The 40,577-nt window shown below is 73.1% G+C and carries 45 protein-coding genes; 26 read left to right on the top strand and 19 right to left on the bottom strand.

Annotated features, from left to right (window positions below):
* Positions 1–154 precede the first annotated feature (154 nt).
* Positions 155–952 carry an SDR family NAD(P)-dependent oxidoreductase gene (locus QI554_RS06365; protein WP_281466806.1) on the bottom strand — a complete coding sequence of 266 codons (798 nt, stop codon included), beginning with the start codon at positions 950–952 and terminating at the stop codon, positions 155–157.
* Positions 953–1,124: 172 nt separating this feature from the next.
* Between QI554_RS06365 and QI554_RS06360 the strand changes: the two genes are divergently transcribed.
* The 4 genes from QI554_RS06360 (at position 1,125) to QI554_RS06345 (ending at position 4,203) form a co-directional block, all read left to right on the top strand.
* A complete protein-coding gene (locus tag QI554_RS06360; protein ID WP_281466804.1) occupies positions 1,125–1,760 on the top strand; it encodes a TetR family transcriptional regulator in 636 nt (211 codons plus the stop codon).
* 164 nt (positions 1,761–1,924) lie between these two features.
* The gene (locus QI554_RS06355) at positions 1,925–3,187 is read left to right on the top strand and encodes an MFS transporter (RefSeq protein WP_281466802.1); all 1,263 of its coding nucleotides are present in this window, start codon (positions 1,925–1,927) and stop codon (positions 3,185–3,187) included.
* 115 nt (positions 3,188–3,302) lie between these two features.
* Positions 3,303–3,662, top strand: a complete 360-nt coding sequence (locus tag QI554_RS06350; protein WP_281466800.1) for a cupin domain-containing protein — start codon at positions 3,303–3,305, stop codon at positions 3,660–3,662.
* Positions 3,663–3,744: 82 nt separating this feature from the next.
* On the top strand, positions 3,745–4,203 hold the full coding sequence (locus tag QI554_RS06345) for a YunG family protein (protein ID WP_281466798.1): 459 nt from the start codon (positions 3,745–3,747) through the stop codon (positions 4,201–4,203).
* A gap of 36 nt (positions 4,204–4,239) precedes the next feature.
* Here the strand turns inward: QI554_RS06345 and QI554_RS06340 are convergent, their stop codons facing one another.
* Complete coding sequence (locus QI554_RS06340) at positions 4,240–5,781, bottom strand: class I adenylate-forming enzyme family protein (RefSeq protein ID WP_281466796.1); 1,542 nt, start codon at positions 5,779–5,781, stop codon at positions 4,240–4,242.
* A 98-nt stretch (positions 5,782–5,879) separates the two neighbouring features.
* On the opposite strand from QI554_RS06340, the gene QI554_RS06335 reads away from it, so the two are divergent.
* The 4 genes from QI554_RS06335 to QI554_RS06320 all read left to right on the top strand — a co-directional run bounded on the left by QI554_RS06335 (position 5,880) and on the right by QI554_RS06320 (position 9,611).
* A complete protein-coding gene (locus QI554_RS06335; protein WP_425527923.1) occupies positions 5,880–6,515 on the top strand; it encodes an RNA polymerase sigma factor in 636 nt (211 codons plus the stop codon).
* Positions 6,512–7,315 (top strand): hypothetical protein, encoded by an 804-nt coding sequence (locus QI554_RS06330; protein ID WP_281466792.1) that lies wholly within the window; start codon positions 6,512–6,514, stop codon positions 7,313–7,315. Before QI554_RS06335 ends, QI554_RS06330 begins: the two co-directional genes overlap by 4 nt.
* Positions 7,316–7,647: 332 nt before the next feature.
* The gene (locus QI554_RS06325) at positions 7,648–8,622 is read left to right on the top strand and encodes an alpha/beta hydrolase (protein WP_281466790.1); all 975 of its coding nucleotides are present in this window, start codon (positions 7,648–7,650) and stop codon (positions 8,620–8,622) included.
* A 140-nt stretch (positions 8,623–8,762) separates the two neighbouring features.
* Positions 8,763–9,611, top strand: a complete 849-nt coding sequence (locus tag QI554_RS06320; RefSeq protein ID WP_281466789.1) for an alpha/beta hydrolase family protein — start codon at positions 8,763–8,765, stop codon at positions 9,609–9,611.
* A gap of 122 nt (positions 9,612–9,733) precedes the next feature.
* Here the strand turns inward: QI554_RS06320 and QI554_RS06315 are convergent, their stop codons facing one another.
* The 3 genes from QI554_RS06315 to QI554_RS06305 all read right to left on the bottom strand — a co-directional run bounded on the left by QI554_RS06315 (position 9,734) and on the right by QI554_RS06305 (position 11,276).
* Positions 9,734–10,240, bottom strand: coding sequence for a GNAT family N-acetyltransferase (locus tag QI554_RS06315; RefSeq protein ID WP_281466788.1), 507 nt, complete (start codon positions 10,238–10,240; stop codon positions 9,734–9,736).
* A gap of 41 nt (positions 10,241–10,281) precedes the next feature.
* Complete coding sequence (locus QI554_RS06310) at positions 10,282–10,491, bottom strand: hypothetical protein (RefSeq protein ID WP_281466787.1); 210 nt, start codon at positions 10,489–10,491, stop codon at positions 10,282–10,284.
* Positions 10,492–10,676: 185 nt separating this feature from the next.
* A complete protein-coding gene (locus tag QI554_RS06305; protein ID WP_281466785.1) occupies positions 10,677–11,276 on the bottom strand; it encodes a TetR/AcrR family transcriptional regulator in 600 nt (199 codons plus the stop codon).
* 157 nt (positions 11,277–11,433) lie between these two features.
* On the opposite strand from QI554_RS06305, the gene QI554_RS06300 reads away from it, so the two are divergent.
* Both QI554_RS06300 and QI554_RS06295 read left to right on the top strand, forming a co-directional pair.
* Complete coding sequence (locus QI554_RS06300) at positions 11,434–12,273, top strand: SDR family oxidoreductase (protein WP_281466783.1); 840 nt, start codon at positions 11,434–11,436, stop codon at positions 12,271–12,273.
* A gap of 214 nt (positions 12,274–12,487) precedes the next feature.
* Complete coding sequence (locus QI554_RS06295) at positions 12,488–12,895, top strand: VOC family protein (RefSeq protein ID WP_281466781.1); 408 nt, start codon at positions 12,488–12,490, stop codon at positions 12,893–12,895.
* On the opposite strand, the gene QI554_RS06290 is transcribed toward QI554_RS06295, so the two are convergent.
* Entirely contained in the window at positions 12,846–13,874 is a 1,029-nt protein-coding gene (locus tag QI554_RS06290; protein ID WP_281466779.1) for an AraC family transcriptional regulator, read from the bottom strand. The two genes, QI554_RS06295 and QI554_RS06290, sit on opposite strands and share 50 nt — an antisense overlap.
* A 144-nt stretch (positions 13,875–14,018) precedes the next feature.
* Between QI554_RS06290 and QI554_RS06285 the strand changes: the two genes are divergently transcribed.
* Positions 14,019–14,891, top strand: a complete 873-nt coding sequence (locus QI554_RS06285) for an NAD(P)H-binding protein (protein ID WP_281466777.1) — start codon at positions 14,019–14,021, stop codon at positions 14,889–14,891.
* 139 nt (positions 14,892–15,030) lie between these two features.
* Positions 15,031–15,540, top strand: coding sequence for a hypothetical protein (locus QI554_RS06280; RefSeq protein WP_281466775.1), 510 nt, complete (start codon positions 15,031–15,033; stop codon positions 15,538–15,540).
* 8 nt (positions 15,541–15,548) lie between these two features.
* Here the strand turns inward: QI554_RS06280 and QI554_RS06275 are convergent, their stop codons facing one another.
* The 3 genes from QI554_RS06275 to QI554_RS06265 form a co-directional block, all read right to left on the bottom strand.
* Positions 15,549–15,866, bottom strand: a complete 318-nt coding sequence (locus tag QI554_RS06275; RefSeq protein ID WP_281466773.1) for a hypothetical protein — start codon at positions 15,864–15,866, stop codon at positions 15,549–15,551.
* 114 nt (positions 15,867–15,980) lie between these two features.
* Complete coding sequence (locus QI554_RS06270) at positions 15,981–16,334, bottom strand: UBP-type zinc finger domain-containing protein (protein WP_281466771.1); 354 nt, start codon at positions 16,332–16,334, stop codon at positions 15,981–15,983.
* Between the two features lie 211 nt (positions 16,335–16,545).
* Positions 16,546–16,824, bottom strand: a complete 279-nt coding sequence (locus QI554_RS06265) for a hypothetical protein (RefSeq protein ID WP_281466769.1) — start codon at positions 16,822–16,824, stop codon at positions 16,546–16,548.
* 409 nt (positions 16,825–17,233) lie between these two features.
* Here QI554_RS06265 and QI554_RS06260 point away from each other — a divergent pair, with 409 nt between their 5' ends.
* Together QI554_RS06260 and QI554_RS06255 are read left to right on the top strand one after the other, a co-directional pair.
* The gene (locus QI554_RS06260; RefSeq protein WP_281466767.1) at positions 17,234–18,694 is read left to right on the top strand and encodes an amidase; all 1,461 of its coding nucleotides are present in this window, start codon (positions 17,234–17,236) and stop codon (positions 18,692–18,694) included.
* 270 nt (positions 18,695–18,964) lie between these two features.
* Complete coding sequence (locus tag QI554_RS06255) at positions 18,965–19,759, top strand: SDR family NAD(P)-dependent oxidoreductase (RefSeq protein WP_281466765.1); 795 nt, start codon at positions 18,965–18,967, stop codon at positions 19,757–19,759.
* An 18-nt stretch (positions 19,760–19,777) separates the two neighbouring features.
* Here the strand turns inward: QI554_RS06255 and QI554_RS06250 are convergent, their stop codons facing one another.
* Complete coding sequence (locus QI554_RS06250; RefSeq protein WP_281466763.1) at positions 19,778–20,392, bottom strand: flavin reductase family protein; 615 nt, start codon at positions 20,390–20,392, stop codon at positions 19,778–19,780.
* Positions 20,393–20,564: 172 nt separating this feature from the next.
* Here QI554_RS06250 and QI554_RS06245 point away from each other — a divergent pair, with 172 nt between their 5' ends.
* Positions 20,565–20,729, top strand: coding sequence for a hypothetical protein (locus QI554_RS06245; RefSeq protein WP_281466761.1), 165 nt, complete (start codon positions 20,565–20,567; stop codon positions 20,727–20,729).
* Positions 20,730–20,757: 28 nt separating this feature from the next.
* Positions 20,758–21,222: a DUF5990 family protein gene (locus QI554_RS06240; protein WP_281466759.1), complete on the top strand. Its 465-nt coding sequence runs from the start codon at positions 20,758–20,760 to the stop codon at positions 21,220–21,222.
* A gap of 4 nt (positions 21,223–21,226) precedes the next feature.
* On the opposite strand, the gene QI554_RS06235 is transcribed toward QI554_RS06240, so the two are convergent.
* From QI554_RS06235 to QI554_RS06225, 3 genes are all read right to left on the bottom strand, one after another.
* Entirely contained in the window at positions 21,227–22,021 is a 795-nt protein-coding gene (locus QI554_RS06235) for a hypothetical protein (protein WP_281466757.1), read from the bottom strand.
* Between the two features lie 6 nt (positions 22,022–22,027).
* Positions 22,028–22,618 (bottom strand): RNA polymerase sigma factor, encoded by a 591-nt coding sequence (locus tag QI554_RS06230; protein WP_281466755.1) that lies wholly within the window; start codon positions 22,616–22,618, stop codon positions 22,028–22,030.
* A gap of 139 nt (positions 22,619–22,757) precedes the next feature.
* Positions 22,758–23,663 carry a LysR family transcriptional regulator gene (locus QI554_RS06225; RefSeq protein WP_281466753.1) on the bottom strand — a complete coding sequence of 302 codons (906 nt, stop codon included), beginning with the start codon at positions 23,661–23,663 and terminating at the stop codon, positions 22,758–22,760.
* Between the two features lie 126 nt (positions 23,664–23,789).
* Between QI554_RS06225 and QI554_RS06220 the strand changes: the two genes are divergently transcribed.
* The 4 genes from QI554_RS06220 to QI554_RS06205 all read left to right on the top strand — a co-directional run bounded on the left by QI554_RS06220 (position 23,790) and on the right by QI554_RS06205 (position 26,381).
* Positions 23,790–24,527, top strand: coding sequence for an SDR family NAD(P)-dependent oxidoreductase (locus QI554_RS06220; RefSeq protein WP_281466751.1), 738 nt, complete (start codon positions 23,790–23,792; stop codon positions 24,525–24,527).
* Positions 24,527–24,748, top strand: a complete 222-nt coding sequence (locus QI554_RS06215) for a tautomerase family protein (protein ID WP_281466749.1) — start codon at positions 24,527–24,529, stop codon at positions 24,746–24,748. Before QI554_RS06220 ends, QI554_RS06215 begins: the two co-directional genes overlap by 1 nt.
* A 308-nt stretch (positions 24,749–25,056) precedes the next feature.
* Positions 25,057–25,947 (top strand): MEDS domain-containing protein, encoded by an 891-nt coding sequence (locus QI554_RS06210; RefSeq protein WP_281466747.1) that lies wholly within the window; start codon positions 25,057–25,059, stop codon positions 25,945–25,947.
* Positions 25,941–26,381, top strand: a complete 441-nt coding sequence (locus QI554_RS06205) for an ATP-binding protein (RefSeq protein ID WP_425527922.1) — start codon at positions 25,941–25,943, stop codon at positions 26,379–26,381. The genes QI554_RS06210 and QI554_RS06205 overlap by 7 nt, the downstream gene beginning before the upstream one ends.
* A 95-nt stretch (positions 26,382–26,476) precedes the next feature.
* Here the strand turns inward: QI554_RS06205 and QI554_RS06200 are convergent, their stop codons facing one another.
* Positions 26,477–26,989, bottom strand: coding sequence for a winged helix-turn-helix transcriptional regulator (locus tag QI554_RS06200; protein WP_281466744.1), 513 nt, complete (start codon positions 26,987–26,989; stop codon positions 26,477–26,479).
* A gap of 104 nt (positions 26,990–27,093) precedes the next feature.
* Between QI554_RS06200 and QI554_RS06195 the strand changes: the two genes are divergently transcribed.
* Positions 27,094–27,723, top strand: coding sequence for a dihydrofolate reductase family protein (locus tag QI554_RS06195; protein WP_281466742.1), 630 nt, complete (start codon positions 27,094–27,096; stop codon positions 27,721–27,723).
* A 10-nt stretch (positions 27,724–27,733) separates the two neighbouring features.
* On the opposite strand, the gene QI554_RS06190 is transcribed toward QI554_RS06195, so the two are convergent.
* Positions 27,734–28,120, bottom strand: coding sequence for a hypothetical protein (locus tag QI554_RS06190; protein WP_281466740.1), 387 nt, complete (start codon positions 28,118–28,120; stop codon positions 27,734–27,736).
* Positions 28,121–28,387: 267 nt separating this feature from the next.
* On the opposite strand from QI554_RS06190, the gene QI554_RS06185 reads away from it, so the two are divergent.
* Positions 28,388–30,781, top strand: coding sequence for a transketolase-like TK C-terminal-containing protein (locus QI554_RS06185; protein WP_281466738.1), 2,394 nt, complete (start codon positions 28,388–28,390; stop codon positions 30,779–30,781).
* Between the two features lie 78 nt (positions 30,782–30,859).
* Here QI554_RS06185 and nadE read toward each other — a convergent pair whose 3' ends face one another.
* A complete protein-coding gene (nadE, locus tag QI554_RS06180; RefSeq protein ID WP_281466736.1) occupies positions 30,860–31,690 on the bottom strand; it encodes an ammonia-dependent NAD(+) synthetase in 831 nt (276 codons plus the stop codon).
* A 237-nt stretch (positions 31,691–31,927) separates the two neighbouring features.
* On the opposite strand from nadE, the gene QI554_RS06175 reads away from it, so the two are divergent.
* Both QI554_RS06175 and QI554_RS06170 read left to right on the top strand, forming a co-directional pair.
* The gene (locus QI554_RS06175; RefSeq protein WP_281466734.1) at positions 31,928–32,542 is read left to right on the top strand and encodes an HD domain-containing protein; all 615 of its coding nucleotides are present in this window, start codon (positions 31,928–31,930) and stop codon (positions 32,540–32,542) included.
* A gap of 225 nt (positions 32,543–32,767) precedes the next feature.
* Positions 32,768–33,385, top strand: coding sequence for a DUF6000 family protein (locus tag QI554_RS06170; RefSeq protein ID WP_281466732.1), 618 nt, complete (start codon positions 32,768–32,770; stop codon positions 33,383–33,385).
* A 1,115-nt stretch (positions 33,386–34,500) separates the two neighbouring features.
* On the opposite strand, the gene QI554_RS06165 is transcribed toward QI554_RS06170, so the two are convergent.
* Genes QI554_RS06165 through QI554_RS06155 form a run of 3 tightly spaced genes read right to left on the bottom strand, consistent with a single transcriptional unit; the run spans position 34,501 to position 37,825 of the window.
* Positions 34,501–35,970: an amidohydrolase family protein gene (locus QI554_RS06165; protein ID WP_281466730.1), complete on the bottom strand. Its 1,470-nt coding sequence runs from the start codon at positions 35,968–35,970 to the stop codon at positions 34,501–34,503.
* Entirely contained in the window at positions 35,967–37,190 is a 1,224-nt protein-coding gene (locus QI554_RS06160; protein WP_281466728.1) for a CoA transferase, read from the bottom strand. Before QI554_RS06160 ends, QI554_RS06165 begins: the two co-directional genes overlap by 4 nt.
* 32 nt (positions 37,191–37,222) lie before the next feature.
* A complete protein-coding gene (locus tag QI554_RS06155; RefSeq protein WP_281466726.1) occupies positions 37,223–37,825 on the bottom strand; it encodes an NUDIX hydrolase in 603 nt (200 codons plus the stop codon).
* Between the two features lie 417 nt (positions 37,826–38,242).
* On the opposite strand from QI554_RS06155, the gene QI554_RS06150 reads away from it, so the two are divergent.
* Both QI554_RS06150 and QI554_RS06145 read left to right on the top strand, forming a co-directional pair.
* Entirely contained in the window at positions 38,243–39,178 is a 936-nt protein-coding gene (locus QI554_RS06150) for an SGNH/GDSL hydrolase family protein (RefSeq protein ID WP_281466724.1), read from the top strand.
* A 370-nt stretch (positions 39,179–39,548) separates the two neighbouring features.
* On the top strand, positions 39,549–40,199 hold the full coding sequence (locus QI554_RS06145; RefSeq protein WP_281466722.1) for a hypothetical protein: 651 nt from the start codon (positions 39,549–39,551) through the stop codon (positions 40,197–40,199).
* Positions 40,200–40,577: the final 378 nt, after the last annotated feature.

Here is a 40,577-nt window from a genome sequence, read left to right as displayed (position 1 = left end):
GGTCAAGCCGCAACAGGACAAGGCCACCTGACCAAGCGCTGCCAGCATCGGCTTGAGGCGCGGGCCGTCCGCGCGGAAAATCCAAGAGCGGGAGGGGCGTCAGGCCACCGAAAACGAACCAGGTCAGGAACGCCGCAGCCAGGTGCCCGAAAACCTACGCGTGCGTCCCACCATCAACGCGAATCTCAGTCCCGGTGATGAACGCCCCGTCGTCGGAAGCCAGCATCGCGATGACCCCCGCCACAGTCTCCGGCCCCGCCATAGGCGCCCCACTCGCAGACTCCACACCCGCGTCCAGAATCGGCGAGAGCTTCGCGAACAGCGACCAGTCGGTGTCCTCGGGCAGGTAGCCGGCCGTCGTGTCGGTGATGCCGGACTTGATGCTGCCCGGAGCCACGTTGACCGCCCGCAGCCCCTGCTTGCCGTACTCCAGCGCCAGCGCGTGCGTGAACGACTGCACGCCACCCTTGCTCGCCGCGTACGCGGCCATGTACGGGTGCGCGAACTCGGCCGACGTCGAGCTGAAGTTCACGACCACACCCCGACCCGTCGAAAGCAACGCGGGGAGCGCCGAACGCGTCACCAAGAACGTCCCCGTCAAGTTGACCGTGACGATCCGGTTCCACAGCTCCAACGACGTCTCGTGCGTGTGCGACGCCCGCAGAATGCCCGCCGCATTCACCAGCACATCAAGTCCCCCCAGCGTCGAGACAGCACCCTGCACGCCCGCCACCACGCTCGCCTCATCGGCGATGTCCAACACCAGCGTGTGAAGCCGAGCCACGTCGAGCCCGGCCGACGAGGCCCGAGCGACCGTCGCCGCCAGGCCGTCAGGCACGACGTCGGCGGCGACGACGTGGCCGCCCTCAGCGAGCAGCCGTAGCGCGGTGGCCTGTCCGATTCCGGACCCGGCGCCGGTGACGAGGATCCGGCGGTCGTCGAAGCGGTTCATGGGGTGGCCTTCTTTCCTCCGCAGGCGGTCGCTGCTCGGCCGCACAATATTTGGCACGTTATGCCAAACAGGCACTCCGTGCCAAAAAATTCCCCCTGGTCCCGTTGAGGAGCGATACGCTGAGCCCCGACCGACGCCCGCCGAAAAGCCCCGGGCAGCCCCAGGAGGAACGATGACGACGACCGCGCGCCGAGGCCCGGGCCGGCCGTCGCTCACCGAGCGCCGCCGCGAGGACACCCGCACCGAGGTGTCGCGTGTCGCCGCCCGCCTCTTCACCGAGCGCGGCTACGACGCCACCACCGTCGAGGACATCGCCGCGGGCTCAGGCATGGCGCTGCGCACGTTCTACCGATACTTCAGGGCCAAGGAGGAGACCCTCGCCCCCCTGTTCGCGGCCGCCACCCGCGACTGGGTCGACCGGCTCGCCGACTGCCCGCCCGAACTCGGCCTCGTCGACGCGCTGCTCGCCGCGTACCGCGCGTCCGTCCGCCACTCGCGCGTCACCAACGGCATCGACGAGGCCCAGCTGCGCGCGCTGCTGCGCATGATGGAGGGCCACCCCGCGTTCCGCGCAACCTGGCTGGTGGTTCACCGGGACTCGGAGGACCAACTGCGCCCGGTCATCGCGGCCCGCGTCGGCGCCGCCCCGGACGACCTGGCCGTACGCCTCGCAGCAGGCACCGCGAACACCGCCGTACGCATCGCGATGGAACGCTGGGCAGTCGGCGAAGCCTCGGTGCGCTCCGCAGAAGAGGCCGTCGCCCAAGCCCTGCGAGAGGTCGCAAGCGGCGGACTACTGGCCCCCTGACAACCCGCGGCACGAAGCCTCGGCGCGAAGCCCCAGCGAACCCTCGGCGCGAAGCCCCAGCGAACCCTCGGCACGAACCCCCAGCGAAGTCAGCTCATACGAAACGGCGTTCCGGCGGGGCCGACGTCCGTACCCCCACAGCCCCTTCGCTAGGTTCACAACCCATGACGGGCCTGTTCGCACACCCCGGGTACGGCAGGTTCTGGACCGCGGACGCGGTCTCGACGTTCGGCACCTACGTCACGACCGTCGCCCTCCCGACGCTCGCCGTCGTCACGCTGGACGCGAGCGATGTGCAGGTGGGACTCCTCAACGGAGCGCGCTGGACGCCGTACCTCCTCTTCGGACTCCTGGCCGGCGTCGTCGCCGACAGATATCGACGACGCCCCCTCCTCATAGCCACCGACCTGCTCCGCGCGGCGCTGCTGGCCCTGGTCGCCGGCCTCGCCGCCGCGCACCTGATGAGCATCTACGGCCTGATGGCCTTCGTCGCGGTCTTCGGCGCGTTGTCGCTGCTGTACGACGCCGCCCACCAGTCCTACCTCCCGAGCCTCGTGCCGCCCACACTGCTGACGCGGGCCAACGCGCGGCTCGAACAGACGACGGCACTGGCCCAGACCACGGGCCCGTTCCTCGGCGGCTCCCTCGTCGCGGCGATCGGGGCACCTCTGGCGATGATCGTCGACGCCGTCTCCTATCTGATGTCCGGCGTGATTCTGGCCTCGATCCGCCGTCCCGAGCCGAAGCGGGAGACCGAACGCCGCGGCGTGCGTGCGGAACTACGCGAAGGGCTCGCCTACGTCTACCGGCACCCGGTTCTGCGCAGCCTCGCGCTGACGCTCCACGCGCGATTTCTCTTCGCGAGTGTCATCTCGACCGTCTTCACGCTGCTCGTCCTCCGCGACCCGGGCCTCGGCGACTCGTCGCCACACGCGGCGGTCGGACTCGGGCTGGTGCTGGCGTGCGGAGGCGTCGGCGCGGTCGTCGGCAATGCGCTCTCCGGGCTCGTGAGCCGCTGGGGCGCGGGCCGGGTCGTCGTCGCCGAGCGGCTCGCCGAGCCGGTGGCGTGGACGCCGGCCGCGCTCGCCGTCGGCGGGATCGCGGGATGGACGATGGTGGCCGCCGCGCAGTTCCTGGTGTGGGTCGCGCTGGGCATGAGCGGGCCGCACGAGATGGCCTACCGGCAGTCGGTGACCCCGGACCGGTTGCAGGGGCGCATGAACGCGACGATCCGGTCGCTGAACTGGGGCATGTTCACCGTCGGAGGCCCGATCGGCGGTGTGCTCGCCGCGGGCATAGGGTCCCGGCCTACCTTGTGGATCGCGATCGGCGGCATGGCCGTTGCCGCGGCAGTCGCCGCGTGTTCGCCGCTTCGCGCGGCGCGTGTCCCCCTGGTCGGCGAGGCTCCTGCCGACGCGTTGGCCTAGCCCCCCGGCACGACTCCATCGTATGCCTACAATTCCTAACTTTCCTGACTTTTGGGGTGCTGGCGGAAGGCGCGGGTCGCACGATGGAGGGGACGGCGGAAGGAGATGAGCAACCATGACAACCCTCGCCGTACGTTCGCTCAGCAAGGCCGAGGACAGCCGCGACTTCCCGCACGGCCACATCGACGTGGTCAAGCTCGGCGTGGAGTTCGGCCGTGCGACGTTCGAGCCGGGTTGGCGCTGGTCGCAGGACATCGGGCCGATAGCCGGCACGAAGAGCTGCCAGTTCCACCACTACGGCTTCGTGCAGCAGGGCCGCTTCCACATCCGCATGGACGACGGCACCGAGGCCGACCTCGCGGCCGGCGACATGTTCGAGTGCGATGCCGGACACGACGCCTGGGTGGTCGGCGACGAGACCGCCATCGTCTACGACTTCGCCGGCAACATCGGCAAGTACGCGATGCCGAAGTAGGTCACCCCGAAACGAACCCAGCGGCGCGAGGCGCGCGTAAACGGCTGTCCGATTGTCGGACCGCTGTGGGACCCTGCGCCGCATGATCGACACACTCCCCGAGGCGGAGCCCACACCGCCCGCCCCGCTGACGCTTGCCGCCGTGGAGCGTGCGTTGCGCGCCAGTTGGGCAGCCGACACGTGCTCGCCCGACGACTTGGAGCGCGCTCCGTGGCTGTCGGGCAACCCCGCGTGGGGGCACTGCGACATCACCACACTCGTCGTCCACGACCTGTTCGGCGGCGAACTGATGCTCGGCTCCGTCGAGTTGGACGGACGACCGCGCGGCTACCACTGGTGGAACCGACTCTCGTCCGGTGTCGAACTCGACATGACCCACGAGCAGTTCGTGCTCGGCGAGCAGGTGGTCGGCGGCCGAGCCGTCGAGCGCCCGAGCGGCCCGCTCAAGGTCCGCGCCGACGAATACGCGCTGCTGCGCGTCCGCGTAGGACAGGCCCTGGGGAGGACGTTGCCGCCCAGCATCAATCTCGTCGCGGACTGACCCACTCACAGACCCTCGTCGCGGACTGAACCGCACTCACAGGCCGGCCGCGAACCGCTCGCGCAGCGCCGGCTTGCTCACCTTGCCCGTACCGGTCGCCGGCAGCTCGTCGACGAAGTGCACAACGCGCGGCACCTTGAACCCTGCCAACCGCGACCGGCACAGCGCCGTCAACGCCTCCTCGGACGGCGGATCCTGAGGATCCGTCGGAACCACCACCGCGCACACCCGCTCGCCCCATCGCGCGTCCGGGACGCCGATCACCGCGACGTCGCGCACGCCCGCGTGGCCACGCAGCACGCCCTCGACCTCGCGGGCGCTGACGTTCTCGCCGCCCGAGATCACGATGTCCTTCTTGCGGTCGACGACGAACAGGTATCCGTCAGCGTCCAGCCGGCCCAGGTCGCCGGTGCGGAACCAGCCGTCCCGGAACGCCGCGGCGTTCGCGTCGTCGTCCTCCCAGTAGCCGTCACACACCTGGTCGGCGCGCACGCAGATCTCCCCGACGGTTCCCGTCGGAAGCTCCGCCCACGCGTCGTCGAGGATCCGCAGGCCGACCCCCGGCCCCGGGCGCCCCGCCGCCGCCAACAGCGCCGGGTCGCGGTGGTCGTCCGCCGTCAGGAACACCGCGTTGCCGCACAGTTCGGTCGACCCGAAGCCCTGGCCCAGGTCGCAGCCGAGCACCTCGGCGGTGCGGGCCAACAGTTCGGGGGAGATCGCCGACGCCCCGTACCCGATCGACCGCACGCGCCCCCGCAGCCGGGCCACGCCGTCCTGCGCGAGCAGCGCGTCGATCATGGTCGGGGCCAGCGACATGCTTGTGACGCCGTGCTCCTCGACGAGCTTCGGCAGTGCCGCCGGGTCGTACTTACGAACAATGACGACCGGCCGGCCCCGCATGTGGTGCATCGGCACCTGGTACGCGCCCGCGACGTGGCACAGCGGGAACGGGGTCAGGAACACCGTGTCGTCGTGCACCGGACGGCACGCCAGCGTCGTGCGCATGCCGGCGGCCAGACTCCGGTGCGTGAGCCGGACGCCCTTGGGCCGACCGGTCGAGCCGGACGTGAAGAGCAGCCAGGCGAGGTCAGCGTCCGACGCGGAGCCCACAGCGTCCAGTGCGTCCACAGCGTCCGAGGGGGCGCCCGCCGACGTCGCCGCCCGCCCCTCGTCCAGCAGCGCCTCCCAACCAGGACCGTCGAACGCCACCACCGGCCCGTCCCAGAACTCCGCCAGACCCGACGTCAGATCGGGGTCGGCCAGGACCAGTTCCGTCCCGGACCGGGCCAACTGCTGCGCCCACTCGCGCGGGTGCAGCCGCGGGTTGAGCGGGACCAGGACCCGGCCGGACCGCGGTACGCCGTACAGCGCGACCACGTACTCGACCCTGTTGTGCGCGACGATCGCCACCCGCCCGCCGGGCGAGACCCCACGTGCGCCCAGCGCCGCCGCCAACGCCGCACTGTCGCCGTCCAGCTGACCGAACGTCAGACTCGCGCCGGCGAAATCGGGGCAGACCACGGCGACCCGGTCGGGATGCTCGCGGGCGGGAACGGCGAGGATGTCGTGAAGCAGCACCTCGCGACGCTACCGCAGGGCGTCGGAGCATCGGACATGTGACCTGCGTCATACGCCGGGAGCGCGCCGCGCGGCGCCGGACAGTCATGAGCGTGGAGATGAAATTGAGAGCGCGGGTGAAAGCCGGAGACCCGCGCGCCTTCGAAGAGTTGTTCACCGACCACGCCAAGTCCGTCTACAACCACGCCTTCCGGATGACCGGTGACTGGACGGCGGCCGAGGACATCGTCGCCCTCACCTTCCTGGAGGCCTGGCGGCTGCGCGGCCGGGTCGACGACGACGGCGACTCGCTGCGCCCCTGGCTGCTGGGCATAGCGACCAACACCACCCGCAACAGCCGCAGGACCGCCCGACGCCACCAGGCGGTGCTGGACAAGATGCCGCGCGAACAGGTCGTCCCGGACTTCGCCGACGAACTCGTCGGCCAGATCGACGACACCGAGACCATCGCGCGCGTGCGGGTCATGCTCGGGAAGCTGCGCCGCGCCGAACGCGAGGTGTTCGCGCTGTGCGTCTGGGCCGGACTCGACTCGGCGGCCGCCGCGGAAGCCCTCGGCATCCCCGTCGGCACCGTCCGCTCCCGGCTCTCCCGGGCCCGCGCCAAGCTCAAGAAGCAGCTGGACGCCGAAAGGCCGCGGACCGGCCCGCGGACCGCCGACGCGTCCTACGCCCTCCCCGCCCCCGACGGCCCCGGGAAGCCGTACGCCCTGCGCGCCCGGAAGGAATCCCGATGAACCACCAGACGAACCCCCAGACCGAAGAGTTCGCCGAACTCGCGGAACTGCTGCCGGTGCCGGCCGAGCGCGACATCCCCGTAGGCCGCGGCGAACTGATGAAGTCCACCCTGTACCGGACGTTCGACGAGGCCGCCCGCGGCGGCGGCAAGACGCCGGTCTCCCGGCGACGCCGGCTGATGTGGCGGATCGGCATGCCGGTCGCGGTGCTCGCCGCCGCGGGCGGGACGGTGGCAGCCGTGCTGATCGACGACTCGCCGACCCAGCCCGAGATCCCGACGGCCGCCTACTGCAACTCCACCTTCGCCAAGGCCCCGGAGAAGGTGCTCTACGGTGTCCCCCTCGGCCCTGGGCAGACCCCCGAGGCGGCCTGCGCCGCAGCGTGGGACACACTGGTCAGCATGCAGGGCGGTCCTGCCGTGGCGCCCGAGCTCATGACGTGCGTCGCGAAGGACATCCTGTGGGTCGTCCCCAAGCCGGCCGACCGCACGGTCAAGGACGCGTGCGCCAGCCTCGGCCTGACGCTGCCCGACTACGAAGCGCTGTACCACGGTGCCACGATGGACCAGGTCCGGCGGATCAGCACACTGCTGGACAGCCGCGAGGCGTCGCCGTATCGCTGCCTGACGGCCGACCAGGCCCGCGCGATAGCCGAACACGCCCTCGCGGAGGTCGGCATCACCACATGGCGTGTTGAGGAGGGCTTCGAGACCACCCGCACGCGGGGCGTGTTCCCGGTTGCGGTCCCCGGGGACGGCGTGATCTACCTGCGCAACGCCTCCGGCGCCGACTGCCCGTGACCCCGCCCCGGACCGCGTGACCGGCCGCTGAGGCCGACGGTCCCCCGACGCGCGGCGGCAGGCTACCCCACCCCGCCTGCCGCCGCGCACGCACGCCCGGAAGTGGCCTTCCCCACACCACAACTGACGGGTCGACAGGTGGACTTATCGTGTTGTGGCAGGCCACAACGCGCGGCGCTTCGCGGACAGCGAAACAATTTCCGCCGAAATGAGGGAACGAATAGGTAGCGTCGCGACCTCCTATTAAGAGGGCGTGAACACGCGAACGCGTGCGCGCGTACCCACCGCGTACGGCAATACGGGGACTGCACGGGGACCGCACGGAGGCACACATGGCGCACAACGACCGGCCGGAGTACGGCATCGACCCGCAATTGCGCCCGCTGCTCGCGGTCCTGCCGACCGTCGACATCACCGACCCCGCCGCGTTCCGCGAGGCCAGACGAGCCGCCACCGCCCGCCTGGGCGCCGGCGGCGACCAGCGCCGCGACATCGCCACCGCCGACCACACCGTCCCCGGCGAGGGCACCGGACAGCCCGACGTGCCGGTACGCGTCTACACGCCCGCCGCCGAGGCGCCCGCGCCACGGCCCGTCCTGGTGTGGTTCCACGGCGGCGGCTACGTGTTCGGCGGCATCGAGGACACCGACAAGTCCGCGGCGGCGATCGCGCGCGAGACCGACTGCGTCGTCGTCAGCGTCGGCTACCGGCTCGCACCCGAACACGCCTACCCGGCAGCGCTCGACGACGCCCACACCGCGCTGACCTGGGTCTCCGCCAACACGGAGCGGCTCGGCGCCGACCCGGACCGGATCGCCGTCGGGGGCGTCAGCGCCGGGGCGGGACTCGCCGCCGCGCTGGCCTTGTTCGTCCGCGACAAGGGCGGCCCGCGCCTGGTCTTCCAACTGCTCGACAACCCGATGATCGACGACCGCGTCGACAGCCCGTCGGCCCGGGCGTTCACCGACACCCCGCTGTGGACCGGCCCGCAGGCCGTCCTCGGCTGGCGCTACTACCTCGGCGGGGAGACCGGCGACAGCCCCGACGAGATCCCCCCGTACGCGGCCGCGGCCCGCGCGACGGAGCTGGAGGGCCTCCCGCCCACCTACATCGCCGCCAACGAGTTCGACCCGCTCCGCGACGAGGACATCGACTACGGCATGCGCCTGCTGGCCGCGGGCGTGCAGGTCGAACTGCACGTGCGGCCAGGAACCTTCCACGGATCGAACTTCCTCCCGGGCGCAGAGGTGTCGGAACGTGCCCGCGCGGACATGTACGCGGCCCTGCGACGCGCCTTCGCGCGGTAGCGGGCGCGGACGCACGGCGGGTGCGTCATCCCGCCCTTCGGACACATCTGGACCGAACCGGTCGGATTCCGCTTGAGTTCTGCCTTCGACCGCTTCGCCCGGATGCGTTCGTGTCCGGGTTCGTCGCCGTGGGAGGCCCCGTGTCCGCGTACGACCCGCTTGCCGCCGATCCCTTGCCCGGGCAGGTGCCGCCGGCGGCGACCGTGCCCGTGGCCTTCGAGAGCGGCGGCGTGGACCTGTTCGGCGTCCTGCACGTGCCCGGTGGGCCGGGGCCGCATCCCGTTGTCGTGCTGCTGCACGGGTTTCCGGGGAACGAGCGGAACTTCGACCTTGCGCACGCGTTCAGCCGGGCCGGGTTCGCCGCGCTCGTGTGTCACTACCGCGGGTCGTGGGGCGTCGGCGGGTCCTGGTCGTGGAGCAACGTCCTGGCTGACGCGGCCCGGCTGGCCGAAGGGGTGCGGGAGGACGCGTTCGCGGCCGCGCACCGGCTCGACCCCGCGCGGGTCGCGCTCGTCGGGCACAGCCTCGGCGGATTCGCCGCCCTGCACGTCGCGGCCGCCGATTCCGGCGTGCGGGCCGTCGCGTCGGTCGCCGGGTTCGACTTCGGCGCGGTCGGCCTCCGCATCCGCGCCGACGACGCCGTGCGCGCCGCGTACGTCGACGGGTTCGGCGGCGACTCCCTGCGTCCCCTCGCCGGCACGAGTTCGAAGGCGCTCGTCGACGAGATGGCCGCGAACGCCGACGCGTGGGGCCTCACCACGCTCGCGCCGATGCTCGCCGACCGCCCGGTGCTGCTGCTCGCCGGCGAACGCGACACCGTGGCGCCGCCTGCCGCGCACTTCGCGCCGCTGGTCGAGGCCTACGGCGCGCAGGTGAAGGCGCTGGAGCATCGCCTCTTCCCGACCGACCACGCCTTCGCCGACCATCGCGTCGCACTCGCGCGCACACTGCTCGCCTTCCTCGAGCACGCGCTGGGCGAGGGCGGCTGAGGGCGGAGGGAGCCGTCCGACGGGCGCCGACCCGGGTCTGCGGGCGCGCCGTTCCCGAGGCCGCCCGTCGGCGCGGTTCTCGTGACCGCCCGTCGGCGCCGGGCTGACCCCGCTGCCGGTCCTCAGCCGCCGCGGACTCGCCGGTACCGCCGCATCGGCCCCAGCACCCCGGGGACGGTCGCGAACGGCGTCATGCCCAACCGTTCGACGACCGCGATCGAGCCGGTGTTGCCCGCGTCGACCTCGGCCAGCACCTCGGGCAGCCCGAGCGTGTGCAGCGCGTGGTCGACGACCGCGCCGGCCGCCTCGGTGGCGTAGCCGCGGCCCCACACGGACGGCGCGAGGCTGTACGCCACTTCGAGGCCCAGCTCGTCGAGCGGCCGCAGGGCCGCGGCGCCGGCCAGCGCTCCGTCGGCGGTCTCGCGGATGATCCACAGCCCGTACCCCGAGGCGGCGAACGTCGCGGCGCTGTCGGCGATCTCGACGGCGACGTCGTCCGCGGTGAGCACCTCGTCGTCGAAGAGGAACGCGCGGACCTCGGGTGCCGTCCAATGCGAGAGCAGGGCCGCGTGGTCGGCGTCGGCGACGGGGGTCAGGGTGAGCCGTGCGGTGGTCAGCCGATGGTCCATGCCCCCGACCCTACGTCGGCCGCCCGACGGCGCGGGCGGGCTCAGGCGGCGGCCAGCGCGCGCATCGCGTCGCTGAACTCCGGGGTGCCCTGCACGACCACTCGGACCGGCCGTGGGTGATCGGCGTCGGCGAGCATGCGGTGCACGGCGGTCACCGCGCCGCTCTCCGAGGGCGCCGTGACCACGGCCGGAGACCCGGACGCGGAAGCGTCGAACGACCGTGGAGTCGACCGGAAGACCCGCACCACCATCCGCACCCCTCGGGTTGTGGGTGGGCGGGCAGGTGACGCAACTCCGCCGCGACAGCGGCGGGAGGAAGCGGTACATCGTCGTCAGGACGCCGGAGCGCAATCCGCGCTCCAGTGACACCGTCACGAACCATCTTGGCCGAAAGGCCGGGGTTGCTGGGACTCAATTGCCGTCAAAGCAACGGTGTTCAGGTCAGGCTGTCGATCCAGGCGGTCAGGCGGGAGCCCTGGTCGAGCATCAGCTGCGGGTCGCGGAAGGTGTTGGTCAGCAGCGACATGCCCTGGTACGCGGACAGCAGCGCCACGGCGTTCCCGCGCGGGTCCTGCTCCGGGGCCAGCTCGCGGAACTGCTCCTCGATCCACCCGAGCAGCCGGGTCATGACCGTGGCGGCGGTGCGGTCCAGGCCCGCGTCGCCGTCGTCGCGCTTGTCGAGCTCGGAGGACAGCGTGCCGAACGGGCAGCCGAAGCGCGCGGCGGTGTCCCGCTGGTCGGCCCAGCCCTGGACCAGGGCCTTGAGCCGGTCCTGCGGGGTCGGCAGCTGTTCCAGCGCGGCGATGAGCTCGGTGAGCTGCCGGTCGTGCTCGCCGATCGCGGCGGCGACCAGGTCGTCCTTGGTCTTGAAGTAGTAGTAGACGTTGCCGACCGGAACGTCGGCCACCTTGGCGATGTCCGCGAGCGTGGTCTTCTCCACGCCCTGCTCGTGCAGGACACGCACGGCGGCGGCCGCGAGGCGCTCCCGCTTGCCGCCGCCGCGCTTCGCGGTCTTCTGCGCCGCCTTCTCCGCCACCGCCGGGCCTCCCGAAAATCTCTGAGTTAGTCGTCTGACTAAAAGTCTAGACGGCGGTCGCCTGGGATGGCTATGGTCTTCCCAGTGAGTCAGTCAGCTAACTAACTCACTCGCCGAGAGCGGCAAGAACCAATGAGAACCCTGGAAGGGGACAGTCATGATCGTGGTCACGGGTGCTACAGGAAACGTCGGTCGTGTGGTCGTCGCGGCGCTGGCCGCCGCGGGCGAGCAGGTCACCGCGGTGTCGCGGCGCGGCGCGCAGGGCGCCGGCGGCATGCCGCTCGACACACCGCCCGGCGTCCGGCACGTGCAAGCCGACCTCGCCGACCCCGCCGCGCTGGAGGCCGCGTTCGCCGGCGCCGACGCGCTCTTCCTGCTCGTCGCGGGCGACGACCCGGCCGGGATCCTGGCCGCCGCGAAGGCCGCCGGCGTGCGCCGCGTCGTCCTCCTGACGTCGCAGGGCACGGGCACGCGCCCCAACGGCTACCGGCACCCCCGCGCGTTCGAGGAGGCCGTGCGCGCGTCCGGGCTGGAGTGGACCATCCTGCGGCCGACCGGCTTCGCGACCAACGCCTACCAGTGGGCCGAGGCCGTACGCACCACCCGCACCGCCGCCGCGCCGTTCGCCGACGTCGCGCTGCCGGTGGTCCACCCCGCCGACATCGGCGAGGTCGCCGCCGAGGTGCTGGTCAAGCCCGGGCACGCGAGTGCCACCTATGTGCTCACCGGCCCCGCGGCCGTCTCGCCGCGCGAGCAGGTCGCCGCGATCGAGGCGGCGGTCGGCGAGCCCGTCGCGTTCGTCGAACTGACCCGCGAGCAGGCCCGCGCGATGCTGCTCAACGTCATGCCGGAGCAGGTCGCGGACGACACGCTCGAAATCCTCGGCACGCCGACCGACGACGAGCGGCGCGTCAGCCCGAGCGTCGAGGCGATCCTCGGCCGCGCGCCGCGCTCGTTCGCGCGGTGGGCCGAGGAGAACGCGCCCGCGTTCAAGTGAGGCCCGGCGCTCCCCGCCGGACCTCGCGGAACGCCGGTCCGCCCCGGCGTCTGACGGGCGGTCACCACGCCTGGCCCCGGCCGCACTCCGCGGCGGCCGGTCCCGGCGGGGTGTCCGGTGTGCCCGATAAGATCATCGGGACGGCATCGCGTGTCGGTCACCGACCGGGTGAGGCATGGAGGCGCCGTGAGATGCCTGATGGAGGCACTCCCGCATGGCAGTCGAGCTCAACCACACCATCGTTTACGCACGTGACAGGCACGAATCCGCCCGCTTCCTGGCGGACGTCCTCGGCCTCGAGGTCGGTGCCGACTGGGGCCCGTTCACCCCGGTCGAACTCTCCAACGGGGTCACCCTCGACTACGCGACGCTGCGCGGCGGCGAGGTCGCCCCGCAGCACTACGCCTTCCTGATCTCCGAGGCCGAGTTCGACGCGGCGTTCGGCAGGATCCAGGACGGCGGCGTCGAGTACTTCGCCGACCCGATGCGGACCCGGGTCGGCATGATCAACCACAACGACGGCGGCCGCGGCGTCTACTTCATGGACCCGTCGGGGCACGGCATGGAACTGATCACGCGCCCCTACGGTAGCGGCCAGGAGCCTGGCCGAACTGGCGTTTGAACGCGGTGGCGAACGCGAACTCCGAGGTGTAGCCGACCTGTTCGGCGACCGATGAGAGCGGAGCGGCCGAATCGCGCAGCAGGCGCGCGGCCAACGTCATCCGCCACCACGTCAGATACGCCAGCGGAGGCCGGCCCACCAGACCGGTGAACCGGCGCGCGAACGCCGCACGAGACAGGCCCGCCCGGGCGCCCAGGGACTCGACCGTCCAGGGGCGCCCGGGCTCGTGGTGCAGGGCGTCCAACGCGGCGGCCACCACCGGGTCGGTGAGCGCCGCGGCCCAGCCGGCGGCCTCCGCGGACGCGGACGGCGCGGCCGCGAACCAGGCGCGCAGGACGTAGACGAGCAGCGTGTCCAGCAGCGCCGGGACGACCACGTCCGCACCTGAGCGCGGAGCGTCGAGCTCGGCGGCCAACAGGTCGACCGCGGCCCGCAGTTCGGGGCGCGGCGTGCCGAGGCGGGCGGGCAGGTGGACGACGGCGGGCAGGGCGTCCAGCAGCGGATGCGCGTGCGTGCGGTCGAGGTGGTACGCGCCGCACAACGTCACCGTGGTGGCGGCGGGCCCGGCCGGGTCGGGGCGTCGGCCGACGGGCGGGGCGGCGTAGCGGGTCTCGAAGCGGGGACGGCCGTCGTCACCGTTGACGGTGCCGACGCCGACGCCTTCGCCGTCGTAGGTGTCGGTTCCGGTGTTCCGTTCCGCGGCGCCGGTCGGGCCGCAGGACGGTTCGGCCAGCGGGCTCGACGCGCTGTCGGCGAGCGCGTGCCCGCCGCCGTGTGGCATGAACACCACGTCGCCGACCCCGAGTCGGCGCGGCGGATCGCCGTTGGTCAGCAACACGCACGGGCCTTCGACGACCACGATGAACCCCGCGCCCGGCCCCTGCCGGAAGCGCTGCCCCCAGGGCGCGAACCACTCGACGCGTGCGGCCCGCGGCTCGCCGGTCCGCATCGCCGTGATGATGTCGCTGAGCACGTCCATGCGCGGAACCCTAGCCGCAGCCGCTTCCGATGAGACGATCGCGCAGTTTTCCGAGATCTTCGGGTATAGGGCGTCTCGTACTGCGGCCTTACGGTCGAAGACGTCAGAGCGACTGACCAGCACGAGACACCACCGGAGTTCCGCATGCCCTCGACCCGTCCCATCCTCGTCACCGGCGCCACCGGGACCGTCGGCCGCCCGCTCGCCGCGCGGCTGCTCGCCGACGGCCACCGCGTCCGCGCGCTCGTCCGCGACCCGGACACCGCCGGGCTGCCGGACGGCGTCGAGGCGGTACGCGGCGACCTGTCCGCGCCCGAGACCGTCGCGGCGGCGGCCGACGGGGCCTCGGCGGCGTTCCTGGTCTGGCCGTTCGCCGTCGCGGACGGCGCCGACAAGCTCGTCGCCGCGCTGGCCGCGCACGTCGACCGCGTCGTCTATCTGTCGTCCGCCGTCGCCGACACCCACCCCGGCCGCCCGGACGGGACCGTCGAGCGGCTCGTCGAACAGGCCGTGCCGCACTGGACGTTCCTGCGCCCGCACGGCTTCATGGCGAACGCGCTGCGCTGGCTGCCCGAACTGCGCGCGACGGGCGAGGTGCACGGCGCGTACGGCCAGGCCGCCACGGCCCCGATCCACGAGGCCGACCTCGCCGACGTGGCCGCCCTCGCCCTGACCGGCCTCGGCCATGACGGCGCCCGGCACGTCCTCACCGGGCCCGCCGCGTTGACCCAGACCGCCCAACTCGCGGCCCTGGCCGAGGCGGTCGACCGGGAGCTCGCCTGGCACGAACTGACCCGCGCCGAGGCCCGCGCCCGGATGCTCGCCACCGGCTGGCCCCCGCAGGTCGTCGACCCGGTGCTGGACCACCAGGCCGCGCGCGTGACCGACCCGGAGCGGCCGCTGCCGACGCTGGAACGGATCACAGGGCGTCCGGCCCGCACCTTCGCCACGTGGGCGGCGGACCACGCCGCCGAACTGCGCGCGGCCCTGGGCGTGGTGGCCGAGGCGAGGCCCTGACGGCACGTGTCGATGCGCCGCTCCGCTCGGTCATCACGGTCTCGTCGCCGGTTGGTCTCGCCTTGCCAACGCCGCCGGTTCGTCCGCCCGATGCCCCGATAGCGTTCCGCTACCGGGCGTTTGGGAGGTGGGGGTCGCCATGGGGCGAAGGCTGGGACGTGCGGTGGTGACGGCGTTCGCGGTGGGGTTGGCCTGCCTGCCGCTGTCGGGGTGCACGGTGCCGGTGCGCGGCGTGACCGGGATCAGCGTCGCGGCCGACGGCACACCGGTGGTCATGATCGTCGTCTGCAAGGGCGGACGCATCGACAGCTCGGTGCTGCACGAGCCCGAGGACACCAAGGCACCCCACATCGCGTGGGAGCACGACGGTCCGGTGAAGGACTTCACCTCGTGGCCGCTCGCGGGCGACGGCCACTGGCGGCTCACGACACCGCTCGTCGACCTGCGGCCCGGCACGGCGTACCGGGTGTACGGGGCGACGCACGACAACAAGTGGTCGGCCGGTGCCGTGGAGTTCAGCCTCGAGGACCTCGCGGCGATGACACCCGATCAGGTCCGTTACCGGGGTGCGGTGACGCCCGGCGAGTTCGGTGTCACCTCGGTCGCCGAGTTCCGGAAGACCGCCTGCCACGAAAAGGACAGAAGCTGACACGGCGGTCAGCGGCCCGGTTTGGAACGGTGTCGGCCCGGCGTCGCGCCGCGCTTGGGCGGGCGCAGGACCGAGCGCAGCGGGGCGGCCAGCGAGGCGAGGACCCCGCGCCGGGCCATGTGGCGGGCGCGGGGGCGGGGCGGCGGCTCGGGCGGGGCCGCAGCGTCGGGTGAGGCGATCCGTACGCACCAGGTGCCGCGCGTCGGGTCGTCGGCGGAGGGCGTCACCCGGTCGGCCTCGACCGGGGCACCCGACGCGTCGACGAACGTGCGCAGCTGTTCGAGCGCGCCGACCGGCCCGAACGCGACAACATCCCAGACATCCACGGACGGTCTAACGAGAGGGGCCGCAGCGGGTGTCGCCGAATGCCTCTGCGGGGCGTCGGCAAGTCCTCACAAGTCGATCGTGTGGGCGTCGTGCGTACGCGTGCGCGGGCGCCGTCAGTGCAGCAGTTCCTGCCAGTTCGCCGGCACCTTGCCCGCCGGACCCGGCGTCGGCTGCGTCACCGGGTGGGCCGTCGGCGGCGCGAGCGGCGGGCACTCGTAGAACTCCTCCGTCTCGGCGTTCCACAGCCACGTCTCGCCCGGCTCGAAGCTCGCGAAGAACGGGTGGCCCGAGCTCTTCGCGTGCCCGGACGCGTGCTGCGCCGGCGACGAGTCGCAGCATCCGACGTGCCCGCACTGGGCGCACCGCCGCAGGTGCAGCCACCACCCGTCGGTCCCGAGGCATTCGGCGCACCCGTCGCCGCTCGGCGGGACGGTGGGGTCGATCCCCGGGATCTGTGCGGCGGTCATGCGGTTCTCCGATCTGGCGGCGGCCGGGGCCGGGCGCCGTGGTGTCGTCCGAACGGCCACCCTAGGCCGGTCGGATCACCCGCGCGCGGTCCCGCGTTTTCCGGCCGTGTCCGGGAAACGGCCCTGCCGGGACGGGACTTGCGCACAGGCGTTCGCTCCAGACCACCTTCACCCGGCGCCCCGTGTGCTGCCAGTCGGCGGCGCGTGCGGGTTACGGCGTGTAGCGCAGCATCCAGTCGCGCTCGGCGTCGCGGCCCATGTCCGGCGAGGCCGGCGGGGACGCGGGGGTCTCGGCGATCACCTGGTCGGGGGCCACGCGGGCCGGCAGCTCCGCGAACCGTGATCCGGCGGCGGTGCCCGGGTCCAGCGCGTCGTCGCCGCGGGCGGCGGTGGCGCGGGCTGCCTGGTGGCGGGCCCGGGCCTGGGCGAGGGCGTCCGCGCGGGCTTGCTCCCGCTCACGGTCGGCGCGGCTGGTGCGGTCCTGGGTCATGGCGGCCTCCTCCGGCGCTCACTACGGCGAACGAGTGAAGGAAGGCGGAGATTCCCGATGGCGCGGGAGCGGGACAGGCCCCGGTTGCACCGGAGGGACGACCACCAAAGCTTCGACGTGTACCGAGACGGCGTGATCAAGCACTGTGTCCTTATGACATCACTGTTGTCAACGGCGATGCGTCCGCTCGCGATGAAAGAACTTTCCCGCAGCTCAAAGGCGTTTACACGCGCAGCAGGCACTCCCCGCATCGATGTTGACAGCGGCATTGCGCCGGGTTTTCACTCCTCTCGTCAACGCACCGCGCGTCGCCACCGGGCCGCCCGAGGAGCTCTGCACGACGCGCGTACTGCGCACCCACGTCGAGGGCGTGCAGGTCTTCGCAGCCCACTGAGCAAGGAGCACCACAGTGTCCGCTGACTCGACCTCCGAACTCGCCTACCTGTCCGCGACAGACGCGCTCGCCGCGTTCCGTCGGCGTGAGCTGTCGCCCGTCGAACTGCTCACGGCGGTCCTCGACCAGGCCGCGGCGGCCGAACCGGTCGTCAACGCCGTCGTGGAACGCCTCGAAGAGCAGGCGTTCGAGGCCGCCCGCGAAGCCGAGCGGCGCTACCTGGGCAAGGGCGGCGGTGACATACGCCCGCTCGAAGGCCTGCCCGTCGCCGCCAAGGAGGAACACCCCATCGAGGGGCATCCGCACCAGCTCGGGTCGCTGCTGCACGCGGGCGACGTCGCCACCGCCACCCACCCGGTGATCCAGCGGATCGCCGCCGCGGGCGGCATCGTCCACGTGCGCACCAGCACACCGGAGTTCTGCGCCGCCGGGTTCACCCACTCCAAGCTGTGGGGCGTCACCCGCAACCCGTGGAACCCGGAGTACTCGTGCGGTGGTTCCTCCGGCGGGTCGGGCGCCGCGCTGGCCGCGGGCTACGCACCGCTGGCCACCGGCTCCGACATCGGCGGCTCCATCCGCATCCCGGCGTCGTTCAACGGCGTGGTCGGGTTCAAGCCGCCGTTCGGCCGCGTGCCGGCCATGCCGCCGTACAGCCTCGACCAGTTCTGCCACGACGGCCCGATGGCCCGCACCGTCGCCGACTGCGCGCTCCTCGAGAACGTCATCGCGGGGCCGTGGAAGGGCGACGTCGTCTCGCTGCGCCCCAAGCTCGTGCTGCCCGAGACGTACGAGGGCGCCCGCGGCGTCGAGGGCCTGCGCATCGCGCTCAGCGTCACCCTCGGCGACCATCCCGTCGACCCCGAGGTCGCGGCCAACACGCGTGCGGTCGCGGAGGCACTGCGCACGGCCGGCGCGATCGTCGAGGAGGTCGAGCTCGGCTGGACCCGTAAAACCATCAACCGAGCGCTCATGGCGCACTTCGCGGCGGTCATGGGCGCGGAGGCCGGCGACGCCGTCGCGGCCGCGCCGGACCTGGTCAACCCCTACCTGAGGGCGTTCTCCGAGAAGGCCGCCGCCGAGACGACGACGTTCGCGGAAGGGCTTGTCCTGGAGGGCGAGATCTATGCCGAACTCGGCGAGATCCTCGACCGGTTCGACGCGCTCATCTGCCCGACGACGTCGATCCCCGCGTTCCTGGCCGACGACGAGTACACGGAGACCAAAGTCGTGGTGGACGGCGTGGAACTCGACTTCTACCTGGATGCCGCGCTCACGCCGCCGTTCAACATCTGCAGCCGGGTCCCGGTGCTGGCGGTGCCGTCGGGCTTCGCGTCGAACGGCGTGCCGACCGGCGTGCAGATCGCCGCCAAGACGTACGACGACGAGACCGTCTTCCGCGTCGGGGCGGCCGTCGAAGCGGTCCGTCCCTGGGCGTACACGGCGGACCGGCGCCCCGCGGCCGTGCGCCGGCCCTGAGTCAGGGGGCTTCGGCTCGTATCGGTGGTGACAGGCAGGACCTCTCGGCCGCAACCGCGTCGGCGACGCGGAGCGCGCGGAGAGGTCCTGCCTTGTGTTGTGCGCCGCCGCACCCGACCTGGCCGGGAACTGCTGCGCGACCGCGACGAACGCAGCACGCTGGACTCCTGGCAGTGGATCGTGGAGCGGAGTCGCTCGTGGATCTCCCGGCGCCGCTGCCGTGTTCGCGACCACGAGTCGCCTGTCCGCACATCACGGGGGAGGTTCCCGATGACCGCACCGCCCGTACCGCCCGCACCACCCCCGCCGTCCACCGGGCCCCGCCCGCGCGTCGCGCTCGTGACCGGCAGTTCGCGCGGCCTCGGCGGCGCGATAGCCCGGCGGCTCGCCCTGGACGGCCTGGCGGTCGCCGTCAACGCGCTGCACGACGACACGCAGCTGCGGCGCGTCGCCCGCGACATCCGCGCCGACGGCGGCACGGCCGAGGCGTTCGCGGCGGACGTCACCGACCACCGCCAGGCCGGCCGCATGGTCGCCGCCGTCCGGTCCACCTTCGGCGCCGTCGACGTGCTCGTGCTGAACGCGACCGGGCCGCAGCCGGAGGCCCCGCTCGCCGACGTCGGATGGGACGACCACCTCGCGCAGCTCGACTTCTTCGTCAAGAGCCCGGTCTTCCTCGGCCAGGCCGTGATCCCCGGCATGCGCGAACGCCGGCACGGCCGCATCGTGCAGATCGACTCGGAGGTCGCCGACCGGCCGCCGCCCGGGCGTTCCGCGTACGCGACCGCCAAGTCGGCGCAGATCGGCCTGACCCGCAGCTGGGCCCGCGAACTGGCGCCGGACGGCATCACCGTCAACACGGTGGCGCCGGGCTTCGTGCCGGTGGAGCGGCACGCGGACGTCCCGGCCGGGGAGTGCGCCGCGTACCTGTCCACCGTGCCGATCGGTCGTATGGGCACGCCCGACGACGTCGCGCACGCGGTGAGCTTCCTGGCGTCGGTGGAGGCCGGGTTCATCACCGGGCAGCGCATCCTCGTGGACGGAGGGCGCAGCCTGTACGCGTGACCGGTGCGGTGGCGGGGCTCAGTTCTCGGCGCGTTTGGCCTTGCCCAGCCGGGGCCCCAGGCCGAAGTAGTGCCGGAAGTTGTAGACCAGCGGACTCCACGCGGCCGTGTCGATGTGCGACGTGTCCCCGACCACGATCGCCGGATCGGCGTGCACCCGCAGCGTGCGGGCCTCGACGACCACGAACTGACCCGTCGCGTCCGGCCGCAGGTCGGTGGCGAACCCCTCGACGTGCACCGGGCACTCCAGGACCCGCGGCGGCCCGACGAGCTCGGACCGGAGGGGCCGCCACCCCGCCGCCCCGAACTTGTCCGGCTCGTACCGGCATCCGGCGGGCTTGCCCGGTGGCACCGGGTCCGCGCCGGTCAGCAGGGCGAGCGCCTCCACCTGCGGCCACTGGTGCGGGGCGGGGAAGTTCAGCACCAGCTCGGGGCGGGCCCGCAGGTTGCGCACCGTGTGCCCGTCCGCGCCGAGGCCGAGGACGAACACGTCGGCCAGCGCCCACGCCGACGAAACCGGGGCGAGGTTCGCGCTGCCGTCGGCGTTCAGGGTGGAGAGAACGACGACGGGCGTGCCGAAGTACAGGATGCTCGGCGTGATCACGCGGTGCGGGGCCGGCCGGGTCGAGGTCATGCCGCCATCGTGGGGCGCGGACGCTTCGGCGCCGGGCGAACGGTCGTGCGGGTAGGGGAGCTTCCGCAGCGGCACCGTCACCGCCGCGGAAGTCCTGACCCAGGGCCACAACGCGCAGCGCGTCCTCGGCACGCTGTACGCGGTCCCGCACACGCTCATCGACGCCCGGCCCGTGCTGGTCGACCTGGTGAGCCGCCACCTGCGTGTGCCCGACGTCTGGGCCGCGGCCGCCGAAATGCTGCCCGACTTCGCCGGGACCGTCCCCGAACTGCTTGCCACCGCGGAGGCGATGACGACCCGCACGGCCGCGCGGCACGCGCCGGAGAAGAAGCCTTGACGACGGTCCGCCCTGTCACGATGGCCGGATGATCGAGCTGCGCATCGACGCCGTCGACCTCCCCGGCACCGCCTGCCCGCCGGCCCCCGGATTCCCCGGCTACGACAACATCCACGTCGCGGTGCAGCGCCGCGAACGCCCGACCGAACTGCTGGGCCTCACCCCGGGCGACGCCGCCTCCGCGTCCTGGGCCCTGGAGTGCACCGCCACCCCCGTCGACGCCGGCCTCGACCTGAAGGGCCCCTACGTCCAGGGCCGCCCGGGCGGCCGCTTCGTCTACCTGTCCTGGGGCTCCCTCGACGACGCCGGAACCGTCACGATGTTCCGCCGCGCCAAGCTCTGGCTGGACGGCGGCGTCCCGGCCGACGTCCTCGCCGCCGCGGTCGACACCGGCCTCCTGGTCGGCCGCCTCGGCCTGACCGACGGCCGGGGTGCCCCGCTGTGCGCCTCCGTCCGACCCCCGATGATCACGTGGACCGCCGGGACCTGCTGACGGATCAGCCGCCCGCGACGGCGCGGGCGAGGGCGGTGCGCAGGTGCTCGACGGTGAACGCCGGGGGCGGCTGGACGGTGCCTTCGTACTCGAGGACCACCACAGTGCGGCCGGAGCGGGCGAACCCTTGGAATCCCTGCGTGTCGAAGGACGGGACGATGCGGGGATCCCTCGGGTAGGACCAGCTCCACCAGGGCAGTTCCGGGTGCCGGTCGTCGAGCGTCCCGTGGAAGGTGGGCTCCCGGGTCGTGCAGTCGCCCATGCGCGCCGCCAGGTCGGCGACGAGCGCCTCGGCCGCCGCGTCGTCGGACATGTGCAGGACCAGCTCGACCATGCTGCCGCCGAATCGCCCCCTCGCGGTCCGGTTCGACGTGTCGAAGCCGGTGGACATGTACGGGACATCGGGGCCCACCAGCGGGTTGCGCAGCGCGGAGGGGCCGATCAGTTCGCCGAGGCAGGTGACGGCGAGTGCCGAGACGCTGTCGCCGGCCTTGCCGGACTGCGGCTGCCTCGGCGTCCAGGTGATGCCGTCCCGCAGCGGCGGCAGGTCGTCCCCGGTCAGTACCGCCGGGGCGCCGACGGGCGGGCGCGTGCGCTGGGCCGGTGCCCCGTCGGGCCAGGCCCATGCCGCGGTGCCGAGCAGTCCCAGCGTCACGGCGGCGGCCGCGATCCGGGTCGCGTGGCGGCGGCGGCGCAGTCGGGCGCCGCGGACGCGCAGTGCGGACGCCGGCTCCGGGCGCGCCGCGGCGGCGGTCAGGTCGCGCAACGCGTGGAGCGTCCGGTCGAGTTCGGTGGTCATGGGGGATCACGCCTCCAATCCGGTGGTCGGGGCCGCTTCGGGCGGGGCGTCCACATTGCCGAGGGCCCGCGCCAGGGCTTGGCGGGCGCGCGTCAGGCGCACGCGTACAGCGCCTTCCGAGCAGCCCATTTCGCGGGCGACCGTCTCCACCGGCAGGTCCAGCAGATGGAACAGCACGATGACGCGGCGCTGCGGGACGGGCAGTCGCTGCAGCGCGGCCACGAGCGCCACATGGTCGGGCTCGATGCCGGGCACCGTGGCCGCCGCTTCGCTGCGCTCGTGCGCGCGGCGCCGGTTGCGGGCCTTGCGCCACGCGCTGACGGCCAACCGCTGCGCGACCACCCGCACCCATCCGGCCGGGTCGGCGCCGTCGCCGATCGTCGACCAGCGGGACCAGGCCCGCGCGTACGCCTCGTGAACGGCGTCCTCGGCGTCGGCGAGGCTGCCGGTCAGCGGGTAGACGGCGGCCACCATCCAGCGGACGGTGGACGCGTAGAAGGCGTCGAACTGCTCGTGCGGCTCCTGGGGTCGGTCACCGCCGCCTTGTTCCGGCGCGGCCGTGTCCGGCCCGACCGACCCGCTGCCTCCACCGTGCATCGCTCCCCGTCCCCCGTGTGCCCGCGGGTGGTTCCGCGAGGTCGAGACAGAAGTACGCCCGGAGGCGGACGGACGTTACACACCCGGCCGGGAGTTTTGGCGGCGGCCTGGACGTGGCATCGCCCGATGGCAGGCCGGCTCAGGCCTTCGGGCGGGTCAGGTGCGTCGTCAGTTCGTCGGCGAAGGCGTCGATGTGGGGTGGGCGGGGGCCGTGGCGGGTGGCGAGGTACCAGGTGCGGGTCATCGGGGTCTCGCCGATCTGGACGAGGGTGAGGGCACGGGTGGCGGTGTACGGGGCGGCGACCCAGTTCGGGAGAACGGTCGCGCCCTGGCCGCTCGCGACCATCTCGATGACGAGGTCGGTGATGACCGGCATGGTCGTGATCCGGGCCGGGCGGGCGCCCGGGGGCAGGGGGAGCGGGGTCGACGGGATGCGGGTCTGGTCGTAGGCGTCGTAGAGGATCAGGTGGGCGTCGGCGAAGTCGCCCGCGGTCAGGTGGGGGAGTGCCGCCCACGGGTGGTCGGCGGGGACGACGGCGACCATCTCGTCGTCGAAGAGGCGGGTCAGGTCGACGCGTTCCATCTGCGGGTCGGGCTTGGTGACGAGGGCGACGTCGATGCGGTCCGCGAGCAGCGCCGGGACGGGCGCGTCGTCGGGGACGGTCTCGAAGCGGACCTCGGTGCCGGGATGGCGGTCGCGGAAGGCGCGCATCACCGGCGGGAGCCACTGGAAGGTCGTGCTGCACTGCGCGGTGAAGCGCACCCGGCGGGCGCGGCCCTCGCTCATTTCGCGCAGGTCCTCGGTGGCGGTGCGCAGTTCGTTGAGGACGTGGTGCGCGGTCACCAGCAGCCGGCGGCCCGCGGCGTTGGGGACCAGGCCGCGGCCGCCGCGGTCGAACAGCGGCGTGCCGAGGCGGCTTTCGAGCCGGGTGAGGCGCTGGCTCAGCGCGGGCTGGCTGACGTACAGCGCCTCGGCGGCGGCCGTGAGCGAGCCGGATTCGGCCGTGGCGACGAGCAGTTCCAGGTCCCGCAACTCCACTGTCATAAGCAGGGATTATGGCAGGCTTCGAAGTCTGTCGTGGTGTTATCACTGAGCCGCTCCTAGGTTCGTCGTGCCGGGTCGGACCGCCCGACTCCGGCAGGTCGCAGACGCGACGGAGGAGGGGTTCCAGTGTCGAAGGACATCACCGTGGTGGTCACCGGGTCGTCGAGCGGGATCGGCCTGGGCGTGGCCCGGGCGTTCCTGGAGCGCGGCGCCAACGTGGTGCTCAACGGGCGCGACCCGGAGCGGCTGGCGAAGGCCGCGGCGGCGCTCGGGTACGGCGAACGGGTCGCCCGGGTCGCGGGCGGCATCGGCGACGCCGCGACCGGCGAGGCGCTGGTCCGCGCCGCGGTCGAGCGGTTCGGCGGCGTCGACGTGCTGGTCAACAACGCCGGGACGTTCGCGTCCAAGCCGTTCATCGACGTCACCGAGGCCGAGCTCGACGGCTTCCTCGGCGGCAACCTCAAGGGCACGTACCTGACGACGCAGGCGGTCGTGCGCCGCATGCGCGAACAGGGGCGCGGCGGAAGCGTCGTCAACATCGGCACCGTGCTGGTCGACCACGCGATCGCCGGGTTCCCCTGCTCCGCGCCGATCGTCAGCAAGGCCGGCGTCCACGCGCTCACCACGAGCCTCGCCGCCGAACTGGCCGCCGACGGGATCCGGGTCAACCTCGTCGCCCCGGGCATCGTCCGCACCCCACTGCACGCCGCCGCCGAGGTCGACGCGTACGGCGGCCTCGCGCTGCTGAACCGCGTCGGCGAGACGACCGAGATCGCCGACGCCGTCGTGTACCTGGCCACCGCCGAGTTCGTCACCGGCCACGCCCTGCGCGTCGACGGCGGCTACGTGACGGGGCGTCCCTGATGCCGTACGTCAACGTGAAGATCACCCGCGAGGGCGCGACGCCCGCGCAGAAGGCCGAGATCATCGCCGGGGTGACGGACCTCCTGGTGAAGGTGCTCGACAAGAACCCGGCGACGACCTTCGTGGTCATCGACGAAGTGGACATGGAGGACTGGGGGGTCGGCGGGCTGCCGGTCGAGGAGTACCGCAGGCGCACCGCCGACGCCGCCGGACAGCGGTGACGCGGCAGTGACGCGGCAGTGACGCGGCAGTGACGCGGTGATGACGCGTGGCGGGGGCGCCGGTGGGGGCGCCCCCGCCCCGCGGCCGGAGCGCGGGCGGGCCGGAGCGTCGAGCGCGTTCCGGTTCGCGAGGCGTGCCGGATCGGGCAGTGCGGGGACGGGATGCGACACCATTCGTACGGCATCGTCTGATTTCGGCCAACGTCGGCCAACCGGTGCGGCCCCGCGTGTGGTGTGCCGTAGCCTCCGACCCGTGCCGCCACCGTACCGACGCCGCGCGGCACAGGGGGAGTGGGGAAACCAACACCATGCCTGAGCGGCCTGAGAGTTCGACCACGGGCTCGGAGATCCCCGTGCAGCGGATGCGGCCCGGCGACCATGCGTTCGTCAGTTACGGCGACGACGAGGGGCGCTGGGACGTGCTGACCGCGTTCACCTGGCTCGGTCTCGCGGGTGGTGAGCGGGTGATCGTGTTCGCCGACCCCGGGGTGCCGCGTGACGATGTGCTCGCGCGGCTGGGCGCCGACAGCCCCGAGCTCGCCGACGCGCTCGGGCGGGGGCAGCTCGTGCTGAGCAGCATGCGTGAACTCATCCAGCCGGAAAGGAACTTCACCGCGACCCGGCAGCAGGCCCGGCTCGTCGAGGAGACCGACCGCGCGGTGGGCGACGGCTACCGGGCGCTGCGCGCGTACATCGACATGCACTGGGTTCCGGCGCTCGGCACGGACGTCTCCGCGATGATCGACCGGGAGACGCACGCGGACCACCTGTTCACGGACCGCCCCTACAGCGAGATCTGCGCGTACGACCGGCGCTGGTTCGACGACGCCGTGCTCGAGGCGATGCGGCGCGCCCACCCGTGCAACCTGCTCGAGTACGTCGGCGCGCTGCACGCCGAACACACCTCCGGCGTGGTCCGGTTCGCCGGTGAGGCCGACCTGGCCACGCGCGAGCGGTTCACCGCCGCCGTCGCGGTCGCGATGGCGGCGGCCCGAGGCCACGCGCTGACGGTCGACCTGACGCACCTGCACTTCCTGTCCGCCGGCTGCGCGGGGGACCTGCTGCGCGCCGCCGCCGCGGTGTCCGGGCCCGCGCGCGTCGACATCCGGTGCAGCCCCTTCCAGGCCGGACTGTTGCGCAACCTCGGCGCGCGTGAGACCGTCCGGCTGGTGCTGAGCGAGACGGGGGCCGGGTGCTGACCGGCGACCGGGTGGGCGAAGGGGCGCGCGACGGCGGGCGGGCCGGGCTGCTCCTGGACTGGAGCTTCACGGCTGCCGAACTCCCGCAGCTGCGCCTGCTGGTCGAGGAGCACGCGGCGCGCGCCGGGCTGGGCGCACGGCGTCGCGGCGAATTCGTCTTCGCGGTGAGCGAGATCGCCACGAACGCGGTCGAACACGCGGGTGGACGGGGCCGGTTGAGGCTGCGTCGGATCGCGGGTGAGCTCGAGTGCCAGGTCGCGGACGCCGGCCCGGGTTTCACCGAGGCGGTCATTCCCGAGCTCGCGCCGGGCGTCGACGGGGACGGCCGCGGCGGACGAGGGCTGTGGCTGGCCCGCATGGTCACCGACCGCCTGACCGTCGAGGACGGCGCGCCGGGCGCGGTGGTGACGGTGGCGGTGAAACTGCCGGGTTGACAGGTGGGCTTCGGTCGATCGGCAGGCCTCGGACGACCACCGCTGTCGGGGAGTCGGTGCTGTAGTGCTGTCGGTCGGGCACGGCTCCCGCCCGTTCAGACCGCGGCCTCGGCCTTCGCGGACGCCACCGCGCTCTCGTACGCCTCACGCAACCGCCGCGTCGCGAGCGGCCGTTCCGGGTGCGGCCGCGGGACGCCCAGGTGCTGCTCGCGCAGTTCGTCCATCAGGTCGGCCCACAGTTCCGGCCCGCCCTCGTCCAGTACCCGTGCGCGTACGGCCAGTTCCGGTGTCGTGTCGCGGTGCCGCAGGCCCCAGGTGCCGAGTGCGGCCAGGATCGGGACGGTCTGGATGCCGGCCTCGGTGAGGCTGTAGGTCGCGCGGTGCCCGCGACCGGCCTCCTCCTGGGTGAGCAGGCCGCCGGCGACGAGCGCCTTGAGGCGGCTGCTGAGGATGTTGGACGCGATGCCCTCCTGCGAGTGTGTGAGCAGGTCGCGGAAGTGCCGCCGCCCGCCGAAGATCACGTCGCGCAGCACGATCAGGCTCCAGCGGTCGCCGAGCGCCTCGACCGCCGCGTTGATCGGGCAGCCGGATCGCGGGCCTTCGCGCATGTCCCCTCCAGGTGATTGCATTTCGCAAGCACTGAGTCTACTGTCACTGTCCACACGGTGATTGCAAAATGCAATCACCAGGCTCGGAGGGAACGAGGTCGGCCATGTCGCTGGTACGCGTCCACAACTTCTCCGTCTCGCTCGACGGCTTCGGCACCGGTGAGGGCCAGAGCCTCGACAAACCGTTCGGACACGCCGACAAGCGGCTGCACGAGTGGTTCTTCAAGGTCGGCGCCGGGCCGATCGGCCGACTGCGCGGCGTCGACGGCGCGATGGCGGCCGGCTGGGAGCCCGGCATCGGCGCCGAGATCATGGGCCGCAACAAGTTCGGCCCGCAGCGCGGCCCCTGGGAGGACGAGTCGTGGGAGGGCTGGTGGGGCCCGAACCCGCCGTTCCACACTCCTGTCTTCGTGCTCACCCACCACCCGCGCCCGACGCTGGAGATGGAGGGCGGAAACACCTTCCACTTCATCGACGCCACGCCCGAGGAGGCGCTGCGCCAGGCCCGCGAGGCGGCCGGCGGGCTCGACGTGCGCATCGGCGGCGGCACCGACGTCCTGCGGCAGTTCCTCGCCGCCGACCTCGTCGACTACATGCACATCGTCGTCGTGCCGATCCTCCTCGGCCGCGGCGAGCGGCTGTGGGACGGCGCCGAGGGGCTCGACGAGCGCTTCGACATCGAGTCGGTCAGCACGCCGAGCGGGGTCACCCACGTGATCTTCACCCGCAAGTGACCAGAGAGGGTCAGCGGAGGGGTTCCGGCGCGGGCAGTGGATCCGCGTCGGCCCGCACGGGCTCGGGCCACGGGGTGTCGAACGCGCCGGGCCCGGCGCTCCGGTCCGACGGGTCCCAGCCGGCCGCCAGCGCGGCGCGTACGGCCTTGGCGACGAATCCCGGGGTCACCGGCTGGACGGGGAGCTGGTCCCGCCGCTCCGGCGGCGCCCCGGCGACCATGGGCCAGTACAGCGACAGGTCGAAGAACTCGACGTCGACGTGCAGCCTGCGTCCGCTCGGCACGTCGCCGCGCCACACGCGCAGCCTCAGCGTGAGGTCACCGGACCAGCGCACGTGCCAGGCGTAGTCGGCGCCGTCGATGCTGATGGGGCGGGGCGTTGCGGCCGAGCGGGGCATGGGTCGACGGTATAGGGCCCGCGGTGGGCCGGTGTCCCGGATAAGCGAGGGGAGTCGTCGCCAAGCGGTGTTCGGCGTCCGATAGCCGGTGTCTTGAAGCGGGTGTCCTGCGAAGATCGTTGATCTCGGGCGGGGGGCGGCGCGTGACAGACCGGTCCCACGTATCGCATGCTGAGACGATCGCGTAGGGTCTGGGTCCGGTCCGGTGCAGGCAGGCCCCGGAGCCGTCCCGGCAGGCCCCCGACCCCCGAACCGGCGAGGAGAACGATGCACGACAGCGCTGTCCGGCACGCCGCCACCGACCACCCCGCGGGCGCGCTCGGCATCGAACCGGCCGTCCTCGACGCCGTCCAGCGACGCGTCCTGTGGCTGGCCACCCGCATCGTCGACGCCGCCAACCACGACCGTCCCAACACCGACGGCATCAAGGTCGGCGGCCACCAGGCCTCGTCCGCGTCGCTCGTCTCGGCGATGACCGCGCTGTGGTTCGCGCACCTCGACGGGCCCGACCGGATCAGCGTCAAGCCGCACGCCTCGCCCGTGTTCCACGGCATCCAGTACCTGCTGGGCAACCTCGACCGGTCGTACCTGACGATGCTGCGCGCCAAGGGCGGACTACAGTCCTACCCGTCGCGCACCAAGGACCCCGACCGCGAGTGGATCGACTTCTCCACCGGGTCCGTCGGCCTCGGCGCGGCCGCCCCGCTGTTCGCCGCCGCCACCCGGCGGTACGTCGACGCGCACTTCGGGCCCCGCCCCGCCGCCCGGTTCATCGCGCTGCTCGGCGACGCCGAACTCGACGAGGGCAACATCTGGGAGGCCATCGCCGACCCCGCCACGCAGGGGCTCGGCAAGGTCATGTGGATCGTCGACTTCAACCGGCAGTCGCTCGACCGCGTCGTGCCGGGCGTGCGCATCGACCAGTGGCGCGGCCAGTTCGCCGCCGCCGGCTGGCACGTTGTCGAGGTCAAGTACGGGCGCCGCCTGCAGGCCGCGTTCGCCCGCCCCGGCGGCGACGCGCTCAAGGGCTGGCTCGACGCCATGCCCAACGAGCAGTACCAGTCCCTCTTCGGGCTCGACGCCTCCGCCGTGCGCGCCGCGTTCCTCGACGGCGCCCCCGCCGGGGTCGCCGAGGCGCTGGCCGGCATCCCCGACACCGAGCTGCGCGACCTGGTCACCGACCTCGGCGGCCACGACATAGGGGCGCTGCTCGAGGCGTACCGCGCCTGCGACGCCGAGACCGACCGGCCCAGCGTCGTCTTCGCGTACACCGTCAAGGGCTGGGGGCTGCCGGTCGCCGGCAACCCGCGCAACCACTCGGCGCTGCTGACCACCGAGCAGGTCGCCGACCTGCGCGCCGAGCTCGGGCTCACGCCCGGCACCGAATGGGACCGCTTCGACCCGGCGACGCCCGAGGGCATCCTCGCCGCGCAGCGCCGCGAGCACCTCGCCCGCGACCCCAAGCCGGGGCCGCTCGGCGTCGCTGTGCCGAACGCGACCGGGCAGCGCATGAGCAAGCCGGTCTCCACCCAGGAGACCTTCGGACGCGTGCTCGTCGACCTGTCCCGCGACCCCGCGCTCGCGCCGTACCTGGTCACCACCGCGCCGGACGTCGCCACCTCGACCAACCTCGCCGGCTTCATCAACCGCACCGGCGTCTTCGCGCCCGCCGTGCGCCGCGCCTGGTCGGCCGACGGCGCGCTCAAGTGGGTCGAGGGGCCGAGCGGGCAGCACATCGAGCTCGGCATCTCCGAGATGAACCTGTTCCTGCTGCTGGGGCAGCTCGGGTTGGCCGGCGACCTGTCGGGGCAGCCGCTCATCCCCGTCGGCACCGTCTACGACCCGTTCGTGTGCCGGGGGCTCGACGCGTTCATCCACGCCACCTACTCCGGCTCGCGGTTCATCATCGCGGGCACGCCGTCCGGTGTGACGCTCGCCCCCGAGGGCGGTGCGCACCAGTCGACGATCACGGCGTCGATCGGCCTCGAACTGCCCGGCACCACGCTCATCGAACCCGCGTACGGCACCGCGCTCGACTGGCTGCTGTGCGACGCCGTCGGCCGCATCGCCGCCGGGCCCGACCAGGGCGTCGACCCCGACAACGGCTCCTACTACTTCCGGCTCACCACGCGGCCCATCGACCAGTCGCCGTTCGAGGCCGCCCGCGCCCGCATCGGCGACGCGGTGCTGCGGCGGCAGGTGCTGGCCGGGGCGTACCGGCTCCTCGACGCGCCCGCCGAGCTGGCCGACGCGCCCAGCGTCTACCTGGCCTCGTGCGGCGCCGTCCTGCCGGAGGTCCTGCTCGCCGCCGAGGAACTGCGCGAGGAGGGCATCGCGGCGCACGTCGTCGACATCACCTCCGCCGACCGGCTGTACGCGGGGTGGCAGCGCACGCTCCGGCAGGGCGTGCGGACGGCGACGACCCCGTCCGCGCCGGGCGTCCTCCGCAGCGCCTTCCCCGACCGCGCCCCGGTCGTCACCGTCCACGACTCGGCCTCGCACACGCTGGCCTGGCTCGGCTCCGCCCTCGGCGTCCCGTGCGTCCCCCTCGGCGTCGACCAGTTCGGCCAGACCGGCCGCATCGAGGACCTGTACGGCCTCCACGACCTGCTCCCGGGCTCCATCGTGAACGGAGCCCTGGCGGCGCTGTCGCTGGCGTAGTGCCTTGACGCGGGACGGGCCCGGCCCTGGCTGTGTGTGCCAGGGGTCCGGGCCCGTCCTGTGTGTCCGCTTCCCCCGTCAGGGGGCGATCGGCAGCTGGCGCTTGTGGTCGGTCAGGCGGTAGCGGCGGACGATCGCGTCGAAGGCGGGTTCGGCGACCGGCTTGCCCTCGAGGAAGTCGTCGATGTCGTCGTAGGTGACGCCGAGCGCGTCCTCGTCCGGCTTGCCCGGGTCCAGCGTCTCCAGGTCGGCGGTCGGGACCTTGAAGACCAGGTCCGCGGGAGCGCCCAGGGCCTCGGCGACGCCGCGCACGCGGCGCTTCGTCAGGCCGGTCAGCGGCACGACGTCGGCGGCGCCGTCGCCGAACTTGGTGAAGAAGCCCGACACCGCCTCGGCGGCGTGGTCCGTGCCGACGACCAGGCCGTCGTGCGCGCCGGCCACCGCGTACTGGGCGATCATGCGCTGGCGGGCCTTGACGTTGCCGTGCACGAAGTCCTGGTGGCGCGCGTCGCGGAAGACGGTGCCGCCGGCGAGCGAGGCGTCCAGCGCGGCGTCGCTGGCCGGCTTCACGTCGACGGTCAGGACCCGGTCGGCGCGGATGAACTCGAGCGCGCGCTGGGCGTCGTGCTCGTCGGCCTGCGTGCCGTACGGCAGGCGCATGGCGTAGAAGGTGGCGTCCTGCCCGGTCTCCCGGACCCGCTCGACCGCGAGCTGGCACAGCCGGCCCGCCGTCATCGAGTCCACCCCGCCGCTGATGCCCAGCACGAGGGAGCGCAGGCCCGACGACGTCAGCTGCCCGGCGAGGAAGGCCACCCGGCGCTCGATCTCCTCGAGCGCGTCGAACGACGCGCCCACCTGGAGATCCCGGGCGATCTCCTGCTGCACGGACGCGGACGCCTGGTCGGACACGGTTGCTCCTAGGTCGGCTCCCGCGGAGCGCTCGGCGCCAGAGCCGGGCCGCGCCGCGGATGAGTGCGGGGACGCCAGCACTCTATTGGCGGGCCGCCGCGGGGGTGACGGGGGAGTCCTGGACGTGTGGCGCGATCTGTGGGCCGCGCGGCGTCGGCGACGGGGGCCGGCGGCCCCGGTGGGCTCCTAGGCTGGGCGTACCGCCGACGGGGCGGCCGGAGAGCGAGGAGTGGGGTCGTGGCCGAGTTCATCACCGAGATCGCGGGCGTGCGGGCCGCCGAGGGTCGCGCGGCGGAGGCGGCGTTCGCGGTGTGCGCGGAGTACACCGACGCGGCGCTGGCCAACCACTCGCTGCGCTCCTACTTCTTCGGCGCCGCGTACGCCGAGGCCCGCGGCATCGCCTTCGACCGGGAGCTGTTCTACGTCGCCGCGCTGCTGCACGACCTCGGCCTGACGCCGGCCTTCGACAGCCACACGCTCCCCTTCGAGGAGGCCGGCGGCCACGTCGCCCGCGTGCTGACGGCCGGACTCGGCTGGGACCTCGCCCGCCGCGACCGCGCCGCCGAGCTGATCGTCCGCCACATGCGCGACGACGTCACCGCCGACGAGGACGCCGAGAGCCACCTGCTCCAGGTCGGCACCTCGATCGACGTCTCCGCCACCGGCCTGGGCGACGTCGACCCGGACTTCACCGCCGCGCTGATGCGCCGCGTGCCGCGCCTGGGCTTCGGCGCGGAGTTCACCCGCCTCGTATGCGACCAGGCCGACCGCAAGCCCGCGAGCGCGGCGGCGGCCTGGGCAACCGGCGGCGGACCCAAGCGCGTCGCCGCGAACCCGCTGGAGACGTACTGACGGGGAGCGCCGTCGGCGCGCCCGACGGAGCGGAGCGGCGCGGGGGTGCCGGCGGGGCGGCGCGGGGCGGAGTGGGCACGCTGGCGGTGGGGTGGGGTGGGGTGCGGTGGGGTGCGGTGCGGTGGGGTGCGATGCGATGCGGTGCGGGCGCCGTGGCGGGGCGGAGCGGCGCCGGAGCGGCGTAAACCGGTGGCCGGGCCGGCGCCGCCGGTCCACGATGCGGTGATGCTCGAGGATTACGGCACACCCGAGGCGAACCGGCTGAGCCGGTACTACGTCCAGGACCGGCACATAAAGCTGCCCAGGTGCGCGATCGGTGGCACGCCCGGCACCGAACGCGCCGAGTTCGGCCTGGCGTTGGCCCAGGACGCCGCCGCGATCACCGACGCGGACCTCGACACCCTGCTGGCCTGGGGCTGGCGCGAGCGGGCGGTCGCGGCCTGGCTCGTTGCGGTGGACGGCCGCACCGCGTACCGGGAACGCCTCGGCGAGCAACTCCTCGCCGGCAAGTACGCCGGCGCCGGCCAGGGCCACTGCACAGCCCTGGCCCTCTTCGGCGAGCCGGCCGACGCCGAACTGCTGACGGCGTATCTCGACCACTACCTCGCGCAGCCCAAGATCCTCTCCGACCAGCCCTGGGCTCTCGGCGCCCTCATGCTCTTGGACGCGAACCACCACACCGAACGGGCCTCCCGCTACCTCACCGAGGGCGGCCTCTGGGACCAGTGGGTCGCGGAAGGCCCGGGCCCCAAGAACGTCGACGCCGACACATACCTGCTGTGGACCCGCCAATGCCGTGACTTCGTCCGAGACGCCCGCGACCTACGGGCGATGTACGCCTGAGCGGGGGTGGGTTGGTCTGGACCGTTGCGGCGGCGCGCCGTCGGTGTGCGAGCGTGCCGGCATGTGCGGGGCGGGCCTCGGTCGTTGCGGCGTGGAGATCGTCGGCCATGCACGGTCCCCTGGCCTGTCTGCCGGCGGTGTCCATCTCCCCCTCCCGATTTTGGATTGTCCGCGCGGCCGGTCGCCTGTCAAGGCGCGGTGGATCTTCCACGGACAGGTGGCCTGTCGCGTGGTGGTGGGGGCGCCTTGACAGACGCCCGGCCGCGCTTAAAACCGCGGCAACTATCGGGAGGGGGAGGCGGTGTGGAGGCGCAGTGCGTGCGTTGCGTTGCCGAGCTGCGGTTCCAGCGTGGGGCGGGCGGGCGACCGCCTTTGACGACCGGTGACCGCGCTTCCCGGTTCTCATATCGCACCAAATCGGGCATTAGGGCGCCGAATCCCTTATTGGCTTTGCGTCAAAAGAACCAAATGGCCACATGTTGCCATCTGGTTCTTTTGAAAACCGTTGTCAGTGAGAGGTGAGAGGTCGGCGACCGCGGCCCGGCGGCGCGACCCGTCCCGGCACCCGGCCGACACCGACCGGCAGCGCCGGGCGCCCGCCACGCTGGGACCGCAGCCCGGCGACGCGAAGCGAGGGAGCGGCGCCACACCTCCCGCCCCTCCCGCAGGTGCCAAGGATGTTCAGCGCGGACGGCCCGCGGGTCAAGCCGCCCCCTGAAGCACGGGACAGGCCGCCTTCAACAGCGTTGGCCATGCTGCGGCTTGACGCGCGGGTCGGCCGCGCGAAAATCGAAAGCGGGAGGGGCGGGAGGCCACCGACAGCGGTGCAGCCCCGGGACGGTGCGGCCCATCCTTAGCCCGTGGCCACGGAACAGACCGAGCAGGGGCAGCCAGGCGCAGTCCCCGCCGCAACGCTTCGGGCCGCCCGCAGCACAGCCGGCCGGCTCGCAAGCCGACGGCGCGCCTCCCCGATGGAGCGGAACCAACGCGGCGGCGCGGACCCCGCGCCGCTCGTCGCCGAGCTGGACGCCGTCGCCGCCGGACTCGAGGCGCACTTCGCCTACGAGGAGGCCGAACTCCTCCCGGTGCTCGGTGCTCGGTGCTGTGACGGACGGTCAGGACGACGTGTAGGCGATCAGGCCGGCGCAGATGGTCATGCGTACGAGGTCGCGACGGGGGTCGGCGAGCGCCGCGGCCAGCGGTGTGTGGAACAGGCACAGGTCGGCGACGAAGCCCGCCTCGAACGGGATCGGCGGACGGGCGGAGGGACGGCCTCGGTTCGTCAGGCTGTTCAGGGCGGTGGCGGCCGTGACCCGTTCGTCCGGCCCGAGCACGCGGCCGGACGGTGTAGTGCGGTCGCGGGCGGCGCGCAGGATCCGCCACGGGTCGGGGTCGCTGTACGGGGCGTCGCTGGACAGCCCGACGCGCACACCCGCCTCGATGAGCGAGCGGTAGCGGTACAGGTCGGGCAGGTCGGCCGGGTCCACCTCGGCCGCATAGGCGTCGCCGCGCTCGGCGACGAAGCCGGGCTGTGTGACGACCATGCGCCGCTTGGCGGCGAGACGCGGGATCAGCTCGACCGGGACGACGGCGGCGTGTTCGATCCGGTCGAAGCCGACCATCGGCGGGCCGGCCTCGTCGAGCGCGGCCAGGGCCAGCACCAGAGACTCGCGCGTGACGCAGTGGATGGCCACCGCGTTGGCGTACTCCTCGCCCCGGAGCTCGCGGACGCGGGCGAGGAGGCGGTCGTACGGCCAGGGGTCGTGGTCCGGCGGGTGGATCTTCGACGCCCCGAAGTGCACGCGCCCGTCGCGTGTTTCCCGCCACACGGACGAGCCGGGCCGCAGGCCGAGGAGAGTGAGCGCCTGCGGCAACGAACGGGTGCGGGAAGCCTCGCCGAGGTGGCGCACACTGTCGTCGGGGAGGTCAGGCGTCGCGTCGGTGAGGTGTGTGACACCGAACGAGGCGTACAGGCATCCGACTTCGGCGAGGTCCGGGAGCCGGGAGGGGATGCGCTCGCGGAGCCAGGCGTCGAGGTCCCACAGGCGTCCGTCGGGACGGCCGTCGCGGTCGGTGCCTACGCCGGGAGGCAGGGGGCGGACCGACGCGGATTCGGTTTCCAGGCCGAGTGCGCGCAGGCCGGCCGAGTTGACGTACCAGAGCGCGCCGCTGCGGTGCTGGATCCGGACGGGGACGTCAGGGCGCAGCGCGTCGAGACGGTCCCGCGTCAACTCGCCCGCGACGGACGGGTGGTAGCCGACACCGCGCACCCAGCCGTCGGCGCCCGGCAGGGCGTCGCGCAGCCTGTCGGCCAGCGCGTCGGCGGTCGTGACCTTCGGCGGGCCGCAGGAGACGGACGCCATGGCGGCCGCGAGCGCGTGCAGGTGGGTGTGGTGGTCGGCGAGACCCCAGATGAGCGCACCCCCGCGCCCGTCCACGAGTTCGTCCGCGGCCGTCGGGGCGATGTCGCCGGGCGCCCGAGAGATCTCGGCGATGCGCCCGTCGGCGATCGCGACGTCGCAGCGGCGCACGCCGTCCAGTTCGACGTCGCGCAGTACGAGGCGGGGGCTGGGGGAGTCGGTCACCGTAGATCGAACTCCTTGAGGACGGCGTCGGTGTCGGCGCCGAGCGGGCGGGCGGCAGCGGAGGGAGAACGGGCGAACGGTGGTGCTGCACAAGCGGGTTCAGCGGTCCGCCCACTGCCGCCGGAGAACGCCGCCGCCTCTGCCGCCACATCGGACATCGCCACATCGAGCAGCACCCCGCCGCCGCCCGCGTAGGCGTTCAGCGCGGCGACGGCGGCCCGCACGCCCGTCAGCGGATCGGCGAGGGCGTCGCCGCAGACCAGCGGCGTTCCGTCGGCGTCCCGCGCGAACAGGCCCGCCGCCACGGCGACGTCGTCGCCGAAGCCGGGCCGGTCGGCCCCGGGGCCGGTGCGTCCGAACGCCGTGACCGACACCCAGGTCGGCCCGGGCCGACGGGCGGCGACATCCTCGGGTCGTATGCCGAGCCGTGCGAGCGCCCGTGGCCGCGACGCTTCGACGACGATGTCGGCCTGGGCCAACAGGGCTTTCAACAGAACGACTTCATCCGGATTCGCGAAGTCGAAGGCGACCGACGCATGTCCCGCGTGCAGCAGGTCGTAGAACGCGGCCGGCCCGAACCGCGCGCCGTCCGGCCGTCGCGTGCTCTCGACCTTGACGACGCTGGCGCCGGCGAGCCCGAGCAGGTGGGCGCACAGCGGACCGGCCCAGAGCGCGGACAGGTCGATGACCAGCGGCGGCACGCCGGGCGCGGGCGGCTGGGCGCGAGGTCCGATGGCGATCGGAACATCACTGTCCTGTCGGGGAACCGACGGATCGTCCGGAACCCGGGCCGCCGGGATCTCCAACAGCAGCGCCCGCTCGCAGACCTCCCGTGCGGTGCGGGTGCCGACCCAGGCTTCGAGCGGCGCCCAGTCGCGATCCCGAAGCGAAGGCTCGGCCACGGCGCCCTCGGTCAGAGCCGGCACGGAGGCGGCGTCGCAGGCCCGCGCGAGGTTGATTCCCAGCCACCCGCCGTCACCCGCGCGCATCAGCCGGAAGGCCCCGCCGGGCGACGAACGCCCTTGCCGCACAAAGCCCCCGAGAGCCGCCCGCTCGCCGAGCAGGCGGCAGTCCGGGAGCGGCCCGGCGGCGGTGGCCGGCAGGCCGCAGCGCTCGGCGGTCTCCCGGAACCGGCCGAGCTCACGCGTCAGCCACGCCGCCGGGTCGCCGCCCGAGGCCGGGACGAGCGGCGGCCCGTCCGGACGTCCGGTCAGCGCCATGCCGCCCGAAAGGGCCCAGTGCGCCCGGCGGTTCAGTACCGCGTCCAGTCAGGCTGCAGGAGGTCGGCCACACGGGTCTCGGGCCGGTCGAGGAGGACCACTTCGCGGAACTGCCAGAGCATGGCGCCCGTCGGGGCGTGGATGGTCATGTCGGGCTTGAGGCGCATCTGGAGGAGCGGCGAGCCGGTGGGCTGCGGCTCCCAGTAGGGCGTGTCGTCGGCGGCGAGCCGGTCCAGTGTGACCAGGTGGACGGCGTGCACCTCGTGGTTGGGGACGAGCCTGGCGGGGTCCGCGGTCGACGCCACGATGGGGGTGATGGCGAATCCGGACGCGGCGGGGAAGTCGTCGAGCCGGCCGAGCACCGCGTCCGGCGGAAGCTCCAGGCCCACCTCTTCGGCGAGTTCGCGCAAGCCGGCCGCGACGGCGGTCTCCCCGTCCTCCACACGGCCGCCGGGGAGGCCCCACTGCCCGGCGTTCCGGCCCCGGTAGGCGCGCTTGATGACGACCACCGACAGTGCGCCCTCCCGCTCGACGACGCACAGCACCACGGCGGCCCGCCGCCCGGCGGCCACCTCGGCCGGGCGGAACGCCGCCAGCCTCTCCCGCGCCATCGCGGCGAACTCGGTGATTCCCATCGCGCCAGCGTAGGCGGGGACGTCGAAGGGATGGTGCGGACACCCCGCCGGAACAGCCGCCCCGACCAACCGTCGGGACGCCGGATCGGCCGCGTCCGGAACTCGGCCCGGAACTCGGCCCGGAACTCGGCCCGGAACTCCGGCCGGACTCCGCCGGAACTCCCGTGCGCCCCAGCGAATTTCCGCATCCCGCGATTTCCTTTTCGCTCCGCCGTGGCGCGAAATGCGTAATCCGATTCGCTCCGGAGCGGAGCGGAATCCCGTCGGGCGGGCTCGGGCGAACTGCGAGGAAATCTTTGCGAATTCGCGTGTCGAATTACTGGACTCCTCGTTTACCTGGAAGTAACTTACTCGCCGGTAGTCGCTCCGCCGCATGCCCGCTCCGTCCCGCCCCGTTCCCCGCCCCCGGGAGGAACCGTGCTCACATCCGTCCGCAAGCGCACCACCGTCCTGCTCGGCGCCATAGCCCTCGCGGCGGCGTCCGCGCTGGTCGGACCGGTCGCGGCCGCCGACGCGGCCGGCTCGGCCGCGTACCGGAACTACGTCGCGCTCGGCGACTCGTACGCGGCCGGCGCCGGCGTGCCGAGCCAGTCGGCGGGGCTGTGCCTGCGTTCCGACCACAACTACGGGCACCTCGTCGCGGCCTCGCTCGGCGTCTCCAACTACCGCGACGTCACCTGCGCGGCGGCCAAGGTCGCCGATATGAACGAGGACCAATACGACGCGTTCATCAAGGTCAACGACGCACAGCTGAACGCCGTTTCGGCCGACACGGATCTCGTGACGCTCGGCATCGGCGGCAACGACCTCGGCACGTCCGACCTCGGAATCGGCGACGTCATCGCGACGTGCATCGCGGGCGCGGTCGTCAACCCGCTCGGTACCCCGTGCAAGGACCACTACGCGGACGGCCACTGGGACTGGGGCAGCTGGTCCTGGACGTGGGGGCACGACACCCTCGTCGACCGCATCAACGGGGCGGCGCCGCAGATCGCGTCCGTCATCCGGCAGATCCACGCGAAGGCGCCGCACGCCAAGATCGTGCTCGTGGGCTACCCGTCGGTGCTGCCCGACGACGCGTGGGACTGCCTGCTGAAGCAGCCGGTGACCGTCGGGGACGTCGAGTACCTGCGCGGGATCCTCGGCCGGCTCAACACCATGCTGGCCGACACGGCCGCGGCGAACGGCGCGGCGTACGTCGACACCCTCACGCCGACCAAGGGCCACGACGTGTGCTCCGCCGACCGCTGGATCGAAGGCACCCTGCCGGGCTCCCCGGCCGTGCCGTTCCACCCGAACGCGACCGGCGAACGGGTGATGGCCGACGCGGTGCTGCGGACCATCGGCGGCTGACCGCCGGCCGCCGCCGGGGCCGCCACACCACGCCGCACCGCCAGGCGGCCCACCACGACGGCGCCGCAGGCCCCCCGCTCAGGGGCCTGCGGCGCCGTCGCCTTTCGCGACGGCGGCCTTCTCGGCGGCCGGGGGGATCGCGGGACGGTGACGGTTGGCGCACGAAGGCGTCAACCGGCTGGTGGGTATGAATGGGCGTCAGGATCCTTGCCTGAGAGGGGGCTTCGAGGCGGGGGTGGACGTGTCGGATCACGGGACCGGGGAGCCGCAGGGACGCCCGGCGTGGACGCCGCAAGGAGCGTCGTGGCGCCGAGGGCCGTCCGGCTGGGTGGTGGTCCCTCCGCCGCCGAGGCCCGCGACCCCGAAGCGCATGCGGATCATCGCCGCGGCCGCCGCCGCGGCGTGGCTGGCAGTGGCTCTCGCGAACCTGAACGTCTACAGGGCCTATCGGTCCTGGCGCGCCGAGCTGGCGTCCCGCATCGACGAGGCGAGCGAACGCACGACTCTGCAGGCGCGGTGGGATCTCGCCCCGGAACCCAGCGTGGACGCGAGGACGGCCGACCTGCTGGTGATGGGGACGACGCTGTGCGCATGCGCCCTCATCGCCTGGTGGGCGGTGCTCGTGACCCGGAACCGGGAAGCGTGGTACGGCTCGTCGGCCCCTGCCGTGGTTCCGTTCAGGAGACGACGCAACGGAGCCGCTTCGTCGACGGCCGCCGGCCACGCATCCCCATGGACGCGGGAGGCGCGGCGCACCATGATCCGGCCGATATGGCTCGCCGTCCCGATGTTCCTGGTGCTCGTAGGAACGTGGTTCGAGCGGATGGTGATCGCGATGGGGGAGCCGGCTCGCGTGCCCGCGGACGTCAAGATCGACGGGGCGATCGCGGAGGCCCGCTGGCTGATGTCGGTGGCATGGATACAGGCGGTGGGCGTGCTGCCTGCGCTGCTGGTGATAGCGGTGACGACGCGACAGCACCTCAAGCGATTGCGGGCGGGGCTGGTGGATCAGGCGGAGTAGCCCGGGCTTGCCGGGGTGGGCTTGTCGTTGGGGCGTGGACGTCGAAGACCATGCACCGTCCCGGACCTGCATGTCGGCGGCGGCCATCTCCCCCTCCCGATTGGGGATTGTCCGCGCGGCCGGTCGCCTGTCAAGGCGCGGTGGACCGGTCCTCGACAGGTGGCCTGTCCCGGGGTGGTGGGGGCGCCTTGACAGGCGCCCGGCCGCGCTTAAAACCGCGGCAACTATCGGGAGGGGGAGGCGGTGTGGAGGCGCAATGCGTGCTTCGCGTCGCCGGGCTGCGGTCCCAGCGTGGGGCGGGCGACCACCTTTGACGACCGGTGACCGGGCTCCATGGGTCTCATATCGCACCAAATCCGGGCATTGGGGCGGCCGAAC

It is taken from the genome of Yinghuangia seranimata (assembly GCF_029953285.1).
GTDB lineage: Bacteria > Actinomycetota > Actinomycetes > Streptomycetales > Streptomycetaceae > Yinghuangia > Yinghuangia seranimata.
Note: the sequence above shows the minus strand (reverse complement) of the source record. Positions and strands in the feature narration are given on the sequence as shown.

Coding starts and splice junctions, on each gene's coding strand:
- QI554_RS06365 (WP_281466806.1), bottom strand. CDS start 952: ATGAACCGCTTCGACGACCGCCGGATCCTCGTCACCGGCGCCGGGTCC.
- QI554_RS06360 (WP_281466804.1), top strand. CDS start 1,125: ATGACGACGACCGCGCGCCGAGGCCCGGGCCGGCCGTCGCTCACCGAG.
- QI554_RS06355 (WP_281466802.1), top strand. CDS start 1,925: ATGACGGGCCTGTTCGCACACCCCGGGTACGGCAGGTTCTGGACCGCG.
- QI554_RS06350 (WP_281466800.1), top strand. CDS start 3,303: ATGACAACCCTCGCCGTACGTTCGCTCAGCAAGGCCGAGGACAGCCGC.
- QI554_RS06345 (WP_281466798.1), top strand. CDS start 3,745: ATGATCGACACACTCCCCGAGGCGGAGCCCACACCGCCCGCCCCGCTG.
- QI554_RS06335 (WP_425527923.1), top strand. CDS start 5,880: ATGAAATTGAGAGCGCGGGTGAAAGCCGGAGACCCGCGCGCCTTCGAA.
- QI554_RS06330 (WP_281466792.1), top strand. CDS start 6,512: ATGAACCACCAGACGAACCCCCAGACCGAAGAGTTCGCCGAACTCGCG.
- QI554_RS06325 (WP_281466790.1), top strand. CDS start 7,648: ATGGCGCACAACGACCGGCCGGAGTACGGCATCGACCCGCAATTGCGC.
- QI554_RS06315 (WP_281466788.1), bottom strand. CDS start 10,240: ATGGACCATCGGCTGACCACCGCACGGCTCACCCTGACCCCCGTCGCC.
- QI554_RS06310 (WP_281466787.1), bottom strand. CDS start 10,491: ATGGTGGTGCGGGTCTTCCGGTCGACTCCACGGTCGTTCGACGCTTCC.
- QI554_RS06300 (WP_281466783.1), top strand. CDS start 11,434: ATGATCGTGGTCACGGGTGCTACAGGAAACGTCGGTCGTGTGGTCGTC.
- QI554_RS06295 (WP_281466781.1), top strand. CDS start 12,488: ATGGCAGTCGAGCTCAACCACACCATCGTTTACGCACGTGACAGGCAC.
- QI554_RS06290 (WP_281466779.1), bottom strand. CDS start 13,874: ATGGACGTGCTCAGCGACATCATCACGGCGATGCGGACCGGCGAGCCG.
- QI554_RS06285 (WP_281466777.1), top strand. CDS start 14,019: ATGCCCTCGACCCGTCCCATCCTCGTCACCGGCGCCACCGGGACCGTC.
- QI554_RS06280 (WP_281466775.1), top strand. CDS start 15,031: ATGGGGCGAAGGCTGGGACGTGCGGTGGTGACGGCGTTCGCGGTGGGG.
- QI554_RS06270 (WP_281466771.1), bottom strand. CDS start 16,334: ATGACCGCCGCACAGATCCCGGGGATCGACCCCACCGTCCCGCCGAGC.
- QI554_RS06265 (WP_281466769.1), bottom strand. CDS start 16,824: ATGACCCAGGACCGCACCAGCCGCGCCGACCGTGAGCGGGAGCAAGCC.
- QI554_RS06255 (WP_281466765.1), top strand. CDS start 18,965: ATGACCGCACCGCCCGTACCGCCCGCACCACCCCCGCCGTCCACCGGG.
- QI554_RS06250 (WP_281466763.1), bottom strand. CDS start 20,392: ATGACCTCGACCCGGCCGGCCCCGCACCGCGTGATCACGCCGAGCATC.
- QI554_RS06240 (WP_281466759.1), top strand. CDS start 20,758: ATGATCGAGCTGCGCATCGACGCCGTCGACCTCCCCGGCACCGCCTGC.
- QI554_RS06235 (WP_281466757.1), bottom strand. CDS start 22,021: ATGACCACCGAACTCGACCGGACGCTCCACGCGTTGCGCGACCTGACC.
- QI554_RS06230 (WP_281466755.1), bottom strand. CDS start 22,618: ATGCACGGTGGAGGCAGCGGGTCGGTCGGGCCGGACACGGCCGCGCCG.
- QI554_RS06225 (WP_281466753.1), bottom strand. CDS start 23,663: ATGACAGTGGAGTTGCGGGACCTGGAACTGCTCGTCGCCACGGCCGAA.
- QI554_RS06215 (WP_281466749.1), top strand. CDS start 24,527: ATGCCGTACGTCAACGTGAAGATCACCCGCGAGGGCGCGACGCCCGCG.
- QI554_RS06210 (WP_281466747.1), top strand. CDS start 25,057: ATGCCTGAGCGGCCTGAGAGTTCGACCACGGGCTCGGAGATCCCCGTG.
- QI554_RS06200 (WP_281466744.1), bottom strand. CDS start 26,989: ATGCGCGAAGGCCCGCGATCCGGCTGCCCGATCAACGCGGCGGTCGAG.
- QI554_RS06195 (WP_281466742.1), top strand. CDS start 27,094: ATGTCGCTGGTACGCGTCCACAACTTCTCCGTCTCGCTCGACGGCTTC.
- QI554_RS06190 (WP_281466740.1), bottom strand. CDS start 28,120: ATGCCCCGCTCGGCCGCAACGCCCCGCCCCATCAGCATCGACGGCGCC.
- QI554_RS06185 (WP_281466738.1), top strand. CDS start 28,388: ATGCACGACAGCGCTGTCCGGCACGCCGCCACCGACCACCCCGCGGGC.
- QI554_RS06170 (WP_281466732.1), top strand. CDS start 32,768: ATGCTCGAGGATTACGGCACACCCGAGGCGAACCGGCTGAGCCGGTAC.
- QI554_RS06160 (WP_281466728.1), bottom strand. CDS start 37,190: ATGGCGCTGACCGGACGTCCGGACGGGCCGCCGCTCGTCCCGGCCTCG.
- QI554_RS06155 (WP_281466726.1), bottom strand. CDS start 37,825: ATGGGAATCACCGAGTTCGCCGCGATGGCGCGGGAGAGGCTGGCGGCG.
- QI554_RS06145 (WP_281466722.1), top strand. CDS start 39,549: ATGCGGATCATCGCCGCGGCCGCCGCCGCGGCGTGGCTGGCAGTGGCT.